We start from the raw sequence: 52,602 nt of genomic DNA, 5'->3' as shown, positions 1-52,602 counted from the left end.
GATGATCAGCACCAGTGACGGCGGGATGATCTGGGCCAGCGTGCCGGAGGCGGCAATGACGCCGGAGGCCAGGCGTTTGTCGTAGCCGTAGCGCAGCATGATCGGCAGCGAGATCAGGCCCATCGAGATCACCGAGGCGGCAACCACGCCGGTCGTCGCGGCGAGCAGGGCGCCGACGAAGATGACGGCGAAGGCAAGGCCGCCGCGCATCGGGCCGAACAACTGGCCGATGGTGTCGAGCAGATCTTCCGCCATCCCGGATCGTTCGAGGATCAGGCCCATGAAGGTGAAGAAAGGAATGGCCAACAGCGTGTCGTTGGCCATGATGCCAAAGATGCGCTCCGGCAGTGCCTGGAACAGGGCCGGGGTGAGCAGGCCGAGTTCGATGCCGATCAGGCCGAAGACGATGCCGTTGGCGGCCAGCGCGAAGGCGACCGGGTAGCCGAACAGCAGAAACAGAACCAGGGCGCCGAACATCAGCGGCGCCATGTTGGCGATGATGAACTCAGCCATTATTTGGCCTCCTGTGCTTTGGCGGCGGCAATGGCGGCGGCCAGTTCTTCCTCGGCGCTCGGGCCCTTGGCTTTGCTGTTCGGGTCGTCAATGCGGCCTTGCAGGAAGGCGATGCGCTTGATCAACTCGGAAATGCCTTGCAGGGCGAGCAGCGAGAAACCGATCGGCAACAGGATCTTGACCGGCCAGCGGATCAGGCCGCCGGCGTTGGCCGACATTTCGCTGATGTGATAGGAGTCGGCGACCAGCGGGATGGAGAGGTAAAGCACCAGCACGACCATCGGCAGCAGGAAGAACAGGGTGCCGATGATGTCGATGACGGCCAGGCCGCGCGGCGAGAGCTTGCCGGACAGGACGTCGATGCGCACGTGTTCGTTTTTCTGCAGCGTGTAAGGCGAGCAAAGCAGGAAAACGGCGGCAAACAGGTACCACTGAATTTCCAGCAGTCCGTTGGAGCTGTAGTTGAACACAAAGCGCACCACGGCGTTGCCGGCACTGATCACGGTCATGAGCAGTATCAGCCAGAATGCGCCTTTGCCTACCCGCTCGCTGATCCAGTCGATCAACTGCGAGAGCTTGAGCAGAAGGGTCACGAAATTTCTCCTCGATTGATAAAATTCCCGACTTCTTGAGTTGGTCGGGGTTAATGGAAATCCTAGTGGGCCAAATTTACAGCGAAGGTCATAGACAGAACATGGTGGAAATCCCTACAAACCGAGTAACGCGCATCTGCCTGGTACGCCACGGCGAGACCGAGTGGAATGCTGAGCGCCGCATTCAGGGGCATATTGACATCGGACTCAACGAAACGGGCCGCCGGCAGGCGGTCGCGGCGGGGCGATGGCTGAAGCGGGCCGGCATTGTGGCGCTCTACAGCAGCGATCTGAAGCGGGCATGGACTACCGCCGAGTCCATTGGCGCCGAAATCGGCCTGCTGCCGAAGGCGGTACCGGAAATGCGCGAACGTCGTTATGGCGTATTCGAAGGGCTGACCTACGACGAGGCGCGAGCGCGTTATCCCGACGGCTATGGGGCTTTCGAGGGGCGCAATGCGGAATACGCCTTCGAGAATGGCGAGAGCCTGAAGGCGATGTTCGCCCGGGTGACCGACAAGCTGAAAGCCATTGCTGCCGGGCATCCCGGGCAGAATGTGGCAGTCGTCCTGCACGGTGGTGTGCTTGATGTCATCAACCGATTCGTGCGCGGCAATCCACTTGAAATGCCGCGCGATTTCCTGATTCCCAATGCCGGCATCAACTGGGTATCCGTGGCGGATGGCGTCTGGCATCTCGATGCTTGGGGCGAAACCGGGCATCTGGAGCAGGGGGCTCTTGACGAACTGCCTTCGTGATAAAATCTTCCCCCTTTTCTTCAATGGCTTGAGGCTATCCCCATGTTTTCCGCGAAAGACACCCTGGCAAAAGTTGACTCCGAACTCTGGAAGGCGATCGAAGCCGAGAATCAGCGTCAGGAAGAGCATATCGAACTGATCGCGTCCGAAAACTACGTCAGTGCGGCAGTCATGGAGGCCCAGGGCTCCCAACTGACCAACAAGTACGCCGAGGGCTACCCGGGCAAGCGTTACTACGGTGGTTGCGAGTACGTCGACGTCGCCGAGCAGATCGCCATCGATCGCCTGAAGAAGCTGTTCGGCGCCGAAGCCGCCAACGTCCAGCCGAACTCCGGTTCGCAGGCCAACCAGGCCGTGCTGATGGCCTTTGCCAAGCCGGGCGACAGCATCATGGGCATGAGCCTGGCCGAAGGCGGCCACCTGACCCACGGCATGGCGCTGAACATGTCCGGCAAGTGGTTCAATGTCGTCTCCTACGGCCTGAACGAAAAGGAAGAGATCGACTATGACAAGATGGAAGCGCTGGCTCGCGAGCACAAGCCGAAGATCATCGTCGCCGGTGCCTCCGCCTACGCGCTGCGCATCGACTTCGAGCGCTTCGCCAAGATCGCCAAGGAAGTTGGCGCCATCTTCTGGGTCGACATGGCCCACTACGCCGGCCTGATCGCCGCCGGCTTCTACCCGAACCCGGTTCCGTTCGCCGACGTCGTTACCTCGACCACCCACAAGACCCTGCGCGGCCCGCGCGGTGGTGTGATCCTGATGAAGGCCGAGCACGAAAAGGCCCTCAACTCGGCCATCTTCCCGGGCCTGCAAGGTGGTCCGCTGATGCACGTTATCGCTGCCAAGGCCGTCGCCTTCAAGGAAGCAGCCTCCCCGGAGTTCAAGAATTACCAGGAACAAGTGGTCAACAACGCACGCGTCATGGCGCGTGTACTGGGTGAGGAGCGTGGTCTGCGCATCGTTTCCGGCCGCACCGAAAGCCACGTCTTCCTGGTCGACCTGCGTGCCAAGAATATTACTGGCAAGGATGCAGAGGCTGCTCTCGGCCGCGCCCACATCACGGTCAACAAGAATGGCATTCCGAACGATCCGCAGAAGCCTTTCATCACCTCCGGCATCCGCATCGGCTCGCCGGCCATGACGACCCGTGGTTTCACCGAGATCGAGGCTGAGCAGATCGCCCATCTGGTGGCCGACGTGCTCGACGCCCCGAACGACGAAGCCGTTGCCGCTACGGTGCGCGAGAAGGTTTCCGCACTGTGCAAGCGCTTCCCGGTCTACGGCGCGTGATCTAGTTGTCAGTCGCTAGTTACGCGTTGCTGGCGACTGACAAACTGCAACGAATAGCTCATCATGAAATGTCCTTTCTGCGGTGCGGAAGATACGGCGGTTGCCGATACCCGTCTAAACGACGAGGGTGACGTCGTCCGTCGCCGCCGGAAGTGCAATGCCTGCGACAAGCGCTTCACGACCTACGAGCGTGCTGAAATCCAGTTGCCGCAGGTCGTCAAGAAAAATGGCCTGCGTACCGAGTTTCAGCGGGCCAAGTTGCGTGCCAGCCTCGAACTGGCGCTGCGCAAGCGACCGGTCTCCATCGAGTCGGTTGATGCTGCAGTGGCCGACATTGAGGAAATGCTGCTGTCTGCCGGTGAGCGTGAGGTCAGTACCCAGCAACTGGGCGAACTGGTCATGCGCGAGTTGAGGAAACTCGACAAGGTGGCCTACATCCGCTTTGCCTCGGTTTATCGCAACTTTGAAGACGTGGACGCTTTCTCCCGCGCCATCCGCGAAGTTTCCCCGGCCGCCAAAAAGAAATGAGCTTTTCCGCCGTCGACCACGGCATGATGGCCCGCGCCCTGCAACTTGCCGAGCGAGGACTGTGGACGACCTCACCTAATCCACGTGTCGGTTGCCTGCTGGTCCGCGATGGCGGGATTGTTGGCGAAGGCTGGCACGAGAAGGCTGGCGAGCCGCATGCCGAAGTCCACGCCCTGCGTGCCGCCGGCGACAGGGCTCGTGGTGCCACCGTCTATGTGACATTGGAGCCGTGCAGCCACCACGGTCGCACGCCGCCCTGCACCGAGGCGCTGATTGCTGCCGGCGTGTCGCGTGTGGTCGCGGCGATGACCGATCCCAATCCGCTGGTCGCCGGCAAGGGCATGGCCCTGCTACAAGCCGCCGGCATCGCAACGGCGAGCGGATTGCTGGAAAACGAGGCGCGCGAGTTGAACATCGGCTTCGTGTCGCGCATGACGCGCGGTCGTCCTTGGTTGCGCCTGAAGGCGGCGGCGAGTCTGGATGGCAAGACGGCGCTGAATAACGGTGTCAGCCAGTGGATTACCGGGCTGGAGGCACGGCGCGACGGTCATGCCTGGCGCGCTCGGGCCTGCGCCGTCCTGACCGGCATCGGCACGGTGCGCGACGACAACCCGCAACTGAATGTGCGCGATGTTGCAACATCTCGCCAGCCTCTGCGCGTGGTGGTCGACAGCAAGCTGGAAACGCCGCCTGACGCCCGTGTCTTGCACGGCGGACCGACGCTGATTGCCGGTGCCGTCGAGGATGCAGGGCGAATCGAGGCCTTGCGCGCCGTCGGCGCTGACGTACTGATCCTGTCCAATCCATCTGGCAAGGTTGATTTGGTTGCCTTGCTGGCTGCGCTTGCCCAGCACGGCATCAACGAGTTGCATGTCGAGGCAGGCTTCAAACTGAATGGTTCGTTGCTGCGCGAAGGCTTGGTCGATGAGTTGCTGCTTTACCTTGCCCCTTGCCTGATCGGTCACGAAGCCAGCGGCCTGTTCAACTTGCCGGAACTGGCTAGCCTAGACGGCAAGCACCATCTGCAGATTCGTGATTTGCGGCAGGTTGGCGAAGATATTCGCCTGATCGCACGCTTCCGCTAGGCCCGCAAACGGCGCAGCCGGCATCCTTCTTGAAGCGGACGGTACGCCATTCCATGTCTAGTGCGTCGAGCAGCAACAGTCGGCCGCTCAGCGACTCGCCGATGCCGGCTGCCAGCTTGAGCGCTTCTGCGGCCTGCATGGTGCCGACGATGCCGGTCAGCGGCGCGAAAACCCCCATCACTGCACAGCGGACTTCCTCGACATCGTCGCCTTCCGGAAACAGGCAGTGGTAGCACGGTGAGTCATCACGGCGCAGGTCGTAGACGCTGATCTGGCCATCGAAGCGGATTGCGGCGCCGGAAACCAGCGGCTTCCGGTGGTGCACGCAGGCGCGGTTGATGGCGTGTCGGGTGGCAAAATTGTCGGTGCAATCGAGCACAAGATCGGCCGTGGCGACCAGCGCGTCGAGCGTGTCGCCGGAGAGCCGTTGCTGCAAGGGAACGATGTCGATTTCCGGATTGATCGCCTGCAGTGCCTGCTTGCCAGACTCGGCCTTGGCCATGCCGACGCGGGCCTGGGTGTGTAGGATTTGACGCTGCAGGTTGGTGAAATCGACCGTGTCGTCGTCGACCAGCGTGATCTTGCCGATCCCGGCAGAGGCCAGGTAGAGAGCCGCCGGAGAGCCCAGCCCACCGGCGCCGACAATCACTGCGTGCGTTGCCAGAATGCGTTCCTGGCCCTCGATACCCAAGGCGTCCAGCAGGATGTGGCGGCTGTAGCGGAGAAGCTGCTCGTCGGTCATGTGCTCGTTATTCGTTGTTGGCATGAGGCGGCGCGCCGGCCGCTGACTCGCTAGTGGTCAGTCACGCAGGTTTGCGCGGATGCCGAGGCACGCATCCGCGCCCCGGTCGCACGAAGCGAACCGCAGCCATGGCGAGGATGAGCGACAAAGCGAGCGGGCATGCGGCGCGTGCCGAACATAGCAGAACCTGCGTGACTGGCTACTAGCAACTGGCAACTACTTGTATTCGCGCCACTCCGGCGGCGTATCGTCGTGATCGCCATGCGGATGGTGTTCCCAAGCGTGCACGTAAGCCTCCTGCGGCGCACGTTTCAAGCGCGTCTCGGGGGCATCGATGTTGTGTAGCTGAGTATCTTCGACGTAATAAATCAAGGCCCGGGTGAGCTTGGTGAGCAAGGTGTTGTCGAGGTGATAGCCCTTGTCAACCAGATGCTCGTCAAGTTCGCGCAGGGTGTGTGCCTGCAGGTCGTAGCTGACGCCAAGGGCGCGCGCCTCGTGCTTGCGCTGCACCTCCAGCGCCTCAAGGCGCTGCAGGTCGTCGGCTGCTTCGGGAACCTGGCCGGGGGGGAACTTGGAGAACAGGATTTCCCGTTTTTTCTTGAGGTCAGTTCCTGGCATGTTTCCTCCCGATCGGTGAGTTTTACTGCGCTTTATTCTGCATGATCTGCAGACCCTTGAGAAGATTCAGCGCCTGCTGGAATTGATAGTCGGTCTTGGAGGTATATTCAAGACGTGGCGGCAGATCGTCCTCGACCTCCTCCTTGCCCGCCTTCTCTTTGTCCTTGCCTGATTTGGCCGGTGTCTTGGCTTGCGATTTCGGCTCCGCCTTGGGGGCTTCCTTCTCGCGATCATTGTTCAGGTGGCGGTCGAGATCGACTTCGCGGATACGCATGGCCGCAGCGGCACTGCTGCCATTGGCGCTTTCCTCGACGATGATGTCCGGGGTGATGCCCTTGGCCTGGATCGAGCGACCCGAGGGCGTGTAGTAGCGCGCCGTCGTCAACTTGATCGCCGTGTTGCCGGGGAGCGGAAGCACGGATTGCACGGAGCCTTTGCCAAAGGTCTGGGTGCCGACGATGATGGCGCGCTTGTGATCCTGCAGGGCGCCGGCGACGATTTCTGATGCCGATGCCGAGCCGCCATTGACCAGGACAACCATCGGAACATTCTTGGCTTCAATTGGCAGGAGCTTGAGCGGGTCTTCCTTGGTGCCGCGCTGGTAGTCCTGAGTGCGCGCCTTGAATTCTTGCTTGGCATCCTCGGTGCGGCCGTCGGTCGACACAACCTTTACGTCAGGTGGCAGGAAGGCGGCGGAAACGCCGATGGCGCCGTGTAGCAGGCCGCCCGGGTCATTGCGCAGGTCGAGTACGAGGCCGTTCAGCTTGTTGCCGTCCTTGTACAGGCCGGCAACATGCTTGGCCAACTCGGCGATGGTGTTTTCCTGGAATTGGGTGATGCGTACCCAGCCGTAGCCCGATTCGACGAGCTTGGACTTGACGCTCTGCACCTTGATCACTTCGCGGACCAAGGTCAGTTCGATCGGTTTGTTTTCGCCTTTGCGAATGATCGACAGCTTGATCGGCGTCTTGGGCTTGCCGCGCATTTTCTTGACGGCTTCGGACAGGGTCAGGCCCTTGACCGGCGTTTCGTCGAGCTTGAAGATCAGGTCGCCGGCCTTGACGCCGGCGCGATAGGCGGGGGTGTCCTCGATCGGCGAAACGACCTTGACGAGGCCGTCTTCCATGCCGACCTCGATGCCCAGTCCGCCGAATTCTCCCTGTGTGCCGACCTGCAGATCCTTGAATGCGTCGGCATCGAGATAGGTCGAGTGCGGGTCGAGGTTGGAGAGCATGCCGGAAATGGCATTGGTGATCATCTTTTTGTCTTCGACCGGTTCGACGTAGCCCTGCTTGATGGCGCTGTAAACTTCGGCGAAAGTGCGCAACTCGTCGATGGGGAGTCCCGGCTTCACTTCCTTTTCGGCTAGTGCTGGAATGTGAAGACTGATGAGTGCTCCGGCAACGAAGGCTCCGACAGTCAGACTGATTGTTTTCGCTTTGCTCATTTCAAACTTGCCCATTTCATCGGATCGATCGGTTGCCCCTGGTGGCGGAGCTCAAAGTATAAACCGGATTCCGGGTTGCCCCCGCTGTTGCCCACGGTGGCCACTGTTTCGCCACCTTTCACCGGCTGCCCGACTTGCTTGAGCAGCGAGTCGTTGTTGCCGTAAATCGACAGGTAGGCATCGCCATGGTCGACGATGAGCAGGTTGCCGAAGCCGCGCATCCATTCGGAGAACACCACGCGTCCGTTGGCGATGGCCTTGACCTCGCCTCCCGGCGCGGCCTTGATGAACAGCCCCCGCCAGGTCCCGCCTCCTTCGCGTGAGGTGCCGAAGCGTCCCGATACGGCGCCGCGTACCGGTAGGCGCAAACTGCCGCGTTGCCGAGCAAAACTGCCATCGCTAGCCACTGGCTCGTAGCGGTTCTCCGTTTCGACCGGGCGAGGGCGGGCGGTTTCAGTGGTGCTAGGGGCGCGGGCGACTTCCTTGTCTTCCGTGGCGGCCGGTCGATGTTTCTCTTTCTGCTGTTGGGCCGCCGCGCGAGCAGCCTCGGCCGCACGCGCCGCTTCAGCAGCCCGGGCGGCCTTGGCAGCCTGAGCTGCTTGGGCGGCCAGAATCTTCGACAGGCGATCGATCAGGTTCGTCAGCCGTTTTTCGTTCTGCTGCAGGTTTCCAATTTCCTTGCGTTGCGCGTTGACCTTGCTGGATATCTGCGCGTAAAGATTCTTGCGTTCCTCGCGCTGCTTCTGCAATTCGGTGTGGCGCTTCTGCTGTTCCGCCTCGATCTCGGCCAGTTCCGCCGAGCGCTCCCGGGCATCGGCTGCAAGGGCCTTTTTCCTGTCCAATGTGGCGTTGATCTCACCCATCAGCTCGGCGCGAGTCAGCGCAATGGCGGACAGATAGTGCAGGTCGCGCGCCATCTGGTTCGGATCGTCGCCATTCAGGATCAGTTGCAGTGAATCGGGTGTGCCGCGCAGATACTGTTTATAGAGCAACTTTTCCAATTGCGCCTGTTGCTGGCTTAGCGTGACACCCAGTTCCTGGGATTGTTGTTCGAGACTCTTCAGCTTGCGCTGCGATTGGCTGCGCTGTTCGTTGAGCTCGTGCAGTTCGCGCTGCAGTCGGGATATCTGGCGCTCGGATTCGCGCAGGCGGTCACCTGCATCGGCCCGGCTTTCCTCACTGCTGGAGAGCTCCTTGCGCAAGCCTTCGATGCGGCTGCGCAGTTCGCCAAGGTCAGCCTGCTTTTCGGCGATTTCCGGTGTTGCGGCGGCGCTGGGGGGCTTACGCTCGGTTGGCGGCTTGGCGTACGCCGGCCCGCTCATCGCCAGCGTGGCGGCGCTCAGCACTGCTGTCAGCCCGATGCAGCGGTGTGCAAGAGGGCGTTTGCCGAACAGCGGATTTCCGGGAAACATTGCGATTGATTTCGATTAAGCTAAACGGGAGTCGCTATTTTATAATGTGCCCTTCTCCGCTCACGAGGTTTTATCTTGGAAACGCCGTCCTTTAGTCTGATCGACAAGCAGGAACACATTGAGTTGGCTGCGCGCGCCTTGAAATCGATCGCCCATCCCCTGCGCCTGAAGATTCTGTGCGTGTTGGGCGAGCAGGAAGCCTGTGTGCAGGAAATCGTCGATGCGGTAGGCACCTCGCAGAGCAATATTTCCCAGCACTTGGCTATTTTGCGCGAAAAAGGAGTGCTGGTGACCCGCAAGGATGCGAACCGCGTGTTTTATCGTGTTGGTGACCAGCGTACCCTGCAACTGGTCAGCATGATGCGTGAAGTCTTTTGCGGGACAGGAAATTAAGTTATGCCAATGGAGTTTATCAATCAGAACATTCTGCTTATCTCGCTGGTCGTGGTTAGTGGCTTGTCCCTTCTCTGGCCCGCCTTTGCCCGCCAGTCTGGCAACGGCGTCTCGCCGGGGGCGGCAACCCAGCTGATCAATCGCGAGGATGCGCGGGTCGTCGATGTGCGGGAGGCGGAGGAGTTCGCCGGCGGCCATATGCCGGACGCGATCAATATCCCGGTCGGCAAGCTCGCTGAGCGGGTTGCCGAACTGGAAAAGTTCAAGGACAAGCCGGTCATCGTTTGCTGCGCTGCCGGCATGCGCTCAAGTAAGGCTTGCGGGGAGCTGAAGAAGCACGGATTCGATAAGCTCTATAACTTGGTCGGCGGTGTCGATGCGTGGGTTGGCGCCGGTTACCCGATCAAGAAGGGGGGCAAGAAAAAATGAGTGCACGTGTCCTGATGTACACCACGGCGGTTTGTCCCTACTGCATCCGCGCCAAGCAGCTGCTCAAGGCACGCGGCGTGACCGAGATCGAGGAGGTGCGTGTCGATATCGATCCCGACCGGCGCGATGAAATGATGCAGAAAACCCAGCGGCGTACCGTGCCGCAGATTTTCATCGGCGATACCCACGTGGGTGGCTGCGACGACCTTCAAGCGCTTGATGTGGCCGGCCGGTTGAAGCCGCTGCTCGAAAGCTGAACCCTAACGATTCATTCTCGGAAAGATAACCATGGAACAAAACGATCAGCCGGTCTTCGGCATTGAAAAACTGTACGTCAAGGATTTGTCCCTTGAAGTGCCGAATGCGCCAGAAATTTTCCTCGAGCGCGACCAGCCGCAAATCGAGATTCAGCTGAATACCGGCGGCCGCGGCGTTGGCGAAGGTGTTTTCGAAGTCGTGCTGACGGTTACCGTTACCGCCAAGATGGGTGAAAAGACGGTCTTCCTGGTCGAAGTCGGTCAGGCGGGTATCTTCCGCATCCAGAACGTACCGGAAGAGCAGTTGGAGCCGCTAATCGCCGTGGCTTGCCCGAACATCCTCTTCCCGTATGCGCGCGAAGCCGTTTCCGATGCGGTATCCCGTGCCGGCTTCCAGCCGATTGTGCTGCAGCCGGTCAATTTTGAGGGGATGTACATGCAGCGCCTGCAGCAGCAAGCAGAAAGCGGCGCTCCCGCAGAAGCTCCGATCCAGTAAGGGTGATGCTCATGTGGCGCCGTGCGCTTGTCGCTTTTTTGCTGGTCGGTGCAGCCGGCGCTGCACTGGCGATCGACTACCGTTCGGTCAGCGTGCCGGCCGCCATTCTGTACGATGCGCCCTCCCAGGCCGGCAAGAAGCTGTATCTGATCAAGGCGCAGACACCGGTCGAGGTGATTGTCCGTCTTGATGGCTGGTTCAAGGTGCGCGACGCCGAAGGCACGCTGGCGTGGATCGAGACCAAGAATCTGGCTGACAAGCGCACTTTGGTCGTCACTGCGCCGCGAGCCGAAATTCGTCAGACGGACAAGCCCGATGCGGCGATCGTGGCCGAACTGGACAAGTGGGTTGCAGTCGAGTTCGTCGAGCTGGCTTCTGCGGGCTGGGCGAAGGTTCGCCACCGTGATGGCGCAACGGGATATATCCGTTCGACGCAGGTCTGGGGCTTATGAAAATTACCTTGCTCGGGGCCGGTGCCTGGGGTACTGCGCTGGCGATCGCCTTTGCTGACAAGCATGCGGTAACGCTGTGGTCGCGGGAAGAAGACGTTGCGGCCGAATTGTTGGTCGGTCGCGAGAATAGGCGTTTCTTCCCGGGATATCGGCTACCTGAGTCGGTTTCGGTCTCGACCGACTTTACCGCGACCGTCGCCGACGCGGAGTTGTTGATCATCGCCACGCCGATTGCCGGTTTGCGGCCAACGGTGGAGCGTCTCAAGGCGCTGGCTTGCGTTACGCCCGTTCTTTGGGTGTGCAAAGGTTTCGAGGCGGGCAGCGGCAAGCTGCCGCACCAGGTGGTCGGCGAGGTGCTGGGAAAGGACGTGTGTTGCGGTGCGCTCTCCGGGCCGAGTTTTGCCGAGGAGGTGGCGGCCGGTCAGCCAACCGCTGTTGCGCTTGCGGCCAGTGATCCTGCATTCGCGCGGGAGGCGGCGCGCCAGCTGCATACGGCACGCTTGCGTATTTACGCCAATGACGATTTGGTTGGCGTCGAGGTTGGTGGGGCTGTCAAGAATGTGTTGGCGATTGCTACTGGCGTTTGCGATGGTCTCGGTTTGGGCCTGAATTCCCGGGCGGCGCTGATGACGCGGGGTTTGGCTGAAATTGCCCGCCTGGGCATGGCCTTGGGGGCAGATCGCCAGACCTTCATGGGCCTGGCCGGCATGGGCGACCTGATTCTGACCTGCACTGGCGATCTGTCACGCAATCGGCGGGTCGGTCTGGCGCTGGCGCAGGACAAGTCGCTGCCGCAGATTCTTGGTGAACTGGGGCATGTGGCGGAAGGCGTCTATACCGCGCGTGAAGTTGACCGGCTGTCGAAGGATCTCGCAGTCGACATGCCTATCAGTGCGGCCGTCGCTGCTGTGCTTGATGGTCGTCTCACGGCTGCTCGTGCGGTTGAGCAACTGATGGCGCGCGACCCACGCGAAGAACTGGCCTAATCCGTTCCAGGGAAGCCGAGCTGCCGCCAGGCCTCAAAGACGGTAACGGCGGCGGCGTTGGACAGGTTCAGCGAGCGTTGTCCCGCCAGCATGGGCAGGCGCAGACGGTTGTCAGGGCCGAATTCGGCCATGATCTCGGGCGGCAGGCCGCTGGTTTCCCGCCCGAATACGAATGCATCGTTTTCCAGAAACTTTGTCGTGAAAGGGCTGATTTTGCCCTTGGTCGTCATCGCGAACAGGCGTCGGCCAGCGAGAGCTTGTTTGCATGCCGCCCAGTCGGCATGGCGCGCGACGCGAGCATACTCGTGGTAATCGAGTCCGGCGCGACGACATGATTTGTCGCTGATGTCGAAGCCGAGCGGCTCGACCAGATGCAGCTCGGCCCCCGTATTGGCGCACATGCGAATGATGTTGCCGGTATTGGGAGGGATTTCCGGCTGAAAAAGAACGACGGCGAGCACGTTGCAATATTCCGAGATTGAAGGTGGCGGATTAAAGCACGAATTCAGTGCTTGAACGCACGGGCGGCGACTACGACAGTGACGGACTGGGCGCCATGGATTTTCAGGATTCGGGCGCATTCGTTTGCCGTGGCGCCGGTGGTCATCACATCGTCGACCAGCAATAGTTGTTGGGCGCCGAGGTCGCATGTGCATTCGAAGGCGCCACGGATATTTCGGCGGCGTTCCTTGTCCGTCAGGTCGGCCTGCGCCGGAGTTGCGCGCGTCCGCGCGAGCACATCGAGGTCTACCGGAATGCCAAGCGCCGTGCCCAGTGATTTGGCGATTTCGCCGGCTTGATTGAAGCCGCGTTCGCGCAGCCGATCGGGATGTAGCGGGAGGGGAACTATCCGGTCGAAAACCGGGTCTGTGATGCGTGCCAGCATTTGTTTCCCGAGCCAGTGGGCGGGAGCCAGCTGATGGCCGTATTTGAGGGCATGGATGACCCGATCAAGCGGAAAGTCGTAACGAAACGCGGCGAGGGTTCGGTCGAAATGGGGTGGATCTTTCAAGCAGGCTCCGCAACGTTCGCCATGGGTGGTCTGTTCTCCACAGACGGGACAGAGCTGGGGCGGTAGCAGCGGCAGATCGGCCCGACATGCCGGGCAGAGCAAATCGTTTTCGCTGTCGGCGCCGCAGAGCATGCAGCTGCCTGGTAGAAGCCGGGCGCTGACTGCCTTGATCAGAGACTGGTAAGGTAAAATTGACATCCCGATGAACTGTCCTCGATAATCCATAATTACCGATGCGCTTCGCATCTGATTTTTATAGCATTTTCTCACGCAAGGCCTCTCATGCAAGCTAGCTCCCTCGCCGCTGTTTCCTGTGACACCAAGCCACTGACGACCGATCGCCGGTGGGCTGTCGAGGATGTTCTCGCCCTCTACGACATGCCGTTGATGGATCTGGTCTGGCGTGCCCAAGGTGTGCATCGCGAGCATTTCGATCCGAACGCCGTTCAGCGGTCGACCTTGCTCTCGGTGAAGACCGGGGGGTGCTCCGAGGATTGTAGCTACTGCTCGCAATCGGCGCGTTACGAGACCGATACCGCACGCGAACGCCTGATGCCGCTTGAAGAGGTGGTGGCAGCTGCCAAGGCCGCCAAGGACAAAGGCGCTTCCCGCTTCTGCATGGGCGCCGCATGGAAAGGCCCGAAAGACAATGATCTCGACCGTGTTCTTGATATGGTGCGCGAGGTCAAGGCGCTCGGCATGCAGACATGCGTGACCCTCGGCATGCTCAAGTACGGTCAGGCTGAGAAGCTCAAGGAAGCCGGTCTCGACTACTACAACCACAATCTGGATACCGACAAGGAATTCTACGGCCAGGTCATCAAGACCCATACCCACGACGACCGCCTCGATACGCTGGACCAGGTGCGCGACGCAGGCATCAACGTCTGCTCGGGCGGCATCATCGGCATGGGCGAGTCGCGCAAGAACCGCGCGGCGCTGATCGTCCAGTTGGCCAACCTGCCGAAGCCACCGGAATCGGTGCCGATCAACAACCTTGTGTCGATTCCCGGCACCCCGCTGGCCGACAATCCGCGTCTCGATCCGTTCGAGTTCGTGCGTACCATCGCCGCTGCCCGCATCACCATGCCGACCTCCTGGGTTCGCCTGTCGGCTGGCCGCCAGGAGATGAGCGACGAGTTGCAGGCCCTGTGCTTCCTGGCCGGTGCCAACTCGATGTTCTACGGCGACTTCCTGCTGACTACCGGGAATCCTGACATCGAGCGCGACGACGCCTTGTTTGCCCGCCTGGGTATCAAGGCAGTTTGAATGCCGGTTTCGTCGATCGGCAGCAGGTCGGTCGACGTTTCTCCCGTGTTGCACCGTCCTACGCCGAGGCGGATTTTTTTGTCCGGGAGGTCGACAGTCGGATGCAGGAGCGTCTCGACTACGTCAATCTCCAGCCGAAACGGATACTTGATCTCGGGTGCGGTCGTGGCGGCAGTTTTTCGGCACTGGCGGCGCGCTATCCCGATGCGGAGTTAATTGGGCTGGACGTTTCGCCGGCCATGCTCAGTGCCGGCCGTGCGCAGAAAACCGGTTGGCGCCGCTGGCTGGGTATCAGGGAGACCGAGGATAACTGGCGTCTGGCCGCAGATGCGTCCCATCTGCCGCTGACTGCGCGTTCGACAGCGCTGGTTTGGTCCAATCTCCTGCTGCATTGGTTGGACGACCCGATCCCGGCACTGGCGGAGGCTCATCGTGTTCTGGAAATCGGCGGTCTGTTGATGTTCTCAACGTTGGGGCCGGATACGCTCAAGGAGTTGCGCACGGCGTTCAGCGACGGCTACGCGCACACCCAACGCTTTGCCGATATGCATGACCTGGGAGACATGCTGGTCGGCTGCGGATTCGCCGATCCGGTGATGGACATGGAAGTCATTACCCTGACCTATGACGATCTCGATGCCATGCTGGCCGAATTGCGGGCGGCGGGCTCGATGTGTGCGATGAAAGCACGCCGCCATGGTTTGACCGGACGCCAGTCCTGGGCGAATGCGCGTGCCGCCTATGAAGGCTTGCGGCGGGGTGGAAAGCTGCCCGCCACCTTCGAGATTGTCTATGGGCACGCCTGGAAGACGGCGCCGAAGCAGACGCCCGATGGCCGGGCTATTGTGCGCTTCGATCTGCCGCGTAAGGGATGATCGCTGCCGGAATCAGTCCGGTTTCTGCTTGAAGAACCTTATTGGCTTGGCGCTTGCGAACTGTGGCGCCGGAATGGCTTTGCGGCGGCGGTCCCGAATGCGCCAGCCGAGCAGCAATGCTACAGCAACCGAGTACGCCAGCGGCCAGAGTAAGGCAGTCGCCTTGACCAACCAGAAATAATGTACGCAGGCCAGAATGCTGATCAGATAGATGTTGCGATGTAACTCCTGCCATTTGCGTCCGCCGAGCTTGCGGATGGCCCATTGGTTGGAAGTTGCTGCCAGCGGCAGCAGTAGGATGAAGGCGGCGAAGCCGACTGTGACGAAGGGGCGCTTGGCAATGTCGCGGGCGATATCAGTCACTTCGAAGGCGTGATCGAAGCCGACGAACGACAGAAAATGCAGTGCTGCGTAGAAAAAGCAGAAGAGACCGAGCATCCGGCGCAGGCGTATCAGCCAGTGCCATTCCGTCATGGCTCGCAGGGGTGTGATGCAGAGGGTGACGAGCAACAGGTTGAAGGTCCAGATTCCGGTCCATCGCTGTACGAACTCAACCGGATTGGGGCCGAAATCATCGACATAGGCTGCCCAGCCCAGGCGGGCGAGAGGCAGCAGGCAGGTAAGGAAAAGCAGCGCCTTGATTTGGGCGAGTTGTCGGGTATTGGGGGCTGGGGTCATGTCAGAAATTTTTTTGTAGATCCATGCCAGCATACAAGCCGGCAACCTGTTCCGCATAGCCGTTAAAGGGGAGAGTCTTGCGCTTGAAGAACTCACCCAGCCGGCGCTCGTGGCTCTGGCTCCAGCGTCTGTGCGGAACATCGGGATTGACGTTCGAATAGAAGCCGTATTCTTCAGGGCCGGCCTTGGTCCATGTCGTTGCCGGCTGTTTTTCGACGAAGCGGATGCGGACGATCGATTTGGCGCCCTTGAAGCCGTATTTCCAAGGAACGACAAGCCTCAGCGGGGCGCCATTCTGCTTCGGCATTGTTTCCCCGTACATGCCGACGGCGAGAATGGTCAGGGGGTGCCGTGCCTCATCCAGACGAATGGCTTCCATGTAGGGCCAGTCGAGGAGCGGAATGCGCACGTAGGGCATCTGTTCTGGGTCGGCCAGTGTCCAGAATTCGACGAACTTGGCGTTGCCGGTAGGTTCGACGTGCTTGAGCAGTTCGCTGAACGGGAAGCCGACCCAGGGGATGACGGCGCTCCAGCCTTCGACGCAACGCATGCGGTAGATTCGTTCCTCGAGTGGTGCCCAGTTCAGGATGTCTTCAATGGCAAAGGTCTTGGCTGTTTTGACCTCGCCGTCGACGGTGACGCTCCATGGGCGGGTCCGCAGGCGGTAGGCATTTCTGGCCGGGCTTTCCTTGTCGGGGCCGAATTCGTAGAAATTTCCGTAAGTGCTGACCGACTTGAAGGGGGTCGGCTTGTCGTCAGTGAGCGAAAAGGGGCTGCTTTGCAGTTTGCCCAGGCTGGCCCCCGGCGTACCGGCCGCCTGCTGACCATGCGCCACACCCAGTGCGCCAGCGCTACCGGCCAGAAGCATGGTGTGGATGAATTTCCGGCGGCTGGCGTAGACGGCCGGGTCGGTGATGTTGGATGGCGGAATATTGTGGGGGTGGCGGATCAGCATGTCAGTTCCCGAGAGCGGTGTACTGATTGGTCGGCAGACTGTGGCAATTCTTACAGTTGTCTTGCTCTGCCTTGTTGACCGCTCTCGCGGCCACTGGTTCAGCCGCCCAGCGAGGCGTACAGCGCTACGATGTCTTCCCTGGCTTCGCTGAGCAGGTCGACATAGCGTTCGCGGTCGGCCGTTCGAGTTGCCTCCTCGGCAGGAGTTAGGGAAGGGCCGGGAAGCCAGCTCATGTCGTCATCCGCCAGCAGATTCGCGAAGTGCAGCGCATCGCACACCGTACATGGTATCTCGACCCGCTGGGGGTGCTCGTGGTCGCGTACCGCCTCGATGATGTGCTCGGGCATGCCCAGAATGTGCAGCAGGCTTTCGCCGATGCTCTCGTGCCACCCCGAGAGCAGTTCAAGCATCGCTTCCGGAGTGCTGCGGTATTCCTCGTATTCAGCTGCACGATACAGAAGATAAAAAATACCGATGTTGTGCACCAGGCCGGCCAACATGGCATCGTCTGGGTTAATGCGGCCAAGGCGGCGGGCGAGGACGCGGGCGATGGCGGCAACGTGGATGGCGTGCTCCCAAGTCGACCGCGAAATTTTGTCGTAGGCCGACAGATTGCGCGATTTGAGCATTTGCTCCAGCGCAACGGCCAGGGAGGTGGTGCGCACGACCTCGAAACCAAGACGCGATACGGCCATGTGCAGGTCGGTGATCGTCGTCCCAGACGGGTTGTAGGCGACAGAGTTGGCGAGCCGCAGCAACTTGCTCGAGATCAGCGGCTCGGCACTGATTGCGCGAACGACGAGCGGAATGCCAACCATCGGGTCGCGCAGCGTGTCGCGAACCATCATGGCGGCATCCATGCACGTCGGGAAATTCACATCGCCCGACAGGTCGCGGGCGATGTCTTCCAGGATGCGGAAATGAGAGAAGTTGCTCGTCATCTCATCAGCCGGCGATGTAGCGCTCCAGTTGGTCAATCAGGAACTTTTGGTCGCTGATCGTTTCCTTGACCAGATCACCGATCGAAATCATACCTACCACGCTGCCGTCTTCTGCCAGAACAGGCAGATGGCGGAAACGCTTCTCGGTCATCAGCGCCATGCATTCGTCCATGGTGGTACCCGGGGTGACATAGGCGACACGATCGCTCATGATTTCCCGAACGAGCGTTTCCTTGGAGCTCTTGCCGTGCAGAATGATCTTGCGTGCGTAGTCACGCTCGGAAAAAATGCCGACCAGTTGCTCTCCGTCAAGCACGAGCAGTGCCCCGACTTCGTGCTGCGCCATGACGGTGAGCGCGTGGTAGACCGTGTCTTTCGGGGCAACAACGGCCAGCGGGCGGGTGCGACCTGCGAGGAGCTGTTTGAGCGTTTTCATTGGTTTTGTCTCCTGATCCGAGGTGGGATGGAGTGCTCAGTCTATGCCGCCCGGCCTGGCCTGCCAAGCGCCTCAAAACAAAAAAGGCAGCCGAAGCTGCCTTTTCCGGAGTGAGGCCGGATCAGCGCAGACCAGCCGCGTATTCGGCAACTGCCTTGATTTCGACGTCGGAAAGCTTGGCGGCAATCATACGCATCATTTTTTCCGGGTCGTTGGCGCGTTCTTCGGTGCGGAAGGACTTCAACTGGGCTTCGGTGTATTCCGGGAACTGGCCAGCCAGGCGCGGGTACTGCGCCGGCAGACCGGCGCCAGCCGGGCCATGGCAGCCGGCACAGGCCGGGACGCCCTTCTTGAAATCACCTTGGCGCCAGAGTTTCTGGCCTAGCGCAATCTGCTTCTCGTCCTTGGCGGCAACCGGCTTCATCTTCTGGCTGGCGAACCAGGCTGCGACGTTCTTCATGTCCTCGTCGGAGAGGGCCGCAACCATGCCGCCCATGATGGCGTTGTTCCGTGCTGCCGGCTTGCCGTCAGCGGCTTTGAAGTTCTTGAGCTGCTTGTAGATGTATTCTTCGACCTGGCCGGCCAGATTCGGATTGGCAGAGGCGGCGCTGTTGCCATCGGCGCCATGGCAGGCGACACAGATGGTTTCGGCGATAACCTTGCCCTTGGCAGGATCTGCCTTGGCTTTGGCTTCTTCGGAAGCGTGGGTGATGAAACTGGTGGCAAGAAGAATTGCCATTGCCGCGGTACGAATCATTTTCGAACTCCTAGTGCGCGTTTATGGGCGCTTTGGCCGGAACGGAAGTTACAAACCTGTTATTCTATATCACTTCCCCCTCTCCTAGGCGGGTCTTCCGAGTTTTTTATGCCCTTGTTCCAGAATGCGGTCTTTCTGACGACCGTCGCCAATCTTCGTGATTTGCCGCAGGATGCCGTTCGCGAAGTGGCTTTCGCCGGCCGATCCAATGCCGGAAAATCTTCAGCCATTAATACCCTGGCCGGCCGCGTCCGCCTGGCCTTTGTCAGCAAGACGCCCGGTCGCACGCAACACCTGAATTACTTTACGTTGGCTCAGGGGAAGTATTTTGTCGATCTTCCCGGCTATGGATTTGCCAAGGCCCCTGAGGCGATCCGTTCGCAATGGGAAGGCCTGATCGGGCCGTATCTCAGCAAGCGGGATCAGTTGGTCGGGCTGGTGGTCATCATGGACTCCCGTCGGCCCTTTACCGATCTCGATATTCGCCTGATCGACTGGTTCAGGCCGACTGGTCGGCCCATCCACATCCTGCTGTCGAAGGCGGACAAGCTGAGTCGTCAGGAGCAGACGAAGATTCTGCGTTCGGTGAGGGCCGAAATCGCGACCTGGGGGGATGCTGCGCTGTATTCCGTGCAGCTGTTCTCGAGCCTCAAGAAGACGGGGGTCGAGGATGCGGAGCGCGTCCTGGCCGGTTGGCTGGAAATGGAAGTGAAAGCCAAGGAAAACAAAGGGCCCCCGGATAAGGGGGGTCCGGGGGCCAAAATGCCCTAACGTAGTCAAGGCACCCGCTCAGGGAGGTGAAGCGGGAGACAGCGCGTGCCATCTGCGTACTCTGACGCGGGTCAATGCGAAAAGTTCCGCTGTGTTTGAAAATTGATAGTCCGAATTTCTAGAGGTTGAAAAATGGCTGTAGTGACAGGCGGTTTCCCCGGTAACCGGATGCGCCGGATGCGGCGCGACGATTTTTCTCGCCGCTTGATGCGCGAATCCGTGCTGACGGCGAATGATTTCATTTACCCGGTTTTCGTCCTGGAGGGCGAAGGGCGAGTCGAGAAAGTGGCTTCGATGCCCGGCGTCGAGCGCCAGTCGCTGGATGTCCTCCTGAAGACGGCCGAGCGTGCCGCCAAGCTGGGGATTCCGGCTCTGGCCGTGTTCCCGGTGGTCGATGGCTCCTTGAAGTCCCTTGGTGCGGAGGAGGCCTACAACCCGCAGGGCCTGGTGCCGCGCGTGGTCCAGGCGCTGAAGCGCGAGTTTCCGGATCTCGGGGTGATTACCGACGTTGCGCTCGATCCCTATACCAGCCACGGTCAGGACGGCCTGATCGACGAAGCCGGTTACGTGCTGAACGACGAAACTCTGGATGTCCTGGCCAAGCAGGCGCTCTGCCATGCCCAGGCCGGTGCCGACGTGGTGGCGCCGTCCGACATGATGGATGGGCGTATCGGACGTATTCGTACCGATCTGGAAGCCGCGGGCCAAATCTACACCCGTATACTGGCTTATTCGGCTAAGTACGCATCCAGCTTCTACGGTCCCTTCCGTGATGCAGTCGGCTCGGCAGGCAACCTTGGCAAGGGTAACAAATACACCTACCAGATGGACCCAGCGAACAGCGACGAGGCCCTGCGCGAAGTGGCGCTGGATCTGGAGGAGGGGGCGGATATGGTCATGGTCAAGCCCGGCATGCCCTATCTGGATATCGTTCGCCGCGTGAAGGATGAGTTCAAGGTGCCGACCTATGCCTATCAGGTGAGCGGCGAATACGCGATGCTAAAGGCGGCCGCCCAGAATGGCTGGTTGAACGAGGAGGCCTGTGTCTTGGAAAGCCTGCTCGCTTTCAAGCGCGCCGGAGCCGATGGCATCCTGACTTACTTCGCGCTGGATGCAGCGGAATATCTGAAGGGATAGTTGTTAGTTGCTGGTTATTAGATGTTAGCGAGAGTTAGGAGGGGCGCCGTGGTGCCCCTCTGTTATTTGCGAAAGCTACATACTGCCGACTGCACAACTGCAATCAGGCGCCGGGGGCGCCGGATTGCGACAGGCAGGCAAAGTAAAGCATGGGCCATTGCTGCGGCCATTGGGCCAGCGGTTCGCGGCTGAAGCCGCTGCGGGCGTATTGTTCCCAGCGGCCGACGGCATAGCAGCGCAACAGGTTGGCCAGGGCGCCGAAATCAGCGTCGGGCTTGAGGTTCTCTTGCGTGGCAGCAATGCGGAGGGCCTGCTTCAAGGCGGCTTCGACCTTGTCGAGCAGTCCGTTGATGCGGGTCTGCAGGCGTTCGTTTTCGTTGACCAGGGCGTCGCCGATCAGCACCCGGGTCATGCCCCGGTTTTTCTGGGCAAAACGGAGTAGCAAGCCGACGATCGACTCGATCTGCTTGAGTCCCTCGCTCTCCTCGCTGGTGATCTGATTGATGACCCCAAACAGACTGGCTTCGATGAATTCGATGAGGCCTTCGAACATCTGCGCTTTGCTGGCGAAATGGCGATAGAGGGCGGCTTCCGAGCAGTCAAGCTTGGCGGCGAGGGCCGCTGTGGTGATTTTTTCCCCCTTCGGTTTTTCCAGCATTTCGGCCAGGGTTTGCAGGATTTGCAGGCGACGTTCGCCCGGTTTCGTTGCCATGATATCCCTCTCCTTGATTATTGATTTTGCCTGAAAATTATAGACGAGCGCAGCGCCCCGGCAATTGCAGGACACTGCCGATTTTGACGTCAACAAAGGGTGATTGGCGTAAGCCAGTGCTCACCCACATGGTCCTCATGCGCAGTTTCTTGGCGGTGACGAGATTGGGCAGGCTGTCTTCCACCATGATGCAGCGGCGTGGGTCGAGGTGCTCGGCGCGGAGCAGGGCCAGAAAGCCGGCACGCATCGGCTTGGGTTTGTAGCCGACCTTCTCGACCGAGTAGACGGCGTTGAAGCACGCCTTGAGTCCGGTTATGTCGAGGATCGCTTCGGCGTACTGGCGTGGGCCGTTGGAAAAGAGAATTTTTCGCCCGGGTAGGCGGCGTAGTGCGTGGATCAAGGCCTTGTCGTAAACAGAGCAGGACCCGGCTGTTTGGACAGATTTTCGACGGTGATAAGTGGAGCCCTGCGGGTGTAGCGTTATCCACGGTGACGGTTGCCGAAGGTCCGTTCAGACCGTAGGCGGCCGGCGCGGTGGGTAACGCGGGTTTCATGCGGCGAGGGGTTCCTGCGGCAAGCCGGCGAAGTAAATCATGTCCGGTGTCTTGCCGGCAAATGCCTGATGAGGCCGCCGGCTGTTGTAGAACGTGATGAACTGCCCCAGGCTCGCCTTGGCGTGGGATACGGACTCATAGGCTTTGAGATACACCTCGTCGTACTTGATGGTCCGCCAGAGGCGCTCGACGAAGACGTTATCACGCCAGCAACCCTTGCCGTCCATGCTGATACGAATGCCGTTCGCTTTGAGCTGCCCGGTGAATTCGCTGCTGGTGAACTGGCTGCCCTGGTCGGTGTTGAAGATTTCCGGCGTGCCGTAACGCGTTATCGCTTCCTGCAATGCCTCGAGGCAGAAGTCGGTGGTCAGCGTGTTCGATAAACGCCAGGCCAGAACCCGGCGACTGTACCAATCAACGATGGCGACCAGATAGACGAAGCCTCGGCGCATCGGGATGTAGGTGATGTCGGTCGCCCACACGTGATTGGGCCGCTCGATGCTCAGGTTGCGCAGCAGGTAGGGATAAATCGGGTGGGCCGCATGCCGACGACTGGTGTTCGGCTTGCGATACAAGGCTTCGATGCCCATCTGCCGCATCAGCCGGCGGATCCGCTTGCGGCCGACGGGCTGCCCCTCATTTCTGAGCAGGTCGCGCAGCATCCGGCTTCCGGCGAATGGGAACTCCAGATGCAATTCGTCCATCCGGCGCATCAGCGCCAATTCCTCGGTTGAGGTCGGTTTCGGCGTGTAGTAGGCCGTCGACCGTGCCAACGCCAGAATCTGGCATTGCCGGACCACTGGCAGGTCGTGATTGCGGTCAATCATCTTCTTGCGCTCAGCATGCCCGCCTTGGTGAGCGCCTTTTCTAAAAAATCGTTCTCCAACGTCAGCTGACCAATCTTGGCCTGCATGGTCTGGATGTCCGGTCCTATTTCCTTCGCCGGCTTCTCGCCAAACACAACCGACGAACGTTCCAGCAGTTGCATCTTCCAGTCCGTAATCTGGTTCGGATGCACATCGAATTGCTGCGCCAGTTCAGCCAGCGTCTTGTCGCCCTTCAAGGCAGCGATCGCCACCTTGGCCTTGAATTCCGGCGAGTGATTCCGCCGCTTCCTTCTCGTCATGCTCTTGCTCCTCATTCAAGCCGCTACGCGGCCGTGGGTGAAGCAAGGCTATCACTTATCCTACTGTCCGATTTTCCGGGGCCGGCTCTAACGACCATGCGCTCGAGGTCAGGGAAGCGATGGGTTTCGCGCAAAAAATGGTCGGGGTCGGTACCGTGGTGGCGAACCAAGCCCAGCAGGGTTGCGCCGTAGCGTACCCAGTAATCTTGGCGGATGCGTGTCGCTTCGTGTTCGCCCACGCCGAGATGGCGTTCGATGTAGTGCCGCATCGAACGATTGATGTGAGGAAAGATGTGTGCCGACGCATTATGAAGCGTGTTGTCGAGGTCGAATATCCAGACGGTTTTTTTCATCGGGTTGCCGCTCGGCCATTGAAAAAGCCCGCTGGCGCGGGCTTTTGGAGGGAGGCTGCTCAGTGCGACTTGATCATCGTTCCGACGCCGTGGTCGGTCAGAATTTCAAGCAGCAGCGCGTGCTCCACGCGGCCATCGATGATGTGTACGCCTTTGACGCCATTGCGCGCGGCATCCAGCGCCGAACCAATCTTGGGGAGCATGCCGCCGGACAGGGTGCCGTCCTCGACCATTTCGTCAATCTGCTTAGGCGTGATGCCGGTGATCAGGTTGCCCGCCTTGTCCAGAACACCCGGTGTGTTGGTCAGCAGGACCAGTTTTTCGGCCTTGAGGACTTCGGCGATCTTGCCGGCGACAACGTCGGCGTTGATGTTGTAGGTTTCGCCTCCCTCTCCGACACCAATCGGCGCGATGACCGGGATGAAGGCGCCCTTGTCGAGGTGGTCGATCAGCGAAGGATCGATTTGGGTGATTTCGCCAACCTGCCCCACGTCGATCAGGTCCCCGGGGTTGTCCTTGTTCTCGAGCATCAATTTCTTGGCGCGGATGCAGTTGCCATCCTTGCCGGTCAGGCCGACAGCCTTGCCGCCGTGCTGGTTGATCAGGTTGACGATGTCCTTGTTAACCTGTCCGCCGAGCACCATTTCGACGACTTCCATGGTTTCGGCATCGGTGACCCGCATGCCCTGGATGAACTCGCCCTTCTTGCCGACGCGTCCGAGCAGGTTCTCGATCTGCGGTCCGCCGCCATGGACGACGACGATGTTGAATCCGATCAGTTCGAGGAGAACCACGTCACGGGCGAAGCAGTTTTTCAGGTGTTCATCGGTCATGGCGTTGCCGCCGTATTTGACGACGATGGTCTTGCCGTGGAAACGCTTGATGTAGGGGAGGGCTTCGGCCAGAACGGCGGCCTTGGTGCCGGGGGAAAGGTCTTCGATGCTCATGGCGGGCTCCAGATGGAATCGCCGCGGATTGTACAAAGAAAAAGGCCGGAACGGGGTCCGGCCTTTGCATGGTGTCGCCGCCTCAGGCGATGGTCAACCGCTTGCTTGGGCTGGCCATGCGTTTGGGTAAGCTCAGTTCCAACACACCATCGTTAAATTTTGCACTGGCTTTGGCGTCATCAAGATCCTGCTCCAGCTGGAAGGAGCGCGATACCTTGCCGAAATAGCGTTCCGAGCGCAGCAGGCGGTCACCTTCCTTGGTTTCCTTTTCCTGTTTCACTTCGGCGCTGATGGAGACGAGATTGCCCTCGACGACGACATGGATGTCTTCCTTTTTGACGCCGGGGAGTTCGGCGTGGACAAGATAGCTGTCACCCTGCTCCTGAACATCCATTTTGATGGATGGGGTTTGGGCGGGTGTGCCATTGAAGTCGACGGGACGCACGAAAAAACCGCGGAACAGGTCGTCGAACGGATCAGTACGGGTGATGTTTGCCATGGTTGTCTCCTGGGTGGGTCAAGCTTTCCTGATCCCAATATAAGAGACGTTTTGTCGGTTTCAAGTGGCCGATTGGCGATGCTCGGGAAGCATCAGGATCGCATCCCGGTTGCTCCATGAGAAGCAGCGGGCAGCGGCTTCCTTCCACGGAAGCCATTGGCTGGCGCAGTGTTCATTCGGACTGGTGGTGACGGCTATCGGTTCGGGCAGGCACAGACTGAATACATGCTCGACATTGCTTGTTACGCCGGGGGCGTAGCGATGCCGCCATTCCTCGAAAATTTCATAAGTGTTGGTCAGCGACCAATTCCGAAAGTGTTCGGCAGGGAGCTGCAAGCCGGTTTCCTCGGCAACTTCCCGCTGGGCGGTCGCCAGCAGGCTTTCGTCGCCTTCGCGGCTGCCGGTGACGGACTGCCAGAACCCAGGGTGGGCGGAGCGTTCGAGCAGCAGGACATCGAGTTCGCGCGTGTGGATTACGACGAGAACGGAGACCGGTTGTTTCGGTTGTGTCATGCCTCGGGAAAGACTGGGATACCGCGGGCGGGGGTGTCGAGCAAAATCCAGAACGGTGATCCGGCATCCTTGCGCGTTTCGGCGGCGGCCTTGAATACCTCGATCAGAGTGGTGAAGTCATCGGGATCCTTGCTGCGCAACTCGGCGATTCCTTTGATCATCAGGACATGGCCTTTGGCTGGCTGCCAGTCCGTGTCGGTCAGGCAGTCAAACAGGGCGTCAAAATTGGCGCCATACCAGATGGGGAACTCCAGATCCCTGCCGAGTTCGGCCAGCGCCGTGTCCTTGTTCGCGTCTGGCGATATGTCCGCCTTGAGCAAACACAAGCGCTCCTTTTCGGCTGCGCTTTCCGTGGCCGCGCGGCGAGTGGGGGGGTGGAAGTAGACACCGGAAGTCTCGGCGGACTTGAACGGATGACAGCTCATGGATACAGGTTATTCCTTGATTCGTCTGAATGTCCGGTAGTGGTCATCCGTGTAGAAAAATTCCCCGCGCTCACCGGAAATGATGCGCCGAGGGCCACGGTCACGGCGCCACGGCGACTTGACCGTGTATTCCCGGTAATAGCCCCTCTGTTGCAAGGGAAGGCGCTTTTCGAAGTTGCCGAAGACGATGCCGTCGCGCTCGTAAGGAAACGGGCCGCCCTCTTTGATCAGGCTGAGCGTTTGTCGCGCCTCCCGGGGTAGTTCAGCGGCCGACACCGCATCGACAGACGCGTCATCGCGGCTGAAAGCAAAAGCGCTTCCAATCGCCAGCCAGAGGACGAGAAGGAAGCGCAGCCAGATCGGCATGGCGGAGGCCACTTAGCCCTGCGTGATTTCGACCTGGGTTTCCACCTTCTGACGCAGGCGGACATGCAACTCGCGCAGTTGCTTCTCGTCGACCGCCGACGGCGCGTCGGTGAGCAGACACTGGGCGCGCTGGGTCTTCGGGAAGGCGATTACGTCGCGGATCGACTCGGCACCGGTCATCATGGTGACGATGCGGTCGAGGCCGAAGGCCAGGCCGCCGTGTGGCGGGGCACCGTACTTCAGCGCGTCGAGCAGGAAGCCGAACTTGGCCTGTTGTTCTTCCGGACCGATGTTCAGTGCGGCGAAGACTTTCTCCTGTACGTCGGCACGATGGATACGGACAGAGCCGCCGCCCAGTTCCCAGCCGTTGAGCGCCAGGTCGTAGGCCTTGGCCAGGCACTTGCCCGGATCGGTAGCGAGGAATTCGAGGTGCTTGTCCTTCGGGCTGGTGAACGGGTGGTGGCAGGCGGTCCAGCGCTTGGACTCGTCGTCGTACTCGAACATCGGGAAGTCGATGACCCACAGCGGTGCCCACTTGGCGCCGGTGACGAAGCCCTTTTCGTGACCGATCTTGATGCGCAGCGCGCCCAGTGCGTCGCTGACGACCTTGGCCTTGTCGGCGCCGAAGAAGATCAGGTCGCCGGACTGGGCGCCGGTGCGCTCGAGCACGGTGCGCAGCGAGGCTTCCGACAGGTTCTTGACGATCGGCGATTGCAGGCCGGTCTCATTGACCTGAGTGACATCATTCACCTTGATGTAGGCGAGGCCCTTGGCGCCGTAGATGCCGACAAACTTGGTGTATTCGTCGATCTCCCCACGGGTTAGGCTGGCGCCGCCGGGGATGCGCATGGCGGCGATGCGGCCGCCGTCGCTGTTGGCGACATTGGCGAAGACCTTGAAGGCGACGTCCTTGAAGGCATCGGCGACATCGACCAGTTCCAGCGTGACGCGCAGGTCCGGCTTGTCGGAGCCGAAGCGGCGCATGGCTTCGGCGTAGGTCATGCGCGGGAATTCCGGCAGATCGACGTCGATCGCTTCCTTGAACACGCGGCGGATCAGTTGCTCCATCAGCGCGGTGATCTCGGCCTCGCTCATGAATGAGGTTTCGATATCGACCTGGGTGAATTCCGGCTGCCGGTCGGCGCGCAGGTCTTCGTCGCGGAAGCACTTGGTGATCTGGTAATAACGGTCGTAACCAGCGACCATCAGGAGCTGCTTGAAGAGCTGCGGGGATTGCGGCAGGGCGAAGAACTGGCCGGCATGCACGCGCGACGGAACCAGGTAGTCACGGGCGCCTTCCGGGGTCGACTTGGTCAGCATCGGGGTTTCGACATCGATGAAGCCGTTGTCGTCGAGGAAGCGGCGGAAAGCACGGGCCGTTTTGTAACGCAGCATCAGGTTGTTCTGCATCTGCGGACGGCGCAGGTCGATCACGCGATGGGTCAGGCGAACGTTCTCGGAGAGGTTCTCCTCATCAAGCTGGAACGGCGGCGTGACGGACGGGTTGAGCACTTCAATCTCATGGCACAGCACCTCGATCTCGCCGGAAGCGAGGTTGGCGTTGGTGGTGCCGGCCGGACGCGGACGGACCTTGCCGGTAATCTTCAGGCAGAACTCGTTGCGGACGGATTCGGCGATCTTGAAGGATTCGGCGCGGTCCGGGTCGCAGACGACCTGGGCCAGACCGTCGCGGTCGCGCAGGTCGATGAAGATAACGCCGCCGTGGTCGCGACGACGGTGGGCCCAGCCGCACAGGGTGACGATCTGGCCGTCGAGGGAGGCGTTGAGTTGTCCGCAGTAATGGGTACGCATGAAGATTCCGTGGGGTTGCTTAAGTGTTGGTAACGACGCGTGGATGCGGTGGCGGTGCCACGACACCCATCGAAATGATGTATTTGAGCGCTTCGTCGACGGTCATGTCGAGTTCGACGACATCCTTGACCGGCATCATCAGAAAGAAGCCGGAAGTCGGGTTGGGCGTGGTCGGCACGTAGACGCTGACATGCTCGCCTTCCAGATGGTTGATGATGTCGCCACCGGGGGCGCCGGTCAGAAAGGCGACGGTCCAGCTTCCCTCACGCGGGTACTGAACCAGAAGAGCCTTACGGAAGGCGTTGCCGTTCGGAGAAAAGAGGGTATCCGAAACTTGCTTGACACTGTTGTAGACAGAATTGACGACGGGAATGCGGGCGAGCAACTTTTCCCACCAGACGACCAGCTTCTGGCCGATGAAATTGGCTGCGAGCAGTCCGGTTAGAAAAATCATCAACAGCGTCAGTACGGCACCGGCACCGGGAATGGCAAAACCGACCAAGGTTTGCGGGTGAACTGAGGAGGGGAGGAGTCGCAACGACTGGTCCAGTGTGCTGACGATGAGCGACAGCACCCAGCCGGTAATAACCAGCGGGACCCAGATCAGCAGTCCGGTGATGAAGTAGCGCTTGATCAGTTGGCCACGCACGACGAGCAGTTTCCTTCCCCGGTTTGGCAAGGGGGCGGGGTGTCGGCCTTCTTACTGCCGCCCTTGAAGTCGGTGGCGTACCAGCCATTACCCTTGAGCTGGAAGCCGGCTGCAGACAATTGCTTGCTGTAGCTGTCCTTGCCGCATTCCGGGCAGGTGCTTAGCTGCGGGTCACTCATTTTCTGCAGATGTTCTTTCTGGAAACCGCAGGAGTCGCAGCGATATTCGTAAATCGGCATCAGAGTCCTCCAAAACCTTGAATTATAACCGAGAGTTCAGGTCGGTTATATCGGGGCCGATTTGCCGTTTTCAACCGATCATGCCGAGATAGGCGCTGGTAATCTGTGGTCCCCAGAAAAGAGCGATTGCCCCGGCTGCAGCAAGGTAGGGGCCGAACGGAATGGGGATATTTCGGCCATGGCGCGCGGCTACGATCAGGGTGATGCCGACCGCTGCGCCGACAACAGAGGAGAGCAGGATGATGGCCGGCAGCATTTGCCAGCCGAGCCAAGCGCCGAGTGCAGCGAGCAGCTTGAAGTCCCCGTAGCCCATGCCTTCCTTGCCGGTGGCCAGCTTGAACAGCCAAAACACGCTCCACAAGGCCAGATAGCCGGTCATGGCACCGATGACGGCCGACGAAAGGTCGCAATAGGTGGCCCACAGATTGAACGCCAGGCCCAACCACAGCAGCGGCAAGGTGATCGAGTCAGGAAGAAGCTGTGTGTCGAGGTCGATGCCAGAGAGGGCAATCAATGCCCAAATCAAAAGTAGCGCACCTACTGCCTGGGCTGTTGGGCCGAAGTGCCAGGCCGCATAGGCCGACAGCAATCCAGTCAGCGCTTCGACAATGGGATAGCGGGCCGAAATGGCTGCACCGCAGCCTGAACACTTGCCGTGCAGGATCAGCAGGTAGCTGAGGAGGGGGATGTTTTCCAGGGCAGCGATTTGGTGGCCGCAGGATGGGCAGCGCGAGCGAGGCTTGGCGAGTGACAGCGTTTCCACGGGAGCAGCCTCTTCTCCGCGCAATTCCGCACACTGTGCTCGCCAGTCGTTTTCCATCATCCTGGGCAGGCGATGAATGACGACGTTCAAGAAGCTGCCGACGCAAAGGCCCAACAGGCCGGCAGCCACCGCCAGCCCCCACAGTGTTTCCGGAATCATCAAACGACCGATCCGAGTTTGAAGATAGGCAGGTACATGGCTACCACCATGCCGCCGATCAGGGTGCCGAGGATGACCATGATCATCGGCTCCATCAGGCTGGACATGGCTTCGACGGCATCGTCGACTTCCTGTTCGAAGAAATCGGCAACTTTCCCGAGCATCGAGTCCAGCGCTCCGGACTCCTCTCCGATGGCGACCATTTGGGTGACCATGTTGGGGAACAGGTTGGTGTTTTGCATCGCGGTCGTCAGGTTGGTGCCTGTGGATACTTCGCCCTGGATTTGCCGGGTAGCGGTCTTGTATACGAAGTTGCCTGACGCGCCGCCCACCGACTCCAGAGATTCCACTAGAGGAACGCCAGCGGCGAACATGGTCGACAGGGTACGGGTCCACCGGGCAATGACGGATTTACGAACGATGTCGCCAAAAACAGGCATTCTGAGCAGTAGGCGATCCATCGCCATCTGCACCTTTTCTGAGCGTTTCCAGGACTCCAGGAATGCATAGAGGCCACCGCCGATGGCGCCAAAAATGGCCCACCAGTAGGCGACGAAGAAATCGGAGATGGCTATGACAAGTAGTGTCGGAGCCGGCAGGTCCGCGCCGAAGCTCTTGAATACGTCCTTGAAGGCCGGAATCACGAAGATCATGATGACGGCGGTGATGACGAAGGCGACCACGATCACCGCAATGGGGTAGAACAAGGCTGACTTGATCTTGCTCTTGATGGCAAGAATTTTTTCCTTGTAGGTTGCCAACCGGTCAAGCAGGGTGTCGAGAATACCTGCCTGCTCGCCGGCTGCCACCAGGTTGCAAAACAAGGCGTCGAAATACAGCGGATATTTACGGAACGCTTGGGACAGCGAACTGCCGGTCTCGACATCGGCCTTGATGTCGAGAAGGAGTTTGCCAACGGCTGGATTGGCGTGGCCGCGACCAACAATATCGAAGGATTGCAGGAGCGGGACGCCGGATTTCATCATTGTCGCCAGTTGGCGGGTGAACAGGGTGATGTCCTTGTCGGTGATTTTGCCCCCGGTCTTGAAGCGCAGCTTCTTGACCTTGGCGTTGGAGATGCCTTGTCGGCGCAAAGTCGTTTGAACGACCGATTCGCTGGCAGCACGCATTTCGCCGCGTACGGCTTTGCCGTCCTTGTTCTTGCCTTCCCACTGGAAGGTGCTTTCCTTGACTGCCGAGGCCTTCGGTCGTGCGGTAGCCATGCGTTGTCCCTTTGATTAAGCGTTGGTGGTGCTGAGAACCTCGTCGAGCGAGGTAACACCCTGTTTGACTTTCAGTAACCCGGACTCCCGGAGATCCTTGACGCCCTCTGTCTTGGCTTGCGCGGCCAGGTCGAGCGCCGATGCGCCGCTCATGATCATGCGCTGCATTGCTTCCGAGATCGGCATTACCTGATAGATACCGACCCGGCCTTTATATCCGGTTCCCTTGCAGCGGTCGCATCCCCCTGGGCCATAAAGTGTCCAGGATCCGTCGAGGTCGCTTTCAGCATACCCGGCGTCGAGTAGCGCCTGCCGTGGGATTTCCATCGGTTTCTTGCAGTTGCACAGGCGGCGCGCCAGACGCTGCGCCGTGATCAGCAGGACGCTGGCGGCAATGTTGAAGGTTGGGACGCCCATGTTCATCAGGCGGGTCAGCGTCTGCGGGGCGTCGTTGGTGTGCAGGGTGGACAGAACCAGGTGGCCGGTCTGGGCCGCCTTGATCGATATTTCGGCCGTTTCTAGGTCGCGGATTTCGCCGACCATGATGATATCCGGATCCTGGCGCAGGAAGGCCTTGAGGGCAACAGGAAAGGTCAGGCCAGCGCGGTCGTCGACGTTGACCTGGTTGATGCCGGCGAGATTGATTTCCGCCGGATCTTCGGCGGTCGAGATATTGATGCCGTCCTTGTTCAGGATGTTCAGGCAGGTATAGAGCGAAACCGTTTTGCCGGAGCCGGTGGGGCCGGTGACCAGTACCATGCCGTAGGGGCGGCTGATGGCATCCATCAGGGCGGCTTTTTGCTCCGGCTCGTAGCCCAGTGCTTCGATGCCGAGCGTGGCGGAAGTCGGGTCCAGAATACGCATCACGATCTTTTCGCCCTGCAGGGTGGGCAGGGTGCTGACCCGGAAGTCGATAGCGCGGCTCTTGGATAGGACCAGTTTCATCCGGCCATCCTGCGGAACGCGTTTTTCGGCAATATTCAGGCGGGAGATGACCTTGATGCGCGAGGCGATTTTTTCCTTGATTGCCAGTGGCGGGGTAGCAACCTCGCGCAGGATGCCGTCAACGCGGAAACGAATCCGATAGAACTTCTCGTAAGGTTCGAAATGAATGTCCGATGCGCCATCGTTAATGGCATCGAGGAGCATTTTTTGGATGAATTTGACAACCGGTGCGTCGTCAATTTCCTGGCCGGCTGCATCATCTGACTTTGCGGCGGCTTCTTCGTCGAGAAAGTCGAGGTTGATATCGTCGCTGGCCAAGTTTTTCAGCGTCTCGGCGGCGGACTCGGCGTATTTTCCGACCAGCGGGGCCAGCTTGGGGTGCTCAACGACGATCGGGTCGACGGCAAGGCCGGTCTGGAAGCGGATTTCATCCAGTGCACGCAAGTTCGTCGGATCGGCGATGGCGACGGATAGACGATTGCCGCGCTTGTTGAGAGGAATTACCTTGTGCGTGGCGATTAGCTTGCGGTCGATGGCGTCGGCCGGGATGTGTGCTTCGTCGAAGGCGTTCAGGTCGAGCAGCGGGTAGCCGAAGGTGTCGGCAACAAAGCGGGCCACATCCAGTGCGCTGGCTTTCTGGCTGGCAATGATCTGCTCAATCAGCGATGTCTTGCTGTTGCTGGCTTGGGCCAGCAGTTGTTCGGCCTCGGCCTCCTTGAGTTGCCCGGCCTGTACAAGCGCACGCGCCAAGCCGCTAAGAGGAGGATTTTGAGGTGTTGCTGCCATCGAATCGGCCTCGGCCTCCTTGAGTTGCCCGGCCTGTACAAGCGCACGCGCCAAGCCGCTAAGAGGAGGATTTTGAGGTGTTGCTGCCATCGAATGAGCTTAAATGCCGTATAGATCGGTTGATGATGCTACGCAGCAGGCTGTTTGTAAAGGTTCGTCCGCCTTGTTTAATCTGGCGCAGGGCGGAATATGCGGACGGTTACCACGCGCCGATCTTTCGTCTGAAGGATTTCCACCGCAATGCCCGCCAGCTTGATACTGATTCCCGATTCCGGAATATCCTGAAAGTGTTCTAGTATCAGCCCGTTGAGCGTCTTGGGGCCATCCAGTGGGAAATCAAGCCCGAGCATGCGGTTGATGTCGCGTAACTGGCGTGCTCCCTCGACAATCGCTTCGCCCTTGTCCGTCCAGCAAAGTTCCTGTCCGAGGCCCGGCATCGAGGTTGTGAAGTCGCCGACGAACTCCTCGATGATGTCTTCCAGCGTCAATAGTCCGAGGATTTCGCCGTACTCATCCACGACAAATCCAATGCGTTGCCGGTTCTCCTGGAAAAAAGCCAGTTGGGAAAACGCTGGCGTCCCCGCAGGTATGTAGTAAGGCGGCTGTACCTGCTGCATCAGCGCGCTCTCGTCGAACGAATCGTCGCCGATGCTTCCCAGTAGGCGACGAACCGGGAGAATGCCCAGCAACTGATCAAGAGACTCGCGGCAGGCTGGAAGGCGGCTGTGATAGCTGGTGGCCAGTTGGCTCTTGACCTCTTCCCATGGACGGTCGATGTCGAGAATTTCAATGTTGCCACGAGGGGTCATGACGTCCTCGACGGTGATTCGGTTCAGCTCGAACAGGCTGGAAAGGATCGTGCGGTGTTTTTGCGGGATGATGTGCGAGGACTCAAGGACCAGGCTGAGCAGCTCTTCCTGTGACAGCTGTGGTGGCTGGTTGCTGGCCGCCGGGGTTAGCCGCAGGACGCGCAGCAGCATGCTGGCAAACAGGTTGACGAACCAGACGATCGGGTAGAACAGCCGCAGCAGCGGCGTCAAAACATAGCCGAGCACCAAGGCCAAGCGGTCGGCATGGGTTGCGCCAATGATCTTGGGGGTGATTTCTGCGAATACCAGAATGGCGAAGGTTACTGCCAGGGTCCCCGCGCCGAGAGCCCATTTCCCCTCGCCAAATAATTCGATCGTGATCACGCTGACCAGGGTGGCAGCCGCTGCGTTGATCAAATTGTTGCCAAGCAGAATGACACCTAGCATCTTGTCGGTGGTGTTCAGCAGCGACAGAGCCTTCTGGGCACCGTGGTGTCCTTGTTGGGCAAGATGCCTCAAGCGGAAACGGTTGGATGCCATCATGGCCGTTTCGCTGAGCGAGAAAAAGGCCGACATGGCTAACAGCAGCGCAAGGGCGGTTAGCTGCGCCGAAAGAGGTATGTCGTCCACAGGTTAAATGCGCCCGAGCACCACTTCCGCTACGAAGCGGCTGCCGACATAGGCCAGGATCAATAGTGCAAATCCGGCCAGCGTCCAGCGCAGGGCACGCTTGCCGCGCCAGCCCCAGGCGTGCCGTCCGATCAGAAGGGTGGCGAAAATTCCCCAGGAGGCGAACGCGAACAGCGTCTTATGATCGACCGAAAGCGGCTTGCCGAACAGTGCCTCGGAAAAGAAAACGCCACTGCCAACGGTGAGCGTCAAGAGGATGAAGCCAATCAGCAGCATCTTGAATAGCAGCGACTCCATGGCCAGCAACGGGGGCAGGCTGGCCAGACTGCGTTTCAGCGAGCGATTGTGCAGCGAGCGTTCCGTGAACCCCATGAAAATGGCGTGTAAGGCAGAAAGGGTCAGCAGGCTGTAGGCCAGCATGGCGGCGAGGAAGTGCAGCTTGAACCCGGTGGCGCTGGCGTGGGCCACGAGGTGCACATTCGGGAAAATCACTGGGAGCAAGGTGCAGCCGGCCGCCAGTGGCAAGACCATCGGCTGCATGCCCTCCATCCGGGCCATGAAGCTTTCCAGCCAGTAAATCAGCACAGCAAGCCACATCATCAGCGATAGCGCAAAACTGAAGGAAAAACGCATGCCGGCTTCTGTAAACAGGGCGTCGTAGAGCCCGGTGGCGTGAATGATGAGCGCCAGTGCAATGGCGGCGCGCTCCCAGGTTTGCATGGGGCAGGCGACGCACTGGCCCTCGACTTCGCGCCACCGCGTGTTCCAGAAGTGGAAACCGAGTGCGCCATATATCAGGGCAGCGAGGATGTGCGGCAGAAGCTGAATTACAATGTCGGACATCCTTGAATTCTACTAGAAGCCCAACGCACATGCTTGATAACCTGACCAATCGCCTTGCCCGCGTCATGAAAACGCTTAAGGGCGAGGCGCGCCTGACAGAATCCAATATTTCCGATGCCTTGCGCGAAGTCCGCATGGCGCTGCTGGAAGCAGACGTCGCCTTGCCGGTGGTCAAGGATTTCATTGCCGCGGTGAAGGAAAAGGCGGTCGGCGAAGAGGTTATCGGTTCGCTGAGCCCAGGGCAGGCCTTGATTGGCGTTGTTCATGCCGAATTGGCCAAGGTTATGGGCGACGCGCACGAAGGCATCAATTTCAATACCCAGCCCCCCGCTATTGTCCTGATGGCGGGTTTGCAGGGTGCCGGCAAGACAACGACGGTCGGCAAGCTGGGCAAGTTCCTCAAGGAGAACCACAAGAAGAAGGTTCTCGTGGTGTCATGCGACGTCTATCGGCCCGCCGCCATAGAACAGCTGAAATCGGTTGCCGGTCAGGCTGGTGTCGATTTCTTCCCGTCTTCCGTCGGCGAGAAGCCCGAGGCCATTGCGACCGCAGCAATCGACTGGGCCAAGCGCCACTACCATGACGTGCTGCTCGTCGATACGGCCGGCCGCCTGGCGATCGACGAAGAGATGATGGCCGAAATCAAGCGCTTGCATGCGGCCATCAGTCCGATCGAAACGCTGTTCGTCGTTGACGCCATGCTGGGTCAGGATGCCGTCAATACCGCCAAGGCATTCAATGAAGCATTGCCGTTGACCGGTGTCGTGCTTACTAAACTGGACGGTGATGCACGGGGCGGTGCAGCATTGTCGGTACGCCATATCACCGGCAAGCCGATCAAGTTCGCCGGCGTCGGCGAAAAGCTGAGCGGTTTGGAGGCTTTCCATCCCGAGCGGATGGCGTCGCGTATCCTCGGTATGGGCGATGTGCTGTCGCTGATCGAGGAGGCGCGCAAGGGGCTGGATGAAGAGAAGGCCGTTGCTTTCGCCAAGAAACTGAAATCAGGCAAGGGCTTTGACCTGAACGATTTCAAGGAGCAGATGGCCCAGATGCGCAATATGGGCGGTCTGACCGCCCTGATGGACAAGATGCCGGCGCAGATCGCCCAGGTGGCAGGGGCGCTGCCGGCCGGAGCGGAGGGCAAGATCATCGGTCGCGTCGAAGGCATCATCAATTCCATGACGCCGCAGGAGCGCGCCAAGCCGGAACTGATCAAGGCCAGCCGCAAGCGCCGTATCGCGATGGGGGCGGGGGTTCAGGTTCAGGAAGTCAATCGCCTGCTCAATCAGTTCGAGCAGACGCAGAAGATGATGAAACAGTTTTCCAAAGGTGGTATCGGCAAGCTGATGCGCGGCATGAAGGGCATGCTGCCCGGCATGGGTGGCTTGGGGCGCTGATCAGTTGCCGGCTTGCGCCAGGCGGGCCGGCTTGTCGTAAAACCACTGGTTCTGCCAGGCGGCGCGCACCATGTTCGGATATTCCGGCTTGCCCAGGCTGCCGTTATAGCGGCCCAGGGCGCGGAAGAGATCACCCTTCTCGATATCCAGATAATGGCGCAGGATGGTGCAGCCGTAGCGCAGGTTGGTGCGCAGGTCGAACAGCGAGTCCTCCGGGCGTCCGATCAGTTTTACCCAGAACGGCATGACCTGCATGTAGCCGCGCGCCCCGGCCGACGAAACCGCATATTTGCGGAAACCCGACTCGACCTGCATCAGTCCCAGCACCAGTTGTGGGTCGAGGCCGGCGCGCGTCGCTTCGTAATGCACGCTGCGTAGCAAGTCGATCCGGTATTCGCGGTTGGGAATCCGCTTCTCCAGGCGCGGCGACATCGCGGCCAGCCAATCGACGGCCTCCATTGGCGTCTTGAATGAACTGACGCTCGGCCGGGAATCGGAAACGGCCTTGTGCAGGGCAGCCTGCGCACTGGCCGATAGTGCTTCGTACTTCTGCGCGCCGGCGTAGGCCGCCGACGCGCCGGACAACAACAGCGCGGCGATCAGGCGGCGCACAACTTCCCTTGCAGGGTGGAAACGATGTCGGATTGGGCAATCATCGTCGCCTCTTCATCGCGGCGGCCCTTGTACTCGAGTTGGCCGTCCTTGAGGCCGCGTTCGCCGATCACCACGCGATGCGGAATGCCGATCAGCTCCATGTCGGCAAACATGACGCCGGGGCGTTCGTTGCGGTCGTCGAGCACGACATCGAGCCCGGCCTGCTTCAGGTCGGCGTACAACTGGTCAGCAGCTACCTTGACCGCCTCGCTCTTGTGGTAGCCCATCGGCACGATGCACACCTCGAATGGCGCGATGGCAGGCGGCAGCACGATGCCCTTCTCGTCGTTGCCCTGTTCGATGGCGGCCCCAACGATACGCGAAACGCCGATGCCATAGCAGCCCATTTCCATGGTCTGACTCTTGCCGTTCTCGTCGAGGTAGCTGCAGCCCAATGCCTGGGCGTATTTCTGGCGCAGTTGGAAGATGTGGCCGACTTCGATGCCGCGGCAGATATCCAGCGTGCCTTTGCCATCGGGTGATGCATCGCCGGCAACGACGTTACGGATGTCGAATACCTCGGGTTCCGGCAAGTCACGGCCGAAGTTCACGCCGGTCATGTGGTAGCCGGCTTCATTCGCCCCGCAGACAAAATCGCTCATGACGGCGATGCTGCGGTCGGCAATCACGGTGATCTTTTCCCGGTCGATGCCGACAGGGCCGATGAAGCCGGGTTTGCAGCCCAGATGCTCGATCACTTCTTCTTCGGTGGCAAAGCGGAAAGGATTGATTACGGCAATCTTGCTGGCCTTGATTTCGTTGAGCTCGTGGTCGCCTCGCACCAGAAGCAGCGCGAAAGTCGGTTGCCCTTCCTCTTTTTCACTAACGACCGCGATGGATTTGACGATCTTGTCGAGCGGCAAGTTGAGAAACTTGGCGACATCGACGCATGCCATCTTGCCCGGTGTGTGCGTCTTTTCCATCGATTGAGCGGCGGTGGCGCGAGGCGAGGTCGGAGCAAGCGCTTCGGCGAGTTCAACGTTGGCCGCGTAGTCGGAGGCCGGACAGAAGGCGATGTCGTCTTCGCCGGATTCGGCCAGGACATGGAATTCATGCGACCCGGTACCGCCAATGGAACCGGTATCGGCGGCGACAGCGCGGAACTTCAAACCCAGGCGGGTGAAGATGCGGCTGTACGTCGCGTACATGTTGCCGTATTCGCGCTTCAGGTCATCGAACGAGGCGTGGAAGGAGTAGCCGTCCTTCATCAGGAATTCGCGTCCGCGCATGACACCGAAACGGGGGCGGATTTCGTCGCGGAACTTAGTTTGTACCTGATAGAGGTGGATGGGCAGCTGGCGGTAGCTTTTCACGTCGCGGCGGACAACGTCCGTGATGACTTCTTCGTGTGTCGGTCCGATGACGAATTCACGCTGGTGCCGGTCCTTGAAGCGCAGCAGTTCAGGCCCGTACTGCTCCCAGCGCCCCGATTCCTGCCACAGTTCAGCAGGCTGAACGGCCGGCATCAGCAGTTCCAGAGCTCCGGCATTGTTCATTTCTTCGCGGACGACATTTTCGACCTTGCGCAGGACGCGCAGTCCCAGGGGCATCCAGGTGTAGATGCCAGCGGCGGCCCGCTTGATGTAGCCGGCGCGCAGCATCATTTTCTGGCTGATGACTTCGGCGTCCGCCGGTGCTTCCTTGAGAGTGGTGAAAAAGAACTGCGAAGTGCGCATGGGATGCTCTTGAATTCGTTGGGAAACCTCAATTTTACACGGTCCCGCTTCTTTGCATGTGAACGCCCTTTGTGAAAGAATCGGGGCAACCATTAATTTTGCAGGATTTTTATGCTCGATCGCGAAGGCTATCGCCCGAACGTCGGCATCATTCTTTGTAACGCCAAAAACGAGGTTTTCTGGGGTAAACGCATACGGGAGCATTCCTGGCAGTTTCCGCAAGGTGGCATCAAGCGCGGCGAAACGCCGGAAGAGGCCATGTACCGTGAACTGCACGAAGAGGTCGGGCTCATGCCTGAACATGTGCGTATCCTCGGGCGAACCAAGGGCTGGTTGCGTTATGAAGTGCCGACACACTGGATTCGCCGCGAGTGGCGCGGGTCGTACAAGGGCCAGAAGCAAATCTGGTTTTTGCTGAGGCTGGTTGGGCGCGATAGCGATGTCAGTCTGCGGGCAACGAGCAAGCCGGAGTTCGATGCGTGGCGCTGGAACGATTACTGGGTTCCCCTCGAAGCCGTGATCGAGTTCAAGCGCAGTGTGTATGAGCAGGCGCTCAATGAACTCGTCCGTTTTCTCGACTTTGACCGCAAGGGGCTTCGCGTAAAGCGCGAGGCCGAGGCCGCTTTGTCCGATATGACAGGCGACGAGGAGGAGAAATCGCCATGAAACGACAGGCGGTGGCGTTCTCCCTGCTTGCCCTGCTGGCGCTGGCGCCGTTTGCCAGTACGGCGGAGCAGGACGAGGATGGTTTTCCAAAGCAGTGGCAGGAGATTGGTGTCCAGTTTCCGTCGCCGCCAGCCAGTGATGCGTTGATCCCGCTGTATGTGAGCGCAGCGACGGCCAATCATTTCTATATTGACGGTCCGAGCTTGAGCTTGGGTGCCGATCAGGTGATCCGCTATGTGCTGGTTGTCGAGACACCTAGCGGTGTGCGTAACGTGACCTTCGAGGGGATGCGCTGCGAGTCTAAGTCGCGTCGTATCTATGCCTCGGGGCGTCCGGATGGAACGTGGTCAAAGGCGCGTCACAGTGATTGGGTCCGCATTTCGGATGCCTATGCCAATCGCCAGCACGCAGTGTTGTTTCTTGAGTACTTTTGCCCGTTCGGCAATCCGGTGCGGACTGCCGATGAGGCGCGCAATGCGTTGGTGCGTGGTGGGCACCCGGATGTTCGTCGCTGAGTCATTACGCCATGTCCCCTGATCGCCTGGTACTTGAATTCGACCGCGCGTTGCGCACGGTTTTTGCTCCAGCCCGCACGGTTCGCCCTGTTCCCGGCGTGGACTTCTCGGAACCGGTCATGAGCGAGGCGGAGCGTCGGCATGCTTGTGGGCTGATGCGGGTCAACCATTGCGGAGAGATTTGCGCGCAGGCCTTGTATCAAGGGCAGGCGCTGACCTCGCGCGAGCCCACGGTCAAGGAATCGCTTCGGAGCGCGGCGGATGAAGAAACCGAGCATTTGGCCTGGACCGAGTCGCGCATCAGGGAGCTCGGGGGGCGCAAAAGCCTATTGAATCCGCTGTGGTACGTCAGCTCGCTCTCTCTCGGGGTTGCTGCGGGGGTGATGGGCGATAAATGGAATCTGGGCTTTTTAGCGGAAACCGAAAGGCAGGTGGAGGCCCATCTCGACGGACATCTCGTCGATCTCCCAGAGCAGGATGACAAATCGCGGGCTATCGTCGATCGCATGCGGCTCGACGAAATCCAGCATGCCGAAATGGCTATTCGCTTCGGTGCCGCCGAATTGCCAGTGCCGATCAAGTTGGGGATGAAGGTCATGGCGAAGCTCATGACCTTTACTGCTTATCGCATCTAAATCAGCCAGCCTCAGGCTTCGTCGATGATTTCGAAGTCGGCGGTTATGTCGGCAGTTTTGCCGATCATGATCGATGCAGAGCAGTATTTGTCTTTCGATAGTTCGATGGCGCGTGCCACGGCATCCGGTTTCAGGTTTCGCCCCTTCACGCGATAGTGAAAGTGGATGCGCGTAAATACCTTGGGGTCCGTTTCCGCGCGTTCTGCGGTTAGGCTGACGTCGCAGCCACTAATTTGATGGCGTCCTTTTTTCAGGATCAGCACCACGTCAAATGCGCTACAGCCGCCGGTCCCGGCCAAGACCATCTCCATGGGGCGAAAGCCTAGATTCCTGCCGCCGGCCTCGGGGGCTCCGTCCATGACTGCAGAGTGTCCGCTGCCGCTTTCTGCCACGAACGACATGCCGGCATCACTGCCCATCCATCTTACTGTGCATTCCATTTTGGTCTCCTTGCTGGGGTGCTCAATTTTAGCGGAATTGCAGGAAGAGAACTGGCGGGGGTGTTTTTGCTGCGTCGCAGCAATCTTGGTTTGGAGTTTGCAGGAGGTTTAGTGTTTTGTTTGGGTTGTTTAATGATTAATTTGTGCCGAATTAATTTGTTTTATTATTAAAATACAGTGCATTATAGTTAATTAATTTTAATTATCAGTCAATAATATAATTGGTTGTGCGATGCACAAGAATAGCTTGCTGGCAACCTTGTGTTCGGGCAGAATGTGAAGCGTACGAACTGTAGTGACTTGGTAGCGATGAGTTCTTCGGTTCAGATTTGTCTCCTCCACCCTCCTCCTTTGGTGTGGATTTAACGCGGCTCAGCGAGCCGCGTTTTTTTTGTCTATTTGTCAGAGTGGTTGAAAAAGATTGACAGCGACGCAATACGTCGACTAAAATCCGCGCCTTTCTCCAATCTGCGCCCAATTTTTCAGGACGGCACACACATGAAAACGTTTTCCGCCAAGCCACATGAGGTGAAGCGCGAGTGGTTTGTGGTAGACGCCACAGACAAGGTGCTCGGCCGCCTCGCCACCGAAATCGCTCGTCGCCTTCGCGGCAAGCACAAGGCTATCTATACCCCGCACGTTGATACCGGCGACTTCATCGTTGTCACCAACGTTGAAAAGCTCACCGTTACCGGTAACAAGGCTGAAGATAAGAAGTACTTCCGCCATTCCGGTTACCCGGGCGGTATCTACGAAACCAACTTCAAGAAGATGCAGCAACGCTTCCCGGGTCGTGCCCTGGAAACCGCCGTCAAGGGCATGCTGCCGAAGGGTCCGCTGGGCTACGCCATGCTCAAGAAGCTGAAGTGCTACGCCGGCGACCAGCATCCGCACACTGCCCAGCAGCCGAAGGCTCTGGAAATCTAAGGGGATATCATGGCTGAAGGTTATTTCTACGGTACCGGCCGTCGCAAGAGCGCCGTTGCTCGTGTTTTCATGAAGCGCGGTTCCGGTGCCATCGTCGTCAATGGCAAGCCGGTTGATCAGTTCTTCTCCCGCGAAACCGGTCGCATGATCGTTCGTCAGCCGCTTGAGCTGGTCGAGCAATTGAATGGTTTCGATATCAAGGTCAATGTCACCGGTGGTGGTGAGTCCGGCCAGGCTGGTGCCGTTCGTCATGGCATTACCCGTGCCCTGATCGAATACGATGCAGCGCTGAAGCCTGCGTTGTCAAAGGCTGGCTTTGTTACCCGCGATGCTCGTGAAGTCGAGCGTAAGAAGGTTGGCTTCCACAAGGCGCGTCGCCGGAAGCAATTCTCCAAGCGTTAATGCGCTTGTCAAAGAGGCCGCCTCGGGGCGGCTTTTTTATTGCCTGTTCCTGGTGCGCGACTCGAGCGTTGGGTGTAAAAAAAGCCTCGGCATTTGCCGAGGCTTTTGCATTTGAGTGCAGCCTGTCTCAGGATAGGATGAGATTGTCGCGGTGGATTATTTCCGGTTCGTCCACGTAGCCGAGGATGTTTTCGATATCGGCTGTCGTCTTGCGGGCGATCAGGCGTGCTTCGCCGCTGCCATAGTTGCTCAGACCGCGGGCGATTTCATGGTTGTCGGGGCTGATGCAGGCGACGGCGGCGCCGCGTTCGAATTCGCCCTCGGCAGCAATGACGCCGATGGGGAGGAGGCTCTTGCCGGCGCGCAGGGCTTCCACGGCGCCGGTGTCGAGAACCAGGCGTCCGGCGAGTTGTAGGTGGTCGGCCAGCCATTGCTTGCGGGCGGCAAGTGGGGGTGTGGTGGATACCAGTAGGGTGCCTACTGACTCGCCGGCTGCCAAGCGGATGATCGGGTCGGTTTCGTGGCCGCTGGCGATGGCCGTGTGGGCGCCGCTGCGGGCGGCGCGTTTGGCGGCAATGACCTTGGTGATCATGCCGCCGGTGCCAACCTGGCTGCCGGCGCCACCGGCCATGGCTTCGAGCGACGCATCGCCGGCGATCGCCTCCTGGATCAGGGTGGCGTTCGGGTCTTTGCGTGGATCGGCCGTGTATAGGCCTTTCTGGTCGGTCAGGATGATCAGGGCGTCGGCTTCGGTCAGGTTGGCGACGAGGGCGCCGAGCGTATCGTTGTCACCAAACTTGATTTCGTCGGTGATGACGGTGTCGTTTTCATTGATGATCGGCACGATGCCAAGACCGAGCAGTGTCGTCAGTGTCGAGCGGGCATTCAGATAGCGCTTGCGGTCGGCCAGGTCGTCGTGGGTGAGCAGGATCTGCGCGGTGTGTACCCCATGTTTGCCGAAGGCAGCCTCGTAGGCCTCGACCAGTCCGGCTTGTCCAACGGCGGCGGCGGCCTGTTTTTCATGGACGGTCTTCGGGCGGCGGCCCCAGCCCAGGCGTTGTACGCCGCAGGCGACCGCGCCGGAGGAGACGAGGATGATTTCGCGCCCCCGTGCACGCAGGGTGGCGATCTGGCGCGCCCAGTCGCCAATGGCGTTCAGGTCGAGGCCGGTTCCGTTGTTGGTAACGAGCGCCGAGCCGACCTTGACGACCAGCCGCTTGGCATTGGCGAGGCGGGTCTGGCTCATGCTTCTTCCGTCGTTCCTTCGTCTTCGTCATCGGCCACTTCCGGAATGGCCATCTGTTCGAGGGCTTCCTGGATGGCGTAGATCAGCGGCCTGGTGCCTTCGCCATTGATGGCGGCGATGGAAAAGACCGGGCCATCGTACTTGGTGGCTTTCTTGTAGGCCTTGAGGAAGTCCTTGACCGCCTTCTCTCGTTCTTCTTCGGGAATAAGGTCGAGTTTGTTGAGAATCAGCCAACGCGGTTTTTCGACTAATTCCGGGTCGTGCTTGGCGAGTTCGCCAACAATGGCCTTGGCGTCGCGTACCGGGTCGGCCCCCGGGTCGATCGGTGCGATGTCAACGAGGTGCAGCAGGATGCGGGTGCGCTGCAGGTGCTTGAGGAAGCGTATGCCCAGGCCGGCGCCATCGGCGGCACCTTCGATCAGGCCGGGGACGTCGGCGACGACGAAGCTCTTTTCGGCACCAACGCGGACGACGCCGAGATTGGGGTGCAGCGTGGTGAAGGGGTAGTCGGCCACCTTCGGGCGGGCCGCAGAAATGGCGCGAATCAGCGTGCTCTTGCCGGCGTTGGGCAGGCCGAGCAGGCCGACGTCGGCGAGGACGCGCAGTTCGAGGCCGAGCTCGTGCTCCTCGCCTTGTTCGCCCTTGGTGCATTGGCGGGGTGCGCGGTTGGTCGAGGATTTGAAGTGGGTGTTGCCCAGGCCGCCCTTGCCGCCCTTGGCGATCAGCACTTTCTGGTCGTGTTCGGCGAGGTCGGCCAGGACTTCGCCGGTGTTCAGGTCGGTGACGACGGTGCCGACCGGCATGCGCAGTACGATGTCGTCGCCGCCGGCGCCGTAGCAGTCGGCACTGCCGCCATTCTCGCCGCGTTGGCCGAGGAACTTGCGGGTGTAGCGGTAATCGACCAGGGTGTTGATGTTGCGGTCGGCGATGACATAGACGCTGCCGCCCTTGCCGCCGTCGCCACCGTTGGGGCCGCCCATTGGAATGTACTTCTCGCGGCGGAAGGTGGCGATGCCGTTGCCGCCATCGCCGGCCTTGACGTAGATTTTTGCTTCGTCGATGAACTTCATGATCTGTTCTTCCTGCCTCCGGTGAGGCGTTGATTCCTTATGGGGCTGGGCTCTCGGGGAAAGTGCAGGCCAATAAAGAAAAAAGCCCTATCCGTGGCGGATAGGGCTTCTTCGGTTTCCGCCAGGCCGATTTATTCGGCGGCCGGAACGATCGAAACCGTGCGGCGCTTCTTTTCGCCCTTGATGGCGAACTGGATGACGCCATCCTTCAGCGCGAACAGGGTGTGATCCTTGCCGCAGCCGACGTTTTCGCCCGGGTGGAATTCGGTGCCGCGCTGGCGAACGATGATGTTGCCAGCCAGGACGAATTGACCGCCGTAGCGTTTGACGCCCAGTCGTTGGGCTTGTGAGTCGCGGCCGTTACGTGAACTACCGCCTGCCTTTTTGTGTGCCATGTTTTAGCTCCTTGTCTGAACTTAGGCAGCGATCGTGTCGATGCGCAGTTCGGTGTAGTTCTGACGATGGCCTTGACGCTTCTGGTAGTGCTTACGACGACGCATCTTGAAGATCTTGACCTTGTCGTGGCGGCCGTGGGAAACCACGGTGCACTTGACAGTGGCGCCAGCAAGGAAGGGGGCGCCGATCTTCACGGACTCGCCTTCGCCTACCATGAGGATCTGGTCGAGAGTGACTTCTGCGCCAACGTCTGCCGGTATCTGTTCTACTTTGAGTTTTTGGCCAGCGGAAACGCGATACTGCTTGCCGCCGGTTTTTATGACCGCATACATGGGTTGGACTCCGAAAATAAACCAAAGGGTGCTACAAAGAACCGCGCATTATACGGAAAATATTCGAGAAGTCAAAGCCTTGTCGATGTCTGGCGGGTGCCTTGTGGTAGACTTTCAGCCTTTCGCAAAGGAGCTTTTCATGGCTGAAATCACCACGGCCTCCGGCCTGATCTACGAAGATACCGTCGAGGGTAACGGCGCCGAAGCCAAAGCTGGCCAGTTTGTCACTGTCCATTACACCGGCTGGCTGACCAATGGCAGCAAGTTCGATTCGAGCAAGGATCGCAACGACCCGTTCCAGTTTCCGCTCGGCCAGGGCCATGTCATCAAGGGCTGGGATGAAGGCGTTCAGGGCATGAAGATCGGCGGCACCCGCAAGCTAACCATCCCCGCACATCTCGGTTATGGTGCCCGCGGTGCCGGCGGCGTCATCCCGCCGAACGCGACGCTGGTTTTCGAGGTTGAACTGCTCGACCTGCAATGAGCGGTACTGAGGATCCCTGGGGTAAGTGGCGCAAGCCAGAAGCCCCGGTTGAGGCGCCTGCTGTGTCCAGGCCCGCTGCCGATGTGGCGCCTGAGGTCGATGCAGCAATACCGGCAAAATCTTCGGCGGCAGGTGCTGCCGATGGAGCGGAAAAGCCGGTCGGCACCCTTGGTGTGAGCAAGACCGCCATGGGGCGTGATGGCGGTGACAAGCAGGTCCGCAAGCCGTTGCGCGGCGGTCCGCCGCGCGTCCGGCCCACTTTGCAGGAAAAGCAGGAGGCCGATGCCAAGGCAAAGGCCGAGCGCAGCGAGCGACTGCGCCAGACTGCCAAGTCGCCTTCGGCAGGGAAGCCGCGGAACGAGGCGCGTCCGTCGCCTGGCGACGCCCGAAATGCGCCTCGCTCATCGATGCGCAGCGAAGCTGATGCGGAGTCGCCGTGGGCCAGGGCGCAGGCTTTGAGCAAGTCGCGCCGGCCGGATGGCGTGCGTGACGATATGCCCCGCCGTGGCAGCGATCGTCAGCAACGACGCGACGCTGACGACAGGCGCCCGGCGACTCCCCCGCCTGCTCGCCCGGATGGGCCGCCACCGGAAGGCGTTCGTCTTTCGAAGGTAATGTCCGAGCGTGGCCTATGTTCCCGTCGCGAAGCCGATCTCTGGATTGAGCGCGGCTGGGTGTTTGTCAACGGCGAGCAGGTCAGCGAACTCGGGACGCGTATTGATCCGGGGGCCGACATCACCGTTTCGCAGGAAGCCAAGAAGGATCAGGCCAAGGCGGTCACCATCTTACTGCACAAACCAGTTGGATACGTTTCCGGCCAGCCGGAGCCGGGCAGCGTGCCGGCCGTGACCTTGATCACCGCCGAAAGCCAGGTGCCGCAATCGGGCGGTCCGGAGTTCAAGCCATGGATGTTGCGCGGTCTTGCGCCGGCGGGGCGTCTCGACGTCGATTCCACCGGCCTGCTGGTACTAACCAGCGATGGTCGCGTTGCCAAGCGCCTGATTGGCGAGGACAGCGATGCCGAGAAGGAGTATCTGGTCCGCGTTTCGGGCGAGATGATCAAGGGGGGGCTCGATCTGTTGCGCCATGGCCTGGAGCTCGACGGCAAGCCGTTGAAGCCGGCCTGGGTCAAGCAATTGAACGAGGACCAGCTGCATTTCATCCTGAAGGAAGGCAAGAAGCGCCAGATTCGCCGTATGTGCGAGCTGGTGGGCCTCAAGGTCATTGGCCTGAAGCGCGTGCGTATCGGTCGTATTCGCTTGGGTGACCTGCCAATGGGACAATGGCGCTTCCTGAGGGCTGACGAGGCTTTCTGATTGCTCTGAAGCCGATCAAGGCAATGGAAGTGAAAACGCCGGCTGGTGCCGGCGTTTTGTTTTGCGATGCTTCTGTCGGTGAATCAGACCGTGCCGGTCGGCTTGGCGGCGCGTACCGGCGGCATCATCAGGCATTCACCGTCGATAACGGTCTTGCCGCCGACGGTACATACGGTGTCGAGGATGACGCGGTTCTTCTCGATATTGACTTCGCGCACGGTGACGGTGGCGGTGACGGTGTCGCCCGGCTTGACGGGGGCCTTGAACTTCAGCGTTTGCGACAGGTAGATGGTGCCGGGGCCGGGCAGCTTGTTGGCCAGGGTGGCGGAAATGAAACCGGCCGACAGCATGCCGTGGGCGATACGGGTGCCGAACATCGTACCCTTGCAGTATTCCTCGTCTAGGTGGGCGGGGTTGACGTCGGTCGAAATGCCGGCGAACAGGATGATGTCGGCTTCGGTGACGGTCTTCGAGGTACTGGCGGACATGCCGGGATGCAGCTGATCGATGTGATAGGTCATGCTGAACTCCTTGCTCTTATCGGTTGGGAAAAAAAGGCACTCTACCATACCGGTGCGTATGGATGAATAGGGGTCATTCGGCACGCAGCGCTTCGACCGGGTCTAGCCGCGCGGCGCGTCGTGCCGGCAGTACGCCGGCCGCAAGGCCGATGGCGATGGCCAGCCCTTCGGCGAGGGCGACGAAGGTCAGCGGCGTATGCACGGGCAGCGCGGGCAGTAGCAGATGGATCAGCTGGGCAAGGCCGACTCCGATGCCAAGCCCCATCAGGCCGCCGATAGCTGAGAGTGCGATGGCTTCGCCGAGAAAGAGAAGCAGGATGGTGCGTCGGGGGGCGCCAAGGGCGACAAGAAGACCGATTTCACCGGTACGCTCGCTGACGGCGATGGTCATGATGGTGACGATGCCGACGCCGCCGACCAGCAGCGAGATGCCGCCCAGCGCACCGACGGCCATGGTCAGCACGCCGAGGATGTTGGACAGGGTTGCCATCATCTCCTCCTGGGTGACGATGGTGAAGTCCTCTCGGCCGTGCCTGGCGATCATGCGTTCGCGCACCGCATCGGCGACAACCCGGGAAGGGATTCCCTCTTCAGCAGCCAGATTGATTTCGTTGAGGCCGTCGCGATTGAAGAGTTCGAGTGCCCGTGCCGTTGGGATGAAAGCGGTGTCGTCGAGATCGATGCCGAGGAACTGCCCTTTCGGCTCGAGGACGCCGATGACGCGAAATTGATTGGGGCCGATGCGCAATCGCGTACCGAGCGCGTTTTCAGCGCCGTACAGTTCTTCCTTAAGCTTGGGGCCAAGGACGACCAGCGCGCGTGCATTTTCAGCATCATCCTGGGGCAAGAACTGGCCGACGCGCACTTTGCCTTTGAAGACATCGAGCATCTGCGGGCCGACACCATAGACCGTGGTGCGGCGCAGGCGACCATTGGCACCCACTTCGGCGTTGCCCCAGATGCTGGGTGTGACGGCGACGACATGGGGCAGTGTGGCGAGTGCCCGGGCATCGTCGAGCGACAGCGGACGGGCGCTGGTCGGCAGGCCGGATGGGGCGCCGCCGGTCTTGGTCTTGCCGGGATGTACCCCCACGACATTGGTGCCGAACTGGCTGAATTCGGCCAATACGAAACGGTGTATGCCTTCGCCGATGGAGGTGAGCAGGATGACTGCGGCGATACCGACAGCGATGCCGAGGAGGGTCAGGAAGCTGCGCAAGCGTTGTGCGGTGACGGCGCGGAAGGCGAGTTGAAAGGTGTCGGCAATCAGCATGTCAATGCTTCATCAGCGCCAGTACCGGATCGAGGCGAGCAGCCCGGCGGGCCGGCATAACGCCGAACAACAGGCCGGTGCTCAGTGCGGTACCCAGGCCGGCGATGACCGCCCAGTCCGGCGGGTAGGCCGGAAAGACGGGAAATGCCTGGCGCAGTGCGAAGGCGCCAAGCTGGCCGAGCAGGTAGCCGAGCAGCGCGCCAACGCCAGACAGCATGGCCGCCTCGGCAAGGAAGGCCAGGCGAATGGTGTCGGCGGAGGCGCCCAGCGCCTTGAGCAGCCCGATTTCGCCGGTGCGCTGGGTGACTGCGACGAGCATGACGTTCATGACGAGGATGCCGGCAACGGCCAGGCTAATCGCTGCGATTCCCGCGACGGCCAGCGTCAGCGCTCCGAGCAGCTTGTCGAAGGTGGCCAACACGGCATCCTGAGTGATTACGGTAACGTCTTCCTCGCCCCGGTGCCGTTCCTTGAGGAGTTCCAGTGTTTGCGCCTTGGCGGCGGGAATGGCTTCGCGGCTGTTGGCTTCGACCAGGATGCGAAAAAGGGTGTTGGAATTGAACATTGCCTGGGCCAGCGAAACCGGCACGATGACCAGTTCGTCGGTGTTCATGCCCAAGCCCTGGCCGAGCGGCTTAAGCACGCCGATGACCCGCAGGCGCCGATCGCCGACCCGCACTAGTTGCCCCACGGCGGGGTCCGTTCCGAATATTTCCTGGCGTAGCTTGGCGCCGATGATGGCGACCGAGGAGCCACGATTCCAGTCCTCATCGGGCAAGGCGTTGCCCTGGGCGAGTTCGAAATTGCGGATGGGCAGGAATTCGGCGGTCGTGCCGGCGACCATGGCTTCGCGCAGTTTGCCGCCGTGGGCAATTTCCGAGGTGCCGACGGCGAGCGGCGCCACACGGCGGACGCTGGGCAGGCGGCGCAGGCTGGCGGCGTCGTCGATGGTCAAGTCACGCGGCGTCGAGGTGATCGTGTTGGCCGGATTGAAACCGCCGGTGCCGGAGCGGCCGGGCAGCACGATGACCAGATTGGTGCCGAGTGACGAGAACTGGCCGACGACATAGCGCCTTGCGCCGTCGCCCAGTGCGGTCAGGATGACGACGGCGGCAACGCCGATCGACATGGCGAGTACCGAGAGCGCCGTGCGCATCGGGTAGCCGGCGGCGGCATCGCGGGCGAAGCGCAGGGTGTCAGCCAGGCGCATGGGCGCTATCGTGCTTCAGTTGGCCATCTTCCATGACCAACTGGCGACCGGCGCGGGCGCCGAGGGCCGGGTCATGGGTAACGACGATGAGCGTGACGCCTTTGCCGTTCAGGGCCTCGAGCAGGTGGACGACCTCGTCGCCCGTGTGGCGGTCGAGATTGCCGGTCGGTTCGTCGGCAAGGATCAGGGCCGGCTGCATGATGGTGGCGCGGGCGATGGCGACGCGCTGGCGCTGGCCGCCGGAGAGCTGGTCGGGTTTGTGATCGGCGCGTTTGTCCAGGCCGAAGTCCGCCAGTGCCTGCGCGACGCGCTGCTTACGTTCGGTTGGAGCAATCCCGGCCAGCATCATTGGCAGGGAGATGTTTTCCGCTGCCGTGAGGCGCGGCACCAGGTGGAAACTCTGGAAGACGAAGCCGATGCGCCGGCTGCGCACGGCGGCCTGTTCTTCCGGCGACAGGGTGGTGACATCGCGTCCCTCCAGGCAATAGCTGCCGGCGTTGGGGCGGTCGAGCAGGCCGAGCAGGTTGAGCAGGGTGGATTTGCCAGAACCGGATGGGCCCATCACGGCGACGTACTGGCCGGCATCGATCTGGAGATCAAGTCCGTTCAGCGCTCTGACAGTGGTGTCGCCAAGCAGGAAGCGCCGTTCGATGCCGGACAGTTCAATCAGCGCCATGAGTGTATTTCAGGCAAGCTTGCTTTTAACGATTAGCGCAATTATGGCGACGACTTGAATCGAGACGAGCCCGACGTAAAGCCGACCTGCCGACGGATGTTTATCGAGTAAGTCACGAATCATTGAGACGTATGTTTTGTTAATGGTTGCTTTGTCGACCAGAAAAATTTCCCGGTATCGCTCTCCGAAATAGAGTTGTGCCAAGGCTGCAATTGCGACGAGGCCAAGCAGCAACCAGTCAATGTTATCCATCATTGTTTGTTCCCCGGAGTCACGCTGGCACCGGCTTTGACGCCAGCCTTGTCGAGCGAGGTCACGATACGCTCGCCGGTTTTCAGGCCGTCGACGACTTCGGTGTATTCCCAGTTGGCCAGTCCTGTTTTGATGCGGCGCTCCTCCAGCTTGCCATTGTCCGGGTTGTGGACGAGGACACGCCCGCCTTCCTGAATGGCGGCAGTCGGGACGCGGACGACCTTGTCGCGAGCGGAGAGGATGATCTCGACATCGGCGCTGTAGCCGACCAGTAGCTTGCCGGTCTCTTCCGGGCGTTCGAAATCGACTTCGATATCCACCGTCCGCGCCTGTTTTTCGACGGCAGACACGTAGGGCGCCACTCGCTTGACTTTGCCGGGCAGCGTCTGGCCGGGCAGGGCGTCGAGCGTGATGCGCACGGCCTGGCCGACGCGGATCTTCGGTGCGTCGACCTCGTCCATGGGCGCCTTGACGTAGAGGCAGGAATCGTCGATCAGGTCGATGGCCGGCGGGGTTGGCACGCCCGGCGGCGATGGCGTGGAGTATTCGCCCAGTTCGCCGACAATCTTGGCAACGGTTCCGTCGAACGGCGCGTAGAGCACGACACGCCCCTGCTCGACGCGTGTGGCCTTGAACTTTGCCTCGGCCTGGGCGACATCGGCTTTGGCCGTGCTGCAGGCAGCGCGACGGACTTCGGCTTCGGTGCGGGCCGCTTCTTCCTTGCTGGTCGAGACGAAACCCTTCTCGCGCAGTTCGCCCTGGCGCCGGGCTTCCCTTTCCGCATTGGCAGCGGTGATACAGGCTTCGTCGACGCGGCGGGCGCTGAGCGTCATCTGCGCCTGAGCCAGTGCCGCATTGGCTTGCTGGTCATCGTTCCAAAGCTTGAGCAGCAACTGCCCCTTCTTCACCCTGTCGCCTTCCTTGACGCCGAGGTATTCGATACGTCCGCCGACGATGGTCGACAGCTTGGTGCGCAAGCAGGCCTCGACGGTGCCTGCGCGCGTATTGGCCAACGTCGCTTCGACCTTGCCTTCGCCAACCTCCTTTACCACAACTACAACCGGTTTCGGGCGGGTGGCCACGAAGACCCCGAGGCCGAGCATGGCAAGAGTTGCGATGGCAATGACAATCCGGCGCATGGTATGTCCTATCGAAAACCCGGTAGCCAGCCGGACTGCTGGTGGCCCCAGACCGGTTCGAGCGTTCCCTGGTAGAGCGCTTCGATGACCGGTGGTTCATGCCAGGGTTCGTTCATGAAGGTCAGGCCAACTTCTTCGACAGTCTTGCCGGACCAGTAGTATTCGGCCACCTCATCGAGCGCGCTCAAG

Annotated in this window: 65 protein-coding genes and 2 pseudogenes (2 of these 67 only partly in view); 22 read left to right on the top strand and 45 right to left on the bottom strand. The window is 60.3% G+C overall.

Translation table 11 applies throughout. The features are described 5' to 3' along the window. Together AB6Q56_RS13360 and AB6Q56_RS13355 are read right to left on the bottom strand one after the other, a co-directional pair. Nucleotides 1–513, bottom strand: the 5' end (the start) of a protein-coding gene (locus AB6Q56_RS13360) for a TRAP transporter large permease (protein WP_434513653.1). Its footprint begins 951 nt before the window's first position; 513 of the gene's 1,464 nt are visible here — the first part of the coding sequence; the start codon lies at nt 511–513; the stop codon falls past the left edge of the window. Further along, the gene (locus AB6Q56_RS13355; RefSeq protein ID WP_434513652.1) at nt 513–1,106 is read right to left on the bottom strand and encodes a TRAP transporter small permease subunit; all 594 of its coding nucleotides are present in this window, start codon (nt 1,104–1,106) and stop codon (nt 513–515) included. Before AB6Q56_RS13355 ends, AB6Q56_RS13360 begins: the two co-directional genes overlap by 1 nt. A gap of 101 nt (nt 1,107–1,207) precedes the next feature. Here AB6Q56_RS13355 and AB6Q56_RS13350 point away from each other — a divergent pair, with 101 nt between their 5' ends. The 4 genes from AB6Q56_RS13350 (at nt 1,208) to ribD (ending at nt 4,770) form a co-directional block, all read left to right on the top strand. Then, nucleotides 1,208–1,864 carry a histidine phosphatase family protein gene (locus AB6Q56_RS13350; RefSeq protein WP_434513651.1) on the top strand — a complete coding sequence of 219 codons (657 nt, stop codon included), beginning with the start codon at nt 1,208–1,210 and terminating at the stop codon, nt 1,862–1,864. A gap of 42 nt (nt 1,865–1,906) precedes the next feature. Beyond that, nucleotides 1,907–3,157, top strand: coding sequence for a serine hydroxymethyltransferase (glyA, locus tag AB6Q56_RS13345; RefSeq protein WP_434513650.1), 1,251 nt, complete (start codon nt 1,907–1,909; stop codon nt 3,155–3,157). Between the two features lie 63 nt (nt 3,158–3,220). Next, a complete protein-coding gene (gene nrdR, locus AB6Q56_RS13340) occupies nt 3,221–3,685 on the top strand; it encodes a transcriptional regulator NrdR (RefSeq protein ID WP_434513649.1) in 465 nt (154 codons plus the stop codon). Then, entirely contained in the window at nt 3,682–4,770 is a 1,089-nt protein-coding gene (gene ribD / locus AB6Q56_RS13335) for a bifunctional diaminohydroxyphosphoribosylaminopyrimidine deaminase/5-amino-6-(5-phosphoribosylamino)uracil reductase RibD (RefSeq protein ID WP_434513648.1), read from the top strand. The genes nrdR and ribD overlap by 4 nt, the downstream gene beginning before the upstream one ends. Here ribD and AB6Q56_RS13330 read toward each other — a convergent pair. From AB6Q56_RS13330 to AB6Q56_RS13315, 4 genes are all read right to left on the bottom strand, one after another. Beyond that, nucleotides 4,685–5,512 carry a HesA/MoeB/ThiF family protein gene (locus tag AB6Q56_RS13330; protein WP_434517161.1) on the bottom strand — a complete coding sequence of 276 codons (828 nt, stop codon included), beginning with the start codon at nt 5,510–5,512 and terminating at the stop codon, nt 4,685–4,687. The genes ribD and AB6Q56_RS13330 overlap by 86 nt on opposite strands. Before the next feature lie 216 nt (nt 5,513–5,728). Further along, nucleotides 5,729–6,130 carry a hypothetical protein gene (locus AB6Q56_RS13325; RefSeq protein WP_434513647.1) on the bottom strand — a complete coding sequence of 134 codons (402 nt, stop codon included), beginning with the start codon at nt 6,128–6,130 and terminating at the stop codon, nt 5,729–5,731. Nucleotides 6,131–6,152: 22 nt separating this feature from the next. After that, entirely contained in the window at nt 6,153–7,577 is a 1,425-nt protein-coding gene (locus AB6Q56_RS13320; protein ID WP_434513646.1) for a S41 family peptidase, read from the bottom strand. Next, on the bottom strand, nt 7,574–8,989 hold the full coding sequence (locus tag AB6Q56_RS13315) for a murein hydrolase activator EnvC family protein (RefSeq protein WP_434513645.1): 1,416 nt from the start codon (nt 8,987–8,989) through the stop codon (nt 7,574–7,576). Before AB6Q56_RS13315 ends, AB6Q56_RS13320 begins: the two co-directional genes overlap by 4 nt. Before the next feature lie 75 nt (nt 8,990–9,064). Here AB6Q56_RS13315 and AB6Q56_RS13310 point away from each other — a divergent pair, with 75 nt between their 5' ends. Genes AB6Q56_RS13310 through AB6Q56_RS13285 form a run of 6 tightly spaced genes read left to right on the top strand, consistent with a single transcriptional unit; the run spans nt 9,065 to nt 12,002 of the window. Continuing rightward, the gene (locus tag AB6Q56_RS13310; protein ID WP_295003429.1) at nt 9,065–9,382 is read left to right on the top strand and encodes an ArsR/SmtB family transcription factor; all 318 of its coding nucleotides are present in this window, start codon (nt 9,065–9,067) and stop codon (nt 9,380–9,382) included. Nucleotides 9,383–9,385: 3 nt separating this feature from the next. Further along, nucleotides 9,386–9,811: a rhodanese-like domain-containing protein gene (locus tag AB6Q56_RS13305; RefSeq protein ID WP_434513644.1), complete on the top strand. Its 426-nt coding sequence runs from the start codon at nt 9,386–9,388 to the stop codon at nt 9,809–9,811. After that, complete coding sequence (gene grxC, locus AB6Q56_RS13300; protein ID WP_434513643.1) at nt 9,808–10,068, top strand: glutaredoxin 3; 261 nt, start codon at nt 9,808–9,810, stop codon at nt 10,066–10,068. The genes AB6Q56_RS13305 and grxC overlap by 4 nt, the downstream gene beginning before the upstream one ends. A 31-nt stretch (nt 10,069–10,099) precedes the next feature. Continuing rightward, the gene (gene secB / locus AB6Q56_RS13295) at nt 10,100–10,564 is read left to right on the top strand and encodes a protein-export chaperone SecB (protein WP_434513642.1); all 465 of its coding nucleotides are present in this window, start codon (nt 10,100–10,102) and stop codon (nt 10,562–10,564) included. A gap of 11 nt (nt 10,565–10,575) precedes the next feature. Then, the gene (locus tag AB6Q56_RS13290; protein ID WP_434513641.1) at nt 10,576–11,016 is read left to right on the top strand and encodes an SH3 domain-containing protein; all 441 of its coding nucleotides are present in this window, start codon (nt 10,576–10,578) and stop codon (nt 11,014–11,016) included. Next, nucleotides 11,013–12,002: an NAD(P)H-dependent glycerol-3-phosphate dehydrogenase gene (locus AB6Q56_RS13285; RefSeq protein ID WP_434513640.1), complete on the top strand. Its 990-nt coding sequence runs from the start codon at nt 11,013–11,015 to the stop codon at nt 12,000–12,002. The genes AB6Q56_RS13290 and AB6Q56_RS13285 overlap by 4 nt, the downstream gene beginning before the upstream one ends. On the opposite strand, the gene AB6Q56_RS13280 is transcribed toward AB6Q56_RS13285, so the two are convergent. From AB6Q56_RS13280 to AB6Q56_RS13270, 3 genes and pseudogenes are all read right to left on the bottom strand, one after another. Beyond that, a complete protein-coding gene (locus tag AB6Q56_RS13280; protein WP_434513639.1) occupies nt 11,999–12,463 on the bottom strand; it encodes a tRNA (cytidine(34)-2'-O)-methyltransferase in 465 nt (154 codons plus the stop codon). The two genes, AB6Q56_RS13285 and AB6Q56_RS13280, sit on opposite strands and share 4 nt — an antisense overlap. Before the next feature lie 44 nt (nt 12,464–12,507). Further along, nucleotides 12,508–13,014 carry a ComF family protein gene (locus AB6Q56_RS13275; RefSeq protein ID WP_434517192.1) on the bottom strand — a complete coding sequence of 169 codons (507 nt, stop codon included), beginning with the start codon at nt 13,012–13,014 and terminating at the stop codon, nt 12,508–12,510. Between the two features lie 57 nt (nt 13,015–13,071). Further along, nucleotides 13,072–13,146: pseudogene (locus tag AB6Q56_RS13270) on the bottom strand (ComF family protein); the annotation flags it as partial. Nucleotides 13,147–13,296: 150 nt separating this feature from the next. On the opposite strand from AB6Q56_RS13270, the gene bioB reads away from it, so the two are divergent. Together bioB and AB6Q56_RS13260 are read left to right on the top strand one after the other, a co-directional pair. Further along, entirely contained in the window at nt 13,297–14,283 is a 987-nt protein-coding gene (gene bioB, locus AB6Q56_RS13265; RefSeq protein WP_434513638.1) for a biotin synthase BioB, read from the top strand. Continuing rightward, the gene (locus AB6Q56_RS13260) at nt 14,280–15,158 is read left to right on the top strand and encodes a methyltransferase domain-containing protein (protein ID WP_434513637.1); all 879 of its coding nucleotides are present in this window, start codon (nt 14,280–14,282) and stop codon (nt 15,156–15,158) included. The genes bioB and AB6Q56_RS13260 overlap by 4 nt, the downstream gene beginning before the upstream one ends. A gap of 12 nt (nt 15,159–15,170) precedes the next feature. On the opposite strand, the gene AB6Q56_RS13255 is transcribed toward AB6Q56_RS13260, so the two are convergent. The 5 genes from AB6Q56_RS13255 to AB6Q56_RS13235 form a co-directional block, all read right to left on the bottom strand. Continuing rightward, nucleotides 15,171–15,836 (bottom strand): sulfite oxidase heme-binding subunit YedZ, encoded by a 666-nt coding sequence (locus tag AB6Q56_RS13255; protein WP_434513636.1) that lies wholly within the window; start codon nt 15,834–15,836, stop codon nt 15,171–15,173. Nucleotide 15,837: 1 nt separating this feature from the next. Next, complete coding sequence (msrP, locus tag AB6Q56_RS13250; RefSeq protein WP_434513635.1) at nt 15,838–16,791, bottom strand: protein-methionine-sulfoxide reductase catalytic subunit MsrP; 954 nt, start codon at nt 16,789–16,791, stop codon at nt 15,838–15,840. Between the two features lie 98 nt (nt 16,792–16,889). Further along, the gene (locus AB6Q56_RS13245) at nt 16,890–17,732 is read right to left on the bottom strand and encodes an HDOD domain-containing protein (protein WP_434513634.1); all 843 of its coding nucleotides are present in this window, start codon (nt 17,730–17,732) and stop codon (nt 16,890–16,892) included. Between the two features lie 4 nt (nt 17,733–17,736). Next, entirely contained in the window at nt 17,737–18,168 is a 432-nt protein-coding gene (locus AB6Q56_RS13240; protein WP_434513633.1) for a CBS domain-containing protein, read from the bottom strand. A 121-nt stretch (nt 18,169–18,289) separates the two neighbouring features. Further along, nucleotides 18,290–18,925 carry a c-type cytochrome gene (locus AB6Q56_RS13235; RefSeq protein ID WP_434513632.1) on the bottom strand — a complete coding sequence of 212 codons (636 nt, stop codon included), beginning with the start codon at nt 18,923–18,925 and terminating at the stop codon, nt 18,290–18,292. A gap of 108 nt (nt 18,926–19,033) precedes the next feature. Between AB6Q56_RS13235 and yihA the strand changes: the two genes are divergently transcribed. Together yihA and hemB are read left to right on the top strand one after the other, a co-directional pair. Continuing rightward, on the top strand, nt 19,034–19,696 hold the full coding sequence (yihA, locus tag AB6Q56_RS13230; protein WP_434513631.1) for a ribosome biogenesis GTP-binding protein YihA/YsxC: 663 nt from the start codon (nt 19,034–19,036) through the stop codon (nt 19,694–19,696). 132 nt (nt 19,697–19,828) lie between these two features. Beyond that, nucleotides 19,829–20,833, top strand: coding sequence for a porphobilinogen synthase (gene hemB / locus AB6Q56_RS13225; protein ID WP_434513630.1), 1,005 nt, complete (start codon nt 19,829–19,831; stop codon nt 20,831–20,833). Between the two features lie 103 nt (nt 20,834–20,936). Here the strand turns inward: hemB and slmA are convergent, their stop codons facing one another. The 17 genes and pseudogenes from slmA to AB6Q56_RS13140 form a co-directional block, all read right to left on the bottom strand. After that, a complete protein-coding gene (gene slmA, locus AB6Q56_RS13220) occupies nt 20,937–21,545 on the bottom strand; it encodes a nucleoid occlusion factor SlmA (protein ID WP_434513629.1) in 609 nt (202 codons plus the stop codon). Between the two features lie 37 nt (nt 21,546–21,582). Next, nucleotides 21,583–21,945, bottom strand: coding sequence for an HAD-IA family hydrolase (locus tag AB6Q56_RS13215; RefSeq protein WP_434513628.1), 363 nt, complete (start codon nt 21,943–21,945; stop codon nt 21,583–21,585). Nucleotides 21,946–22,095: 150 nt separating this feature from the next. After that, nucleotides 22,096–23,225, bottom strand: a protein-coding gene (locus AB6Q56_RS13210) for an IS3 family transposase (RefSeq protein WP_434513533.1) whose coding sequence is annotated in 2 segments (ribosomal slippage) — nt 22,096–22,976 and nt 22,976–23,225 — 1,131 coding nt in all. Because the reading frame shifts where the segments join, the coding sequence is not laid out codon by codon here. A gap of 89 nt (nt 23,226–23,314) precedes the next feature. Beyond that, nucleotides 23,315–23,578, bottom strand: a pseudogene (locus AB6Q56_RS13205) (pyrimidine 5'-nucleotidase); the annotation flags it as partial. Between the two features lie 59 nt (nt 23,579–23,637). Then, nucleotides 23,638–24,525: an acetylglutamate kinase gene (gene argB / locus AB6Q56_RS13200; RefSeq protein WP_434513627.1), complete on the bottom strand. Its 888-nt coding sequence runs from the start codon at nt 24,523–24,525 to the stop codon at nt 23,638–23,640. Between the two features lie 82 nt (nt 24,526–24,607). Then, entirely contained in the window at nt 24,608–25,024 is a 417-nt protein-coding gene (locus tag AB6Q56_RS13195; protein ID WP_434513626.1) for an Hsp20/alpha crystallin family protein, read from the bottom strand. A gap of 60 nt (nt 25,025–25,084) precedes the next feature. Further along, entirely contained in the window at nt 25,085–25,537 is a 453-nt protein-coding gene (nudB, locus tag AB6Q56_RS13190; RefSeq protein ID WP_434513625.1) for a dihydroneopterin triphosphate diphosphatase, read from the bottom strand. Next, nucleotides 25,534–25,962, bottom strand: coding sequence for a barstar family protein (locus AB6Q56_RS13185; protein ID WP_434513624.1), 429 nt, complete (start codon nt 25,960–25,962; stop codon nt 25,534–25,536). The genes nudB and AB6Q56_RS13185 overlap by 4 nt, the downstream gene beginning before the upstream one ends. Before the next feature lie 9 nt (nt 25,963–25,971). Then, entirely contained in the window at nt 25,972–26,328 is a 357-nt protein-coding gene (locus tag AB6Q56_RS13180) for a ribonuclease domain-containing protein (protein WP_434513623.1), read from the bottom strand. A gap of 12 nt (nt 26,329–26,340) precedes the next feature. After that, nucleotides 26,341–28,140, bottom strand: coding sequence for an aspartate--tRNA ligase (gene aspS / locus AB6Q56_RS13175; RefSeq protein WP_434513622.1), 1,800 nt, complete (start codon nt 28,138–28,140; stop codon nt 26,341–26,343). Nucleotides 28,141–28,159: 19 nt separating this feature from the next. After that, nucleotides 28,160–28,774: a DUF502 domain-containing protein gene (locus AB6Q56_RS13170; protein ID WP_434517160.1), complete on the bottom strand. Its 615-nt coding sequence runs from the start codon at nt 28,772–28,774 to the stop codon at nt 28,160–28,162. Further along, nucleotides 28,774–29,028: an FmdB family zinc ribbon protein gene (locus tag AB6Q56_RS13165; RefSeq protein WP_434513621.1), complete on the bottom strand. Its 255-nt coding sequence runs from the start codon at nt 29,026–29,028 to the stop codon at nt 28,774–28,776. Before AB6Q56_RS13165 ends, AB6Q56_RS13170 begins: the two co-directional genes overlap by 1 nt. 70 nt (nt 29,029–29,098) lie before the next feature. After that, nucleotides 29,099–29,950: a prepilin peptidase gene (locus tag AB6Q56_RS13160; protein WP_434513620.1), complete on the bottom strand. Its 852-nt coding sequence runs from the start codon at nt 29,948–29,950 to the stop codon at nt 29,099–29,101. Then, nucleotides 29,950–31,173 (bottom strand): type II secretion system F family protein, encoded by a 1,224-nt coding sequence (locus AB6Q56_RS13155; RefSeq protein ID WP_434513619.1) that lies wholly within the window; start codon nt 31,171–31,173, stop codon nt 29,950–29,952. Before AB6Q56_RS13155 ends, AB6Q56_RS13160 begins: the two co-directional genes overlap by 1 nt. 15 nt (nt 31,174–31,188) lie before the next feature. Then, nucleotides 31,189–32,904, bottom strand: a complete 1,716-nt coding sequence (gene pilB, locus AB6Q56_RS13150) for a type IV-A pilus assembly ATPase PilB (RefSeq protein ID WP_434513618.1) — start codon at nt 32,902–32,904, stop codon at nt 31,189–31,191. 167 nt (nt 32,905–33,071) lie between these two features. Continuing rightward, a complete protein-coding gene (locus AB6Q56_RS13145) occupies nt 33,072–34,343 on the bottom strand; it encodes an HlyC/CorC family transporter (RefSeq protein ID WP_434513617.1) in 1,272 nt (423 codons plus the stop codon). Nucleotides 34,344–34,346: 3 nt separating this feature from the next. Then, nucleotides 34,347–35,186, bottom strand: a complete 840-nt coding sequence (locus AB6Q56_RS13140; RefSeq protein WP_434513616.1) for a cytochrome C assembly family protein — start codon at nt 35,184–35,186, stop codon at nt 34,347–34,349. 29 nt (nt 35,187–35,215) lie between these two features. Between AB6Q56_RS13140 and ffh the strand changes: the two genes are divergently transcribed. Next, nucleotides 35,216–36,583, top strand: coding sequence for a signal recognition particle protein (gene ffh, locus AB6Q56_RS13135; protein WP_434513615.1), 1,368 nt, complete (start codon nt 35,216–35,218; stop codon nt 36,581–36,583). Here ffh and AB6Q56_RS13130 read toward each other — a convergent pair whose 3' ends face one another. Then, entirely contained in the window at nt 36,584–37,195 is a 612-nt protein-coding gene (locus tag AB6Q56_RS13130) for a lytic transglycosylase domain-containing protein (RefSeq protein WP_434513614.1), read from the bottom strand. It abuts the gene before it with no gap. Next, the gene (locus AB6Q56_RS13125; protein ID WP_434513613.1) at nt 37,183–38,913 is read right to left on the bottom strand and encodes a proline--tRNA ligase; all 1,731 of its coding nucleotides are present in this window, start codon (nt 38,911–38,913) and stop codon (nt 37,183–37,185) included. The genes AB6Q56_RS13130 and AB6Q56_RS13125 overlap by 13 nt, the downstream gene beginning before the upstream one ends. Before the next feature lie 111 nt (nt 38,914–39,024). On the opposite strand from AB6Q56_RS13125, the gene AB6Q56_RS13120 reads away from it, so the two are divergent. Genes AB6Q56_RS13120 through coq7 form a run of 3 tightly spaced genes read left to right on the top strand, consistent with a single transcriptional unit; the run spans nt 39,025 to nt 40,729 of the window. After that, nucleotides 39,025–39,579, top strand: a complete 555-nt coding sequence (locus AB6Q56_RS13120) for an RNA pyrophosphohydrolase (protein ID WP_434513612.1) — start codon at nt 39,025–39,027, stop codon at nt 39,577–39,579. Beyond that, on the top strand, nt 39,576–40,094 hold the full coding sequence (locus AB6Q56_RS13115) for a CNP1-like family protein (RefSeq protein WP_434513611.1): 519 nt from the start codon (nt 39,576–39,578) through the stop codon (nt 40,092–40,094). Before AB6Q56_RS13120 ends, AB6Q56_RS13115 begins: the two co-directional genes overlap by 4 nt. Nucleotides 40,095–40,105: 11 nt before the next feature. Beyond that, the gene (gene coq7 / locus AB6Q56_RS13110) at nt 40,106–40,729 is read left to right on the top strand and encodes a 2-polyprenyl-3-methyl-6-methoxy-1,4-benzoquinone monooxygenase (protein WP_434513610.1); all 624 of its coding nucleotides are present in this window, start codon (nt 40,106–40,108) and stop codon (nt 40,727–40,729) included. An 11-nt stretch (nt 40,730–40,740) separates the two neighbouring features. Here coq7 and AB6Q56_RS13105 read toward each other — a convergent pair whose 3' ends face one another. Then, entirely contained in the window at nt 40,741–41,169 is a 429-nt protein-coding gene (locus AB6Q56_RS13105) for an OsmC family protein (RefSeq protein ID WP_434513609.1), read from the bottom strand. 498 nt (nt 41,170–41,667) lie between these two features. On the opposite strand from AB6Q56_RS13105, the gene rplM reads away from it, so the two are divergent. Then, complete coding sequence (gene rplM, locus AB6Q56_RS13100; protein ID WP_150427257.1) at nt 41,668–42,096, top strand: 50S ribosomal protein L13; 429 nt, start codon at nt 41,668–41,670, stop codon at nt 42,094–42,096. A 9-nt stretch (nt 42,097–42,105) separates the two neighbouring features. Further along, nucleotides 42,106–42,498, top strand: coding sequence for a 30S ribosomal protein S9 (rpsI, locus tag AB6Q56_RS13095; protein ID WP_275711797.1), 393 nt, complete (start codon nt 42,106–42,108; stop codon nt 42,496–42,498). Between the two features lie 127 nt (nt 42,499–42,625). On the opposite strand, the gene proB is transcribed toward rpsI, so the two are convergent. The 4 genes from proB to rplU all read right to left on the bottom strand — a co-directional run bounded on the left by proB (nt 42,626) and on the right by rplU (nt 45,542). Beyond that, complete coding sequence (gene proB / locus AB6Q56_RS13090) at nt 42,626–43,744, bottom strand: glutamate 5-kinase (RefSeq protein WP_434513608.1); 1,119 nt, start codon at nt 43,742–43,744, stop codon at nt 42,626–42,628. Then, nucleotides 43,741–44,814, bottom strand: a complete 1,074-nt coding sequence (gene cgtA, locus AB6Q56_RS13085) for an Obg family GTPase CgtA (RefSeq protein WP_434513607.1) — start codon at nt 44,812–44,814, stop codon at nt 43,741–43,743. Before cgtA ends, proB begins: the two co-directional genes overlap by 4 nt. 131 nt (nt 44,815–44,945) lie before the next feature. Continuing rightward, nucleotides 44,946–45,209 carry a 50S ribosomal protein L27 gene (gene rpmA / locus AB6Q56_RS13080; RefSeq protein ID WP_150427261.1) on the bottom strand — a complete coding sequence of 88 codons (264 nt, stop codon included), beginning with the start codon at nt 45,207–45,209 and terminating at the stop codon, nt 44,946–44,948. Nucleotides 45,210–45,230: 21 nt separating this feature from the next. Further along, nucleotides 45,231–45,542, bottom strand: a complete 312-nt coding sequence (gene rplU / locus AB6Q56_RS13075; protein ID WP_011289195.1) for a 50S ribosomal protein L21 — start codon at nt 45,540–45,542, stop codon at nt 45,231–45,233. A gap of 139 nt (nt 45,543–45,681) precedes the next feature. Between rplU and AB6Q56_RS13070 the strand changes: the two genes are divergently transcribed. Both AB6Q56_RS13070 and AB6Q56_RS13065 read left to right on the top strand, forming a co-directional pair. After that, nucleotides 45,682–46,026 (top strand): FKBP-type peptidyl-prolyl cis-trans isomerase, encoded by a 345-nt coding sequence (locus AB6Q56_RS13070; RefSeq protein ID WP_434513606.1) that lies wholly within the window; start codon nt 45,682–45,684, stop codon nt 46,024–46,026. Continuing rightward, nucleotides 46,023–47,342 carry a pseudouridine synthase gene (locus AB6Q56_RS13065; RefSeq protein ID WP_434513605.1) on the top strand — a complete coding sequence of 440 codons (1,320 nt, stop codon included), beginning with the start codon at nt 46,023–46,025 and terminating at the stop codon, nt 47,340–47,342. Before AB6Q56_RS13070 ends, AB6Q56_RS13065 begins: the two co-directional genes overlap by 4 nt. Before the next feature lie 83 nt (nt 47,343–47,425). Here the strand turns inward: AB6Q56_RS13065 and AB6Q56_RS13060 are convergent, their stop codons facing one another. From AB6Q56_RS13060 to AB6Q56_RS13030, 7 genes are all read right to left on the bottom strand, one after another. Next, nucleotides 47,426–47,863 carry a MaoC family dehydratase gene (locus tag AB6Q56_RS13060; protein ID WP_434513604.1) on the bottom strand — a complete coding sequence of 146 codons (438 nt, stop codon included), beginning with the start codon at nt 47,861–47,863 and terminating at the stop codon, nt 47,426–47,428. A 73-nt stretch (nt 47,864–47,936) separates the two neighbouring features. After that, the gene (locus tag AB6Q56_RS13055; protein ID WP_434513603.1) at nt 47,937–49,136 is read right to left on the bottom strand and encodes an ABC transporter permease; all 1,200 of its coding nucleotides are present in this window, start codon (nt 49,134–49,136) and stop codon (nt 47,937–47,939) included. A 1-nt stretch (nt 49,137) separates the two neighbouring features. Next, a complete protein-coding gene (locus AB6Q56_RS13050) occupies nt 49,138–50,346 on the bottom strand; it encodes an ABC transporter permease (RefSeq protein ID WP_434513602.1) in 1,209 nt (402 codons plus the stop codon). Then, nucleotides 50,333–51,022 (bottom strand): ABC transporter ATP-binding protein, encoded by a 690-nt coding sequence (locus AB6Q56_RS13045; RefSeq protein WP_434513601.1) that lies wholly within the window; start codon nt 51,020–51,022, stop codon nt 50,333–50,335. The genes AB6Q56_RS13050 and AB6Q56_RS13045 overlap by 14 nt, the downstream gene beginning before the upstream one ends. A gap of 9 nt (nt 51,023–51,031) precedes the next feature. Beyond that, the gene (locus AB6Q56_RS13040) at nt 51,032–51,277 is read right to left on the bottom strand and encodes a hypothetical protein (RefSeq protein WP_434513600.1); all 246 of its coding nucleotides are present in this window, start codon (nt 51,275–51,277) and stop codon (nt 51,032–51,034) included. Further along, nucleotides 51,274–52,413 carry an efflux RND transporter periplasmic adaptor subunit gene (locus AB6Q56_RS13035; RefSeq protein ID WP_434513599.1) on the bottom strand — a complete coding sequence of 380 codons (1,140 nt, stop codon included), beginning with the start codon at nt 52,411–52,413 and terminating at the stop codon, nt 51,274–51,276. Before AB6Q56_RS13035 ends, AB6Q56_RS13040 begins: the two co-directional genes overlap by 4 nt. An 8-nt stretch (nt 52,414–52,421) precedes the next feature. Beyond that, on the bottom strand, nt 52,422–52,602 hold the end of the coding sequence (locus AB6Q56_RS13030) for a hypothetical protein (protein ID WP_434513598.1). 437 nt of this gene lie beyond the right edge of the window; only the last 181 of its 618 coding nucleotides appear in the window; its start codon lies beyond the right edge, outside the window — the gene reads right to left on this strand; the stop codon is at nt 52,422–52,424.

It is taken from the genome of Dechloromonas sp. ARDL1 (genome assembly GCF_051122455.1).
In the GTDB taxonomy this organism is placed as follows: domain Bacteria; phylum Pseudomonadota; class Gammaproteobacteria; order Burkholderiales; family Rhodocyclaceae; genus Azonexus.
Note: the sequence above shows the minus strand (reverse complement) of the source record. Positions and strands in the feature narration are given on the sequence as shown.

Coding starts and splice junctions, on each gene's coding strand:
- AB6Q56_RS13350 (WP_434513651.1), top strand. CDS start 1,208: ATGGTGGAAATCCCTACAAACCGAGTAACGCGCATCTGCCTGGTACGC.
- glyA (WP_434513650.1), top strand. CDS start 1,907: ATGTTTTCCGCGAAAGACACCCTGGCAAAAGTTGACTCCGAACTCTGG.
- nrdR (WP_434513649.1), top strand. CDS start 3,221: ATGAAATGTCCTTTCTGCGGTGCGGAAGATACGGCGGTTGCCGATACC.
- ribD (WP_434513648.1), top strand. CDS start 3,682: ATGAGCTTTTCCGCCGTCGACCACGGCATGATGGCCCGCGCCCTGCAA.
- AB6Q56_RS13330 (WP_434517161.1), bottom strand. CDS start 5,512: ATGACCGACGAGCAGCTTCTCCGCTACAGCCGCCACATCCTGCTGGAC.
- AB6Q56_RS13325 (WP_434513647.1), bottom strand. CDS start 6,130: ATGCCAGGAACTGACCTCAAGAAAAAACGGGAAATCCTGTTCTCCAAG.
- AB6Q56_RS13320 (WP_434513646.1), bottom strand. CDS start 7,577: ATGAGCAAAGCGAAAACAATCAGTCTGACTGTCGGAGCCTTCGTTGCC.
- AB6Q56_RS13315 (WP_434513645.1), bottom strand. CDS start 8,989: ATGTTTCCCGGAAATCCGCTGTTCGGCAAACGCCCTCTTGCACACCGC.
- AB6Q56_RS13305 (WP_434513644.1), top strand. CDS start 9,386: ATGCCAATGGAGTTTATCAATCAGAACATTCTGCTTATCTCGCTGGTC.
- grxC (WP_434513643.1), top strand. CDS start 9,808: ATGAGTGCACGTGTCCTGATGTACACCACGGCGGTTTGTCCCTACTGC.
- secB (WP_434513642.1), top strand. CDS start 10,100: ATGGAACAAAACGATCAGCCGGTCTTCGGCATTGAAAAACTGTACGTC.
- AB6Q56_RS13290 (WP_434513641.1), top strand. CDS start 10,576: ATGTGGCGCCGTGCGCTTGTCGCTTTTTTGCTGGTCGGTGCAGCCGGC.
- AB6Q56_RS13285 (WP_434513640.1), top strand. CDS start 11,013: ATGAAAATTACCTTGCTCGGGGCCGGTGCCTGGGGTACTGCGCTGGCG.
- bioB (WP_434513638.1), top strand. CDS start 13,297: ATGCAAGCTAGCTCCCTCGCCGCTGTTTCCTGTGACACCAAGCCACTG.
- AB6Q56_RS13255 (WP_434513636.1), bottom strand. CDS start 15,836: ATGACCCCAGCCCCCAATACCCGACAACTCGCCCAAATCAAGGCGCTG.
- msrP (WP_434513635.1), bottom strand. CDS start 16,791: ATGCTGATCCGCCACCCCCACAATATTCCGCCATCCAACATCACCGAC.
- AB6Q56_RS13245 (WP_434513634.1), bottom strand. CDS start 17,732: ATGACGAGCAACTTCTCTCATTTCCGCATCCTGGAAGACATCGCCCGC.
- AB6Q56_RS13240 (WP_434513633.1), bottom strand. CDS start 18,168: ATGAAAACGCTCAAACAGCTCCTCGCAGGTCGCACCCGCCCGCTGGCC.
- AB6Q56_RS13235 (WP_434513632.1), bottom strand. CDS start 18,925: ATGATTCGTACCGCGGCAATGGCAATTCTTCTTGCCACCAGTTTCATC.
- yihA (WP_434513631.1), top strand. CDS start 19,034: ATGCCCTTGTTCCAGAATGCGGTCTTTCTGACGACCGTCGCCAATCTT.
- hemB (WP_434513630.1), top strand. CDS start 19,829: ATGGCTGTAGTGACAGGCGGTTTCCCCGGTAACCGGATGCGCCGGATG.
- slmA (WP_434513629.1), bottom strand. CDS start 21,545: ATGGCAACGAAACCGGGCGAACGTCGCCTGCAAATCCTGCAAACCCTG.
- argB (WP_434513627.1), bottom strand. CDS start 24,525: ATGAGCATCGAAGACCTTTCCCCCGGCACCAAGGCCGCCGTTCTGGCC.
- AB6Q56_RS13195 (WP_434513626.1), bottom strand. CDS start 25,024: ATGGCAAACATCACCCGTACTGATCCGTTCGACGACCTGTTCCGCGGT.
- nudB (WP_434513625.1), bottom strand. CDS start 25,537: ATGACACAACCGAAACAACCGGTCTCCGTTCTCGTCGTAATCCACACG.
- AB6Q56_RS13185 (WP_434513624.1), bottom strand. CDS start 25,962: ATGAGCTGTCATCCGTTCAAGTCCGCCGAGACTTCCGGTGTCTACTTC.
- AB6Q56_RS13180 (WP_434513623.1), bottom strand. CDS start 26,328: ATGCCGATCTGGCTGCGCTTCCTTCTCGTCCTCTGGCTGGCGATTGGA.
- aspS (WP_434513622.1), bottom strand. CDS start 28,140: ATGCGTACCCATTACTGCGGACAACTCAACGCCTCCCTCGACGGCCAG.
- AB6Q56_RS13165 (WP_434513621.1), bottom strand. CDS start 29,028: ATGCCGATTTACGAATATCGCTGCGACTCCTGCGGTTTCCAGAAAGAA.
- AB6Q56_RS13160 (WP_434513620.1), bottom strand. CDS start 29,950: ATGATTCCGGAAACACTGTGGGGGCTGGCGGTGGCTGCCGGCCTGTTG.
- AB6Q56_RS13155 (WP_434513619.1), bottom strand. CDS start 31,173: ATGGCTACCGCACGACCGAAGGCCTCGGCAGTCAAGGAAAGCACCTTC.
- pilB (WP_434513618.1), bottom strand. CDS start 32,904: ATGGCAGCAACACCTCAAAATCCTCCTCTTAGCGGCTTGGCGCGTGCG.
- AB6Q56_RS13140 (WP_434513616.1), bottom strand. CDS start 35,186: ATGTCCGACATTGTAATTCAGCTTCTGCCGCACATCCTCGCTGCCCTG.
- ffh (WP_434513615.1), top strand. CDS start 35,216: ATGCTTGATAACCTGACCAATCGCCTTGCCCGCGTCATGAAAACGCTT.
- AB6Q56_RS13125 (WP_434513613.1), bottom strand. CDS start 38,913: ATGCGCACTTCGCAGTTCTTTTTCACCACTCTCAAGGAAGCACCGGCG.
- AB6Q56_RS13120 (WP_434513612.1), top strand. CDS start 39,025: ATGCTCGATCGCGAAGGCTATCGCCCGAACGTCGGCATCATTCTTTGT.
- AB6Q56_RS13115 (WP_434513611.1), top strand. CDS start 39,576: ATGAAACGACAGGCGGTGGCGTTCTCCCTGCTTGCCCTGCTGGCGCTG.
- coq7 (WP_434513610.1), top strand. CDS start 40,106: ATGTCCCCTGATCGCCTGGTACTTGAATTCGACCGCGCGTTGCGCACG.
- AB6Q56_RS13105 (WP_434513609.1), bottom strand. CDS start 41,169: ATGGAATGCACAGTAAGATGGATGGGCAGTGATGCCGGCATGTCGTTC.
- rplM (WP_150427257.1), top strand. CDS start 41,668: ATGAAAACGTTTTCCGCCAAGCCACATGAGGTGAAGCGCGAGTGGTTT.
- rpsI (WP_275711797.1), top strand. CDS start 42,106: ATGGCTGAAGGTTATTTCTACGGTACCGGCCGTCGCAAGAGCGCCGTT.
- proB (WP_434513608.1), bottom strand. CDS start 43,744: ATGAGCCAGACCCGCCTCGCCAATGCCAAGCGGCTGGTCGTCAAGGTC.
- cgtA (WP_434513607.1), bottom strand. CDS start 44,814: ATGAAGTTCATCGACGAAGCAAAAATCTACGTCAAGGCCGGCGATGGC.
- rpmA (WP_150427261.1), bottom strand. CDS start 45,209: ATGGCACACAAAAAGGCAGGCGGTAGTTCACGTAACGGCCGCGACTCA.
- rplU (WP_011289195.1), bottom strand. CDS start 45,542: ATGTATGCGGTCATAAAAACCGGCGGCAAGCAGTATCGCGTTTCCGCT.
- AB6Q56_RS13070 (WP_434513606.1), top strand. CDS start 45,682: ATGGCTGAAATCACCACGGCCTCCGGCCTGATCTACGAAGATACCGTC.
- AB6Q56_RS13065 (WP_434513605.1), top strand. CDS start 46,023: ATGAGCGGTACTGAGGATCCCTGGGGTAAGTGGCGCAAGCCAGAAGCC.
- AB6Q56_RS13060 (WP_434513604.1), bottom strand. CDS start 47,863: ATGACCTATCACATCGATCAGCTGCATCCCGGCATGTCCGCCAGTACC.
- AB6Q56_RS13055 (WP_434513603.1), bottom strand. CDS start 49,136: ATGCTGATTGCCGACACCTTTCAACTCGCCTTCCGCGCCGTCACCGCA.
- AB6Q56_RS13050 (WP_434513602.1), bottom strand. CDS start 50,346: ATGCGCCTGGCTGACACCCTGCGCTTCGCCCGCGATGCCGCCGCCGGC.
- AB6Q56_RS13045 (WP_434513601.1), bottom strand. CDS start 51,022: ATGGCGCTGATTGAACTGTCCGGCATCGAACGGCGCTTCCTGCTTGGC.
- AB6Q56_RS13040 (WP_434513600.1), bottom strand. CDS start 51,277: ATGATGGATAACATTGACTGGTTGCTGCTTGGCCTCGTCGCAATTGCA.
- AB6Q56_RS13035 (WP_434513599.1), bottom strand. CDS start 52,413: ATGCGCCGGATTGTCATTGCCATCGCAACTCTTGCCATGCTCGGCCTC.